The following is a 51,288-nucleotide window of genomic DNA, read 5'->3' as shown; positions in this document are numbered from 1 at the left end:
ACAACATTGTGTACAGATGCTGGCGCAAAAGCAATTTCTGTGGGCCGTTCTGATCGATTTTCCGGCGCTGATTGAACAGAAGGCATAAACAGCGGTTCTGCTGGCTCTTTTTTAACTAAATCTTCAACCGGTGAGAAGTTATTCAAAATCGATAAACTCTCCAGAGCAGAGAACTCTTTTTCTTCTTGGTGATTTTGGTCCTGATAACGTTTATGTTGCGGCTGCTCAACGGCCTGTTTAACAATCTCTGCTCCTGTTTGAGGCCGATTTTCCGTCTCAAATGGGTTTTGGTTTACATGAGGCTGGATTGAAGCCTGTTCTTCTGTATCCGCCGTAATACGATAACGCTCACGCTGTTGTGCAAGAAACTGTTGACGCAGCAACGCTTCTTGCTGCTTATCAGACTCAACATCATCACCCGATCCATCTACTTGCTGTTTAACTTCCTCTTCACGCTGTTGTTCTGCAAGACGTTGCGAGGGAACTTTGATGCCATACAGTTCACGGCGGGTTGGAATACGGACAGGATTAGGACGAGGTAGTTCTGGCCCGATTCCTTGTTTAACCTGTGAGTTGCCTGTTATAACCGTTGCAGAGGTTGTTGTTGCTACAACATTCTTTGGTTCTGTTTCAGGCATGAAAGTGAAGGTATCACTGCCATCCTGGCGATTTCCGACGGGTTCAAATGTTGGCGTCGCTTCACGATTAAATTCAGATATAGGCTCCAAATGGTACTCAGCAGGAGTTTCAAACACATAACGAATAGGTTCGTCGTTATTCTTTTCACTCTCTTCCATTAATGACTGAGGCCGAACTATATCATCAGATGTATTGAGCTGAATTTCCGGTTCAACAGCAATATCAGCCATATTAATGGTGGGAATATCCGTTGGCTGTTCTTGTTCGATTTCTGTTTTCACTGATTCTGGCTCATCCAGTTCAGTTTTTGCTAACTCTGCGGCTGAAGGTGCGGTAAATAACACATCATCATGATCAATATCGACCGCTGTGAATTCAGATTCTGTTTTATCATCGGCGAGATTTTCCCGCGCAATAGCCGTTTCTTCGTATGGCGTATATTCCTGTTCATGACGACTACGATTGGTAATAAATCCTATTGCTCCCAGAATCACGGCCCCTGTTTTTTCAGCAATCGTTAACCATGACCAGCCAGTAAATAACGTAAATCCAATTGCCCAAATACACAACAATACCAAAGTTGCGCCCAATTCATTAAACCAAGGCAACATCGCACTACTAAACAGACTGCCAATAATACCGCCGGAAGCAAAGTAATGGAGATCGTCAACATTCAGCGCCGCTAATCCACATGAAGTTAAGATGATTGCCAATGCGCCAATAACGCGCAAAGCCAGCGCAAAGAAATCGACATACTCTCGGTCATCATGTTGCCTAAAAGCACTCCAGCAACCCAACATCATCACGGGGGGAATAGCGTAAGCTAGAATACCAAATGCAGAAAATAGCGTATCGGCCAGCCATGCGCCAACACTCCCTCCCAAATTATGCACCGGCTCATGCCATGCAGTCTGAGACCAACTGGGATCAGAAGGGTTAAAACTGACAAGCGCGACCATTAGATAAGCCGCTAAGATAACAATGACAAGCAACACAGCTTCTAACAGCCTGCGCCCACTATTCAGTCTCTTTAACTGAATATTTTTATCTTCTGTATATTCCTGGCTCAAGAAAGGCTCTCCAGGTTTCCTGTTGATTTAACGGAACAACGCCGAGATAGCTCAGCGTTGAAACTGTATGCATAAACAGGAGTGTACCTAAGTTTTTCCAGTTTTGCACCTGTACATTTTTGGTAAGATTTTAGCGCGTCTTAATGACCAGACGGTTGCTCTGCTTAACTTCTTCCATTACAACATATGTGCGGGTGTCATTAACACCTGGCAAACGCAACAAAGTTTCGCCTAGCAACTTACGATAAGCTGACATGTCTGGTACGCGGGTTTTCAATAGATAGTCGAAATCACCGGAAACCAAGTGACATTCCTGAATCTCTTCCAATTTTTGTACAGCAGCATTGAATTGTTCAAAAACATCTGGAGCGCCACGGTTTAAAGTAATTTCAACAAATACCAGCAAAGATGCATCCAAATAGTGAGGATTCAGCAATGCCGTGTATCCAGTAATAAACCCTTGACGTTCCAGACGACGAACACGCTCCAGGCACGGGGTTGGAGACAAACCTACCCGTTTAGACAGTTCTACGTTAGAAATTCGCCCATCTTTTTGTAGCTCATTTAGGATATTACGATCTATGCGATCAAGATCTTTTCCCGGACGTTTTTTATTATCTATCATCTTGTTGATCTCTCTTTATTTTCCTACACCCATAACATTTTCCCCTATCTCTCTAAGTTTGAGTTGGAAAAGATGTCTTAAAGTTAAAGCCTCGCTCTATCAGCGTAAAGCAGCTCACAGGCCATTTTGTAATGCTACACAAAAGAGGATTATCCACATGTCGATTTTTATAGAAACGAATTTAGCGAGGTGGATAATTATCTCTTACAGTGATGTTTTCGCAAATGCACAGCCGATTGTCAAAGTAAATGAGCAAAAATCAGAACAACCTGTGGAACAAATTTTCAGTTAATCGTTTCGATAGTCTACCATTAATTGAAAACGAGCAAATGATATCCAAACAGCACTAAAAGAACACTTTTCTCAGGTTAAAGTCATTATTAGTTAATATCTATCGGTAAAATCGTTAGTAACATGAGTCTTTTAGCTTTTTTTACCCTCCTATTTCTCCTACAATCGCTCGATATTCGATTAGGTGATAAATGGAATGAGGTATTTATGAGCACCGCCAAACACCACAAACTCATTATTCTTGGCTCCGGTCCAGCAGGCTATACTGCCGCGGTTTACGCTGCCCGAGCAAATTTAAATCCGGTTCTTATTACCGGGGTTGAAAGAGGCGGTCAGTTGACTACAACCACCGAGGTCGAAAACTGGCCTGGCGATCCGGAAGGTCTGACCGGCCCTGGGTTAATGGAACGCATGCACCAACATGCTGAAAAATTCCAAACCGAAATCATTTCTGACCATATTCAAAAAGTCGATCTGCAAAGCCGGCCTTTGCGCCTTTATGGTGATGAACAAGAATATACCTGTGACGCACTGATTATCGCAACAGGCGCTTCTGCCCGTTATTTAGGTTTACCTTCTGAAGAGGCATTCAAAGGTCGTGGTATTTCAGCCTGTGCAACCTGTGATGGTTTCTTTTATCGTAACCAGAAAGTCGCCGTTGTCGGCGGCGGTAATACCGCCGTAGAAGAAGCCTTATATCTGGCAAATATTGCAGCGGAAGTCCACCTAATTCATCGCCGTGATACTTTCCGTTCAGAGAAGATCCTAATCGGTCGCCTGATGGATAAAGTCAAAAATGGCAATATCATCCTGCACACCGATCGTATTCTGGATGAAGTACTTGGTGATGATATGGGCGTTACTGGTGTTCGCCTACGCGATACCAAAAGTGGCTCTACAGAAGAATTGGCTGTTACCGGCACATTCATTGCTATCGGCCATACTCCCAATACTGCTATCTTTGCAGGCCAATTAGAACTGGATAATGGTTACATCAAAGTTCAATCCGGTTTGCAGGGTAACGCCACTCAGACTTCAATTCCCGGTGTATTCGCCGCCGGTGACGTCATGGACCATACCTACCGCCAGGCAATTACGTCCGCCGGTACAGGTTGTATGGCAGCCCTTGACGCAGAACGTTTTCTGGATGGGCTAGCCGATAAATAAATTCTTTTTCTTTCAAGGCGCTATTTCGGTAGCGCCTTTTAACATGTAACATATCAGCAGGATGCTGACACATAGGATATGTCCAGCCTTTTGGTACACCATACCCTCACCTGCTAGATTAGAATTTTTTTCTATGGACAAAATAAGACAGTATGAATTGGTTCGCTGGCTGAAACAGCAAAGTGCCCCAGCCCAACGCTGGCTCCGCCTGTCCATGTTACTCGGCTTAATCAGTGGATTGTTGATTATCATTCAAGCTTGGTTACTAGCCTCAATTCTGCAAGCTTTAATCATGGATAACCTTTCGCGTGAGCACATTTCGAACGAATTTTGGTTGCTAGCAGCCACCTTTGCGCTACGGGCAATCATCAGTGCTATTCGGGAACGGATCGGTTTCATCTGTGGTAAAGTCGTGCGTCAGAAAATCCGCGCTATGGTATTGGATAAGCTTGAGCAACTTGGCCCAGTGTGGGTTAAAGGTAAACCAGCCGGTAGCTGGGCAACCATTATTCTTGAGCAGATAGAAAATATGCAGGATTATTATTCCCGCTATCTGCCGCAGATGTCTCTTGCCGTCATGATCCCTATTCTTATCCTGATCACCCTATTCCCGGTTAACTGGGCTGCCGGGCTAATTTTATTCGCGACGGCTCCGCTGATTCCCTTGTTTATGGCACTGGTTGGTTTAGGCGCCGCAGACGCTAATCGGCGTAATTTTGTCGCGCTAAGCCGGTTAAGCGGTAATTTCCTGGATCGGCTACGTGGGCTGGAAACGTTGCGCCTGTTTTATCGCGGCAAGGCAGAAGCACAACAAATCAGCGAATCCACCGAAAATTTCCGTCTTAGGACGATGGAAGTGCTGAGGTTAGCATTCCTTTCTTCCGCGGTACTGGAATTCTTTGCTGCCATTTCTATTGCTATTGTCGCGGTCTATTTTGGTTTCTCCTATCTGGGGGAGCTTAATTTTGGCAGTTATGGGATGGGCGTTACCCTGTTTGCCGGTTTTCTGGTGTTAACCCTTGCCCCGGAATTTTTCCAGCCATTACGCGATCTGGGTACTTATTATCACGCTAAAGCACAGGCGGTTGGCGCCGCAGAAGCGTTAGTGACTTTATTGAGCAGCGATGGCGAACATGCGCCTGCCGGCGGTGATAAGACGCTAAATACCCAAGATTCATTGACCATCATTGCTAATGATCTGGAAATTTTGGCCCACGATGGCAACCGGCTTGCTGGCCCATTGAATTTTACTATAGAGAAAAATCAACGGGTGGCATTAGTTGGCCCAAGCGGAGCAGGTAAAAGTTCCCTCTTGAATTTACTGTTAAGGTTCCTGCCCTATCGTGGCTCAATACAAATTAATGGCGTTGAGTTGCGCGAGTTGGATCTACAGAGATGGCGTAATCAACTGAGTTGGGTTGGGCAAAATCCACATCTGCCTGAGCAGACTTTGCTTGATAATATTCGCCTGAACCAACCTAATGCCAATCAACAGCAAATCCATCAGGTTATGGAACAAGCATATGTCACCGAATTCATTCATGGTTTACCCGATGGGCTGAATACTATCATCGGTGATAATGCTGCACGATTATCCGTTGGTCAGGCCCAACGTATCGCTGTTGCCCGTGCCCTATTGAAACCCTGCCAGTTATTATTACTGGATGAGCCTGCCGCCAGTCTGGACGCACATAGCGAACAACGGGTTATGGAAACACTCAATCAGGCATCTCATCATCAGACAACCCTGTTAGTTACCCACCAATTGGAAGAAACGCTGGAATATGATCAGATTTTGGTCATGGAAAAGGGGTTAATTATCGAACAGGGAGATTACCAGACTTTAAGCCAATCTCAAGGGGTATTCACCCGTCTGTTATCCCATCGAAGTAAGGAGCTGTAATCATGCAGGTATTGCTTCCTTTTCTGGCGCTCTATCGCCGTCATTGGTTTCTTATCAGTTTAGGCATGGTTCTGGCTGTTGTTACACTACTCGCCAGTATAAGTTTATTGACCCTCTCTGGCTGGTTCCTTGCAGGCGCAGCACTAGCAGGTCTTGCCGGTTATACATTCAACTATATGCTACCGGCTGCGGGTGTCCGAGGCTCTGCCATTCTTCGAACTGCCGGGCGCTATGCTGAACGGTTGGTTAGCCATGACGCCACTTTCCGGGTACTGGCACATTTACGGATTTTTGCTTTTCAGAAAATTTTGCCGCTTTCACCGGGAGGAATAGCTCGTTTTCGTCAAGGCGAATTATTAAACCGGTTAGTCGCTGATGTTGAAACATTAGATCACCTCTATTTACGGGTGATTTCACCCATATTATCAGCTTTTATCGTTATTATAGTTCTCACTTTCGGCCTTGGTTTTCTGGATCTCACATTAGCCTATACTCTTGGCGGTATTATGCTAGCCCTGTTGATCCTGCTGCCATTGGTATTTTATAACGCCGGTAAATCCGTCGGCCGCGATCTGACTATTCTGCGAGGCCAATACCGCACTCAACTCACCGCAGCGTTGCAAGGGCAAGCCGAATTGATGGTGTTCGGTGCTGTCGGTCGTTTTCGCAAGTCAATGGCCGATATTGAGTCACGTTGGTTACAGCGCCAGCAGCAGCAAGCTAACCTGACTGGTTTGTCACAGGCAATCATGATTTTTGCCACCGGTATGACTGTCACATTGATCTTATGGCTGGCAGCTAACGACGTAGGGGGAAACAACCAACCGGGAGCATTAATCGCACTGTTTGTTTTCTGTTCTCTTGCAGCGTTTGAGAGTCTGGGCCCTGTCACGGTTGCATTCCAACATCTGGGGCAAGTCATTACCTCTGCAACCCGTGTTTCTCAATTGATGCAACAAAAACCGGAAGTAGCGTTTCCTACATCAGGGCCGGAAAGTTCAGCGCAAGCTAGTATTGATATTAAAAATATCAGTTTCACCTATCCTGATCAGCCAATGGCTGTTCTGAAAAATGTTTCTCTCTGCCTGAAAGCGGGAGAGCATATTGCGCTGTTAGGCAAAACCGGTTGTGGTAAATCTACCTTGTTACAATTACTGACCCGAGCTTGGGATGTTGATTCAGGCACAATCTGTCTGAATCAACATCCCATTAGCGCTTATGACGAATCAACTCTGCGCAGTATGATATCGGTTGTTTCACAACGTGTGCATGTGTTCAGTCATACTTTGCGCCAGAATTTATTACTAGCAAAACCCAATGCAGCCGATGATCAACTGGAAACTGTGCTGAAACAGGTAGGTTTAAGCAATCTACTAGAAACTGATGAGGGGCTAAATTGCTGGATGGGCGAAGGTGGTCGCCAGTTGTCAGGCGGTGAACAGCGCCGCTTGGGCATTGCCAGAGCGTTGCTGCACTCTGCGCCACTGATGTTGCTGGATGAACCTACTGAAGGGCTCGATGCGGACACTGAACAGCAAATTCTGTCTCTACTGCGTCAGCACTGTCAGCATAAGTCATTAATTATTGTCACCCACCGCCTGTACGGGCTTGATCATATGGATCGTATTTACGTCATGGATAGCGGCACCATTATTGAACAAGGTCAACATGATGAATTACTGACTCAGCAAGGTCGCTATTATCAGTTTCATCAACGGCAACATCAAATTCGCCTTGAACCGGAGCAGTAACACACGATGCCAATAACTCAACTGGATACTAATTCATATGATTTCCCTCACCCCAAAGAGGCATTAATCGAGCCTAATGGCCTACTAGCGGTAGGAGGGGATTTATCTGCTAAACGATTAAATGCGGCTTACCATCAAGGCATTTTCCCTTGGTTTTTACCCAGTGAAGTGCCACTTTGGTGGTCCCCCGACCCACGTGCGGTAATCATTCCGGGTGAATTGCATATCGGCCGAACATTACGTCGGTTTCTGCGCAATCACCCATACCGTATTACGGTGAATTATGCCTTTGAACAGGTGGTTTATTTCTGCGCTCAACGGCATGAAGGAACATGGATAGGCCGGGATATCCAACAAGGTTATCAGAAATTACATCAGGCAGGACAAGCGCATTCAATAGAAGTCTGGCACGATGAACGGATTGTTGGTGGTTTGTACGGTGTTAGCGTTGGTACACTATTCTGCGGTGAGTCTATGTTTAGCAGAATGGAAAATGCATCCAAATGCGCACTCATCGCCTTCTATCACCATTTTCTGCGACACGGTGGTAAACTATTGGACTGTCAAGTGCTTAACCATCACACAGCATCACTAGGCGCAAAAGAGATCCCCAGGGAGGAATTTATTCAATATCTTTATCAATTCAGAAATCGGTCATTAAGACTCGGTTGCTGGTCACAACAAGTACTGGAATTATAATCAACATTTGACCGATTCATGTTGATCATAACGTAAATATCACCATGCACCATTTGCAAAATAGCGGGTTAAAATACAACATTCCTTTACATAATGCGGGTTTTTCGGCATTATCTTGCCCGTTAAAAACGATGGTTATTAAACTTAGAGGATTAGATGGCCAAAGAAGACAATATTGAAATGCAAGGTACCGTGCTAGACACGCTACCAAACACTATGTTCCGCGTTGAGTTAGAAAACGGGCACGTAGTCACTGCTCACATCTCAGGTAAAATGCGTAAAAACTACATCCGCATCCTGACAGGCGACAAGGTTACAGTTGAGCTGACCCCATATGACCTGAGCAAAGGCCGTATCGTCTTCCGTAGCCGCTGATTCATTACCGTTTTCAGGTATTACACCACAGGTAGCAACTTTGTATTTAACAACGTTGTACTCACCTGTGGTGTCGCTCTTTATTAGTGCACTACATCTTCCGGCTTCTGCTTATAAGCACTGCTGAAATCATAAGTCAGTACGCGTTTTACCTTATCCAGGCCAATACTTACCGAGCCACCGTGAACTAATGAGCCGAACAGAAGTTCATTTGCCAACGGTTTTTTCAAGCTATCTTGAATAACCCGCGCCATTGGACGAGCACCCATTGCTCTATCATAGCCTTTATCACATAACCATTGACGAGCATCCACGCTGACCTCCAGCGAAACGCCTTTTTCATCCAATTGTGCCTGCAAGGCGACAATGAACTTATCAACTACCTGTTGAATAACCTCGATAGAAAGCGTATTAAACCAGATGATGCCATCAAGACGGTTACGGAATTCCGGTGTAAACACTTTCTTAATCTCTTCCATTGCATCAGAGCTGTTATCCTGCTGCTTAAATCCAATGGATTTGCGCTGCGTTTCACGTACCCCCGCATTCGTTGTCATGACTAAAATGACGTTACGAAAATCCGCTTTGCGACCGTTATTATCAGTCAGAGTACCGTTATCCATGACTTGCAATAACAGGTTAAATACATCTGGATGTGCTTTTTCAATCTCATCAAGCAGCAATACTGAATGAGGATGTTTAATCACAGCATCAGTAAGCAACCCTCCTTGATCAAAACCAACATATCCCGGCGGCGCGCCAATTAAACGACTTACTGTATGGCGCTCCATATATTCTGACATATCAAAACGCAATAATTTGATATTCAGCACCTTCGCAAGCTGTACGGTGACTTCCGTTTTCCCCACGCCTGTCGGACCTGCAAGCAGGAAAGAGCCCACCGGTTTATTATCCTGACCCAACCCTGCACGACTCATCTTAATGGCTTCGGTCAATGCCGCAATCGCAGTATCCTGACCAAATACCAACATTTTCAGTCGCTCATCCAGTGTTCTTAGAACATCTTTATCACTGGCAGAAACGGTTTTTTCAGGAATACGAGCAATCCGAGCAACGACGAATTCAATATCCGACACATTAATCGTTTTTTTACGGCGACTAATCGGCACCAGACGGGTACGCGCCCCGGCTTCATCAATCACGTCGAGCGCCTTATCCGGCAAGTGGCGATCAGTAATGTATTTCACTGATAAGTCAACCGCAGCACGGATAGCTTTCGTGGTATAACGTACATCATGGTGCGCTTCATATTTCGGCCGCAACCCTTTAATAATCTGTATCGTCTCTTCGGGTGAAGGCTCAACAATATCAATCTTCTGAAAACGACGCGCTAACGCCCGATCTTTTTCAAAAATATTACTGAATTCATGATAAGTCGTAGAACCAATCACTCTGATACGTCCACTAGATAACAATGGCTTAATCAGATTAGCTGCATCTACCTGCCCCCCTGACGCGGCGCCCGCGCCGATAATGGTATGAATTTCATCTATAAATAGAATACTTTTCTTATCCTGTTCAAGGGTTTTTAATAATGCTTTGAAGCGCTTCTCAAAATCACCACGATATTTAGTTCCCGCCAGCAATGAACCAATATCCAGCGAATAAATCGTACAATCAGCCATCACTTCCGGTACATCTTTTTGCACAATCCGCCATGCCAGTCCTTCTGCAATGGCTGTCTTACCGACCCCCGACTCTCCGACCAACAATGGGTTGTTTTTCCGACGACGACACAATACCTGGATTGTTCTTTCCAACTCATCCTGACGGCCAATCAATGGATCAATCTGCCCTCTTTGAGCAAGCTGATTCAGATTAGTTGTAAAATTTTCTAACCGATCCTCACCTGTAGAGTGCTCTTCCGCAGATTGCGCGCCTGTCTCCTGATGATCCGATTCAGTGTCCTCTTTTTGAGTTCCGTGAGAAATGAAATTAACCACATCCAGACGACTAACATCATGTTTACGCAACAAATAAGCAGCTTGAGACTCCTGTTCGCTAAAGATAGCCACCAGCACATTAGCACCAGAAACTTCTGAACGCCCAGAGGATTGAACATGAAATACCGCGCGCTGAAGAACACGTTGAAAACTCAACGTCGGCTGAGTCTCCCGTTCATCATTTTCAGGTAACAACGGTGTCGTTTGTGAAATAAAATTCTCCAGCTCCTTACGCAATTGAGCCAGATTGACCTTGCAGGCTTCCAATGCTTCACGCGCTGATGAATTACTTAACAACGCCAGCAATAGGTGCTCCACAGTCATAAACTCGTGTCTGTTATCCCGTGCTTTAGCAAAGGCAATATTAAGACTAAGTTCAAGCTCTTGGTTGAGCATAGGCACCTCCCCCTAAAATCAGTATACCTGGTCAGATTTTTTCCAGCGTACAAAGTAATGGATGCCCGTGCTCCCTGGCATACATATTTACCTGAGCCGCTTTAGTTTCTGCCACCTCAGCAGTATAAACCCCACAAACAGCCTTCCCTTGATAGTGGACATCCAACATTAACTGCGTTGCACGTTCAATATCATAAGAAAAGAACTTTCGTAATACGTCAACTACAAACTCCATCGGAGTGTAATCATCATTGTTAAGAATAACCCGATACATTGACGGCGGCTGCAATTTTTGCTGTCGTTCATTCTTAACGGATTCCTTAATTTTCAAACTGTTATGATACTCGCTCATTATTTTCCCAACAGGATTAATCTCTAACACCAGCCACTGCCAGCAAACAAATTATATTGCCATTTATCTTATCATTCTCTGAGCAACTCCTTTTACCACAGACTATTCCTCTATGAAAACTCGGCATAAAAGTGAATGAACGAAACTCATATCGTTATCTATATCAAACTTTAGTCATTCAAAACAACCAGACATTTGTTCTGTACTTGACGAGAATTTGATTTTTACTACAGTATGTTTTGTGAACAAACATAGATAATGTCACTGTTTACATGTGATTGTTTACGACTGTTATATTAATGGCTCATCTCAACCGAAATTATTAAACGAGGGATGTAGAAGTATGGAGACAGGTACTGTTAAGTGGTTCAATAATGCTAAGGGCTTTGGATTTATTTGCCCGGCAAGCGGCGGAGAAGATATATTCGCTCATTACTCAACTATTCAGATGGACGGTTACCGGACACTGAAAGCGGGTCAGAAAGTGAATTTCAGCGTTCACCAAGGCCCAAAGGGAAATCATGCCAGTATTATTGTTCCCCTTGAAAACGAACCCAAAGGCTAAATAGCCTGGCCTGTGGGTTATAACCAGGTATTATTCACACGCCGCTGGTCATTACCAGCGGCGTAACGTTATTTCATTGCCACTTATTCTCTTGCCAACGCTTCTATCGGATCAAGGCGAGCAGCATTACGGGCCGGTAGAAACCCAAATATCACGCCAATTGCGGTAGAACAGGCGAAAGCACTGAGTAAGGCTATGGGCTGGAAAACAAAATGCCAACCGGGCAGCGCCAGTTGAGCAATCAATGCAATCGTATAAGAGAGTACAATGCCCAAAACACCGCCAACCAGACAAACCAAAATAGCTTCTATCAGAAACTGCTGCATCACATCACTGGTTCTGGCGCCTACTGCCATACGGATACCGATCTCTCTTGTACGTTCAGTCACTGAAACTAACATAATGTTCATAACGCCAATACCGCCAACTATCAGTGAAATTACCGCCACCATCGTCAAAAACAGTTGTAAAGTATGGGCTGTTTTTTCCGCCGCTTTTACCATCAGGTCCACGTTATAGGTGAAAACATCCTTTTTCCCGTGGCGCAAAGTGAGCAACTGAACAATCTTCTTTTCTATATCCTTAGAGTTATAACCATCCTTTATTCTGACAGTAATTGAATCCAAATAATTTCGATTCATCAGACGGCTGGTCATTGTGCTATGAGGCAACCAGACATGTAATGATTTGCTACTGCCAAACGTCGCTCTCTTATCAGATACCACTCCCACAATTGTGGCCGGCATATTACCCACCAGGATCACCTCCCCAATCACATTTTTCTGGTGAGGAAACAGCTTACGCTGAGTATTGTCATCAATAACCACAACTTGCCCCTGACGGCGTATCATATCCAATGAGAATCCCATTCCTTGGGCAAAACGCAGAGCATAAACCTGAAAAAACTCATCGCCAACGCCAGTCACTCTCGAAGCAACATCAATGTTCCCTTTACGAAGGCGCATTTGTCCCTCAATTTCTGGCGAAACCGCCAGAATATAGGGCTGCGCTTTAATCGCGTCTGAATCCTCTATTTTCAGTGCTTGCATACTGACCGGATCATCAAGGCCAAAATCTTCTCCTGGATAAATATCAATAGTATTCGTCGCAATCTCTTTAATATCGGATAACACCGATGCCCTAGCCGCATCTCCGATAACCAAAATAGTCACGACAGAAGCAATACCAATGATAATCCCCAACATGGTCAGTAAAGTTCGCATCTTGTTGGCAATCATCGCCCGCCAAGCCATGAATAAAGCTTCATTAAACCGCCCAAAGGTCTGGCGTATCGACGATATTTTTGATGTTAACGATGGAGTCTGAGTGACTTTTCTACTTATTCGTGTGCCGGAGTCACTCATAATGTGACCATCTTTGATCTCAATAATCCTCTGTGCCTGCGCCGCAATTTTCGGATCATGAGTGACAATAATGACGGTATGCCCTTGTTCACACAGTTGTTTGAGGATTGCCATCACCTCTTCGCCAGAATGGCTATCCAACGCTCCGGTGGGTTCGTCAGCCAAAATGACCTGACCACCATTCATCAACGCCCTGGCGATACTGACCCTCTGCTGCTGTCCACCAGAGAGCTGCCCCGGCTGATAGTAGATTCGCTCTTCAAGCCCTAAACGACCAAGCAACTCTATGGCTCTCTGACGACGTGCTGCCTTAACGGCTCCCGCGTAAATAGCAGGAATTTCCACATTCTGTTCAGCAGTTAAATGAGTCAGTAAATGATAACGCTGAAAAATAAAGCCAAAATGTTCCCGTCTCAGTGCTGCTAGTTGATCATTATTCAGTTCAGCAACATTCTGTCCCGCGACCCGATATTCACCATTACTGGGTTGATCAAGACAACCAAGAATATTCATCAGTGTCGATTTACCCGAGCCTGACGCACCGATAATCGCAACCATCTCACCGGCATAAATAGACAAAGTGACATCATCCAATACTTTTACCTGTTGCTCACCTGCGGGATAACTGCGCTCTATACCTTTCAGCTCAAGTAACGCATTCATTACTCACCCTCTGCTTCATCACTGCGACTAGTAATCACCTGCTCATGTTCTTTCAGACCAGACAGAATTTGTACATTCACATCATTGCGCACGCCAATGGTCACTTCCCGTTTCTCTTCTTTATCGCCATTCAGGATATCCACCTCATAGCGGGTTGGCGTAATCTGTTTACCCAGAGCAGAGATAGGAACCATTAACACACCACGATGGGAATCAAGTTGAATTTTCACTTGGGCAGTCATTTGCAAACGCAAAAGTTGTTGAGGATTAGCCACCTCAAAGCGGGCATAGAAGAAAATGGCATCATTAATCTTTTCTGGCGTCGGCAAAATATCTTTCAGCACCCCTGGAAAATTTTTATCCGGTGCGCCTAATACGGTAAAAGAAGCTTTCTGCCCCGGTTTCAGGTAAATAATATCCGCCTCTGATACTTCCGCTTTTACCAACATCGTGCCAAGATCAGCCAATGTCAAAATGGTCGGGGCTTCCTGCGCCGCAATGACCGTTTGTCCCTGAAGGGTTTTGATATTGACAACAATGCCATCCATTGGCGCAGTAATCCGAGTGTATTGCAAATTAGTTTGAGCAGTATCAAGGCTGGCTTGATTTTTACTGATTTGCGCCAATAAATTTTCTATCTTCGCTCTTTTCACTTCAACGTCTGTTTTAGCCTGATCCAATTCCTGGAGTGAAACCGCCTGCACTTTTGCCAGATTGTTTTGACGCTGTGACGTAAGCCGCGCCAATTTCAATTGTGCCCTAGCCTCTATCAGATCAGCTTTCAATTCTTTGATCGTCGCTTCAACTTCTTTGACTTCGTTTTGCGCCGGTTTAGGATCAATTAATGCCAGTAACTGGCCTTTTGTCACCTTATCGCCCACTTCAACATACAAATTCTGCAACTGACCACTCACCTGCGCCCCAACATCTACTTTTCTGACCGCATCCAGTTTTCCCGTTGCCAGTACATTTTTTTCCAAATCGCCTTTAATAACAGAGACAGTCTGATATTTAATCGTTTCTGGTCCATGCAGAAAATACCCCAGAACCAATGTGATAACAGTCACAATAGCTAACAACACAACCCATCGACGCTTCGAGCGAATAAAATTCATTTAAATATCACCATATTAAGTATTGGATTTAGAGAAATAGTAAAAAACTTATTTCTTGCAATACCACGAAAACCAGGGATTTCCACTTATTCCAGATAGATACCGTTCTCTTTACATTTTACGCCCATTGAAAGTTATTAGTAACATACCCTCCCTAAGAATAAAAAATTCTTTGAGCAACAACAGACTTCACTCTATCCTGGCTATTCTCTTAATGTAAAAAAATTGTTATCTTTTATCTTTATAGTCTTTACAACCGATTTTTATACTAAATTTGGATAAAAAAACGTTAACCGTTTTAAAGGATGTTAATTATGTACTCTGGGATGCTGATCATTCTTTTGCCGTTAACGCTAGGCTATCTTATTCATTTGAATAATAAAGCACTGTTAAATGCAGTTCATCACCTTCTTAACGCGATGGTCTATATCATCCTGTTTTTAATGGGAATCAGCCTGGCTTTGTTAGACGATTTAGGCCGTAACCTCTTCTCTATCTTTCAATACGCGATAACATTTTTTTTATGTATTTTTACAGCTAATATGCTAGCACTATTCCTGCTTGAAAAACGCGATCCTTGGATTATTAGCCCGCATAAACAGGAAAAACCCCCTTCCCGTTTACATATGATTTTTGAATCACTGAAATTATGTGGCGTGCTGATTTTAGGTTTCCTATTTGGGCTTACTGGCTGGTCATGGCTGCACTTCTCCAATCATGCCAGTGAAATTGCCTTAATCGTTTTGTTGTTACTCGTCGGTATTCAATTACGTAACAGCAGTATGAGCCTGAAACAGATACTGCTAAACCGTCGTGGTACCATTATTGCGGTTGTCATTGCTATCAGCGCGCTTATCGGCGGTGCTATCGCAGCACTTATTCTCGGGCTGCCAATGAAAACAGGTTTAGCGTTAGCTTCTGGTTACGGCTGGTATTCCCTTTCTGGCATCTTACTTTCCGACGCTTACGGGCCGGTAATCGGCAGTGCCGCATTCTTTAATGATCTGGTGCGCGAACTGGTGGCAATTATGCTAATTCCAGTTCTAATCAATCGATATCGCTCAAGCGCTATAGGATTAAGCGGTGCGACATCGATGGATTTTACCTTGCCAGTATTACAACGGTGCGGAGGAGTCAGTATTGTTCCAGCAGCAATAGTTCACGGTTTTGTGCTGAGTTTGCTCGCCCCCTTACTGATGGCATTCTTTACTTAACCAAGATTTGAGCCACAATTAATACTTGATGCCATGAATAACGGTTCGAACGTTTCATGGTCATAAGTCGTCAGCAGCGGTTACTTATTCTCATGCTTACCTATATTGTGGCCTGTTCATCTTTCTTCAGTATGGCAACAGAATAAATAAGCTTTTGCTGACAAATTACACAAGGAAAGAATAGAACGCGTTAATCAGGTATGTAATTGAAATATCAATTAATAATATTCTATTCATAAGATGTTGCATAATTATGCTAACGGGTTTAGCATCGGACCAAATCATTGACTATTCAGAATTAAAGCATGAGTATTCAACTAAAAAGCATTGATTGCTATTACGGCGCCCATCAAGCGCTGTTTGATATTAATCTTGAGTGTTCTCCAGGGGAAACGATGGTTTTGCTAGGGCCAAGCGGTGCAGGTAAAAGTACGTTGTTGCGAGTATTAAACCTGCTGGAAATACCCCGCTCCGGCCAGTTGCATATTGCTAATCATCAATTCGATTTCGAACAAACGCCAGGAACAAAGGAGATTCGTTCTCTACGCCAAAATGTAGGTATGGTCTTTCAGCAATATCACTTATGGCCCCACCTTACCGTTATGGATAACCTGATCGAAGCGCCTTGTCGCGTATTGAGTTTATCCAAGCAACAGGCACAGGAAAAAGCGAATAAGCTCCTTTCTCGTTTACGCTTAGATAATTTTGCCGGCCGCTTCCCACAACATTTATCTGGAGGGCAACAGCAACGAGTCGCTATCGCACGCGCATTAATGATGGAACCCCAGGTTTTATTATTTGATGAACCAACGGCAGCGCTGGACCCAGAAATCACAGCACAGGTTGTCAATATCATCCATGAATTATCAGCAACGGGCATTACGCAGATTATCGTTACCCATGAAGTGGAAATCGCCCGTAAGGCCGCAAGCCGTGTCGTATATATGGAAAACGGCCGCATTATAGAACAAGGTGATATCAGCCATTTTACGCAACCACAAACCAAAGCCTTTGCTAATTATCTATCACACTAACTATTAATAGGATATAGCGATGAAAAAACTACTTTTTGCAGCCCTCTTAGGCACAGTAACTTTATCTGCAACCGCCACGGAAAAAGAGACCATTCGTTTTGCTACAGAAGCCACTTATCCTCCGTTTGAGTTCATCGATGCAAATAATAAAATTCAGGGTTTTGATGTCGATTTGGTCAATGCACTCTGTGAGAAAATTAATGCCACATGTACCTTCACTAACCAATCCTTTGACAGTTTGATCCCCAGTCTGAAATTCCGCCGCTTCGACGCTTTAGCCGCCGGTATTGATATCACCCCTGAGCGCCAAAAGCAGGTTGATTTTACTAACACTTATTACGACAACTCAGCGGTTTTTATCTCCGTTAAAGGTAAAATCTCCAGCGTTGCAGAGCTGAAAGGTAAACTTGTGGGTATCCAGAATGGGACAACTCATCAGAAGTATCTGATGGAGCAACGCAAAGAGATTAAAACCGTTCCTTATGACAGCTATCAAAATGCGATTCTGGATCTGAAAAATGGCCGTCTGGACGCCGTTTTCGGTGACACTGCCGTTGTTAACGAATGGCTGAAAAAGAATGAAAACTTAAATACCATCGGTAAAAAAGTTACTGACAAAAATTACTTTGGTATCGGTTTAGGTATTGCCGTTCGTAAAGGTAACAAAGATCTGCAAGATAAGCTGAATAAAGCACTCGCAGACATCAAACGAGATGGCACTTATGACATCATCTACAAAAAATGGTTTAAATAAGTCGTTGAATCTCCATGAATGAATTCCAATCTCTAACAAGCGCCGCCGGCATCACCGTCGGCCTTGCCGTGTCTGCATTAGTGCTTGGTCTGATTTTAGCCATGCTATTTGCTGCCTGGGAATCAGCCCGCTGGAAACCCTTCGCCATACTTGGCACCTGTTGGGTCACTCTGTTCAGAGGATTACCGGAAATTTTGGTCGTGCTGTTCGTCTACTTCGGCGCATCACAACTTCTCATAATACTGGCTGATGGCTTTGATATTTATCTTATCTTCTGGCATCCCAGGGTTCAGATAGATATTCAAGACTTTTATGTCAGCCCCTTTCTTTGTGGTGTCGTTGCACTTTCCCTGCTCTACTCAGCCTATGCATCCCAGACACTCCGTGGTGCGATAAAAGCCATTCCTGTCGGCCAATGGGAAGCCGGTCAGGCATTAGGTCTTGGTCGCGCTGAAATATTTTTCCGCCTGATTATGCCCCAAATGTGGCGACATGCTCTGCCCGGGCTCGGCAACCAATGGTTAGTTTTGCTGAAAGACACCGCGCTGGTATCGCTTATCAGTGTGAATGATCTGATGCAACAAACCAAAAGTATTGCCACACGGACTCAGGAACCCTTTACCTGGTATATGATTGTGGCGCTTATCTATCTAGCCATCACTTTACTCAGTCAATTTATTCTAAAGAAAATTGAGATGCATACCACCCGCTTTGATCGGAGTGTTTCCTAATGCTTGAGTATATCCAACAGATTTTGCCGGGGCTGACAACCAGTCTAAGCCTGACTATCACAGCGCTTTTTGTTGCTTTCATGATGTCCGTTCTGTTCACTATGGTTCTGACCCTGAAATTGCCGGTACTGACACAACTGGTAAAAACCTACATTACTCTGTTCACCGGTACCCCTTTGCTGGTGCAGTTCTTTCTGATTTATTACGGACCTGGACAATTTCCATCCATAAAAGCGTACCCGTGGCTTTGGCAATTACTGTCTGAACCCTGGCTGTGCGCAATGGTAACACTGGCGCTTAACAGCGCAGCATATTCTACGCTGCTATTCTATGGCGCGGTAAAGGCCATTCCTGCTGGTCAGTGGCAATCCTGTCAAGCATTGGGCATGTCTAAAGCACAATCTATGCGAATCTTACTGCCTTATGCATTTAAACGGGCGTTATCTTCCTATTCCAACGAAGTTGTATTGATTTTCAAGAGTACCTCTCTCGCAAGCACTATTACTTTGCTGGAAGTCATGGGATACAGTCAGCTTCTATTTGGCCGTAATTATGATGTGATGGTTTTTATAGCCGCAGGGGTGATTTATCTATGCATTAACGGCATCCTGACTTTGCTGATGCGGATGATTGAACGTCGTGCACTCGCTTTTGAGCGCCATGATTAAGCGGGATAGGGCGTTCTATGGAACCCCCATCCCCACATATTCTTTCGTTATTTAATCGTGACTTAACTTCAATAACGTTAAAACTTCGTAATGCTCGGTATGGGGAAACATATCAAACAACTGTGTCTTTTCTACACGATAGTTAGCGAGTGCAGCAATGTCTTTCGCCATTGTCTGAGCATTACAGCTTGAATAAAGAATATAATCCGGCGCCATTTTACTGAGATAATCGCACAACGCCTTACCAATTCCCCGCCGAGGCGGATTGACCAAAACCAACTGCGGAATTTGATCTTTTGCTACGGCGAAGTGTGTTGAGTCCAAAGCTTGAAACTCGATATTTTCCAACCCCAGTATTTTTGCCGAATCACGGGCACAATCAATGGCTTCAGGGCAAATTTCAATTCCGGTTAAACAGGTATTTTTATCTGCACAATGCAGACCAAACCCCCCAACACCACAGAATAGATCCCACATGCTACTGATTTTCAGTTCACGAACCCAACGCCCCGCTGTTGCATACAATTCAGCAGCCATTTTCGGATTAGTCTGGAAAAAGCTATGTGGACGAATGTAAAGAGGAATGCCATTGAACTGTTCTTTAAGCGCTTTTTGCTCAGTAAACAGGATCTCTTTTTCTCCCTCCAAGATCGCCATATGGATCGGCTGAATATTAGCAGAGATCACCGTAAGCTGTGGCAATTGCTCACGCAACCGGGGTAAGGCACGCTCCAATTGAGCAATCTTCGTTTCAGAACGCAGTACAAAACGCAACATCATTTCACCACTATGGCGACTTTCCGTCAGCAGCAAATATTTCAGTTCACCCCGCTTACGAGCAACGTTATATGGCGTCAACCCGGCGCAAGCAATGAACGATTTAACAACATCGAATACAGGCTGAAAATGCGCTGGATAGAGGGGACAATGGCACAGATCAACCGCCGTCCCATCACGATGCAACATGCCTAATAATGGGCGTTCTACACTGCCACTGACAACCATTTTGGCTTTATTACGAAAAGCGCCTGGTTGGCTGGCGATTGGAGGTAACCATTGATTCACAAGGGTTTGAGATAATAACTGTTTTAGATTCTGCTGCTTATCTTCTAACTGCTGAGAATAGGGTTTTTCAAGCCACTGACAAGAGTGACAATGCCCCGCAGAATAATGCGTACATTGCATTGTAGGATGACCGTGTTGGAAATATTAGTGCAAAGTAAAAGTCGGCGCCTTAGCAGAAGCTTGTGCTTCTTCTTCCTCTTCAATGTCACTCTCAATTTCAATATCGCGATTAATATACAACAAGTTATTACTGTGAATTTCAAAAATCACACCCGCAATCTGCTCTTCGCTCTGTTGCAAGAAATGAGAAAACTGGGAAAAAGTCAGCCCGGCTGAAATAAGGAAAGATTGACACACCACCAATTTCGGTAAATTTTCATCCTGAATATCAAGAAAAGCCTTGATTGTCAGGGAACTGGCATTAATCTGGCTTAGATTAGCCATTAGAGGAATAATCGCGGTTGGTTTAACTTCAGCCAATGCAGAAAACAAGATTACATTGTCCAACAGATCAATTTTGGCATCAAATAAGCCATCAATATTCTGCATATGAGGTAGATGCAGCGCTTGGCATGAATCGCACTCAAAGTAGGAAATTTTGAGCTGATCCAACCACTCACGCAATACTGATAAGTCAGGAATGACAAGTGAACTCATCTAACAACCCCATACAACGGAAAATGAAAAAGCGCTATAGCTTACGAAATAATTCTTTATCGCGCTATCACCAATAACTGATAAATTATTTTTATCTACCGTTATCACTATCTTCTGCCTTCTTCTGCCTTATTTTTACTCTCTTTTTTATGATCAATTCCCAGAAAAGAGAGGCCATACACTGCACGCCAAATGATATTAACCGCAGCAGGGACCAAACAACCCACGCCGGTGAAAATCATAACAACATGTGCTTCTGGCGTCATTAGTAAATCTGTTAAGACAAGAATATCATTAATAGTTAAATATGCCAGAAGCAAACAACTAATGCCGATAATTTCTAGCAGGATAACCTGTTTTGGCATATCTGCCAATGAACTCATGCTGCCATGATGACTTTTCATCACATCCTCTCTTAATAACCTGATGCCACATTATACTACCGGAAACGCTGTTGCCAAAATTGGTATGTCAAATTAAAACAAAAGGCAATTTCTGCTTTTTTTTACAAATCCATACAGGCATAGTAGCAATCAAATAAGCATGAACAACACATCAAACCGCATTATTTTAATATAACCAAGAGGAATTTATATGTTTACTGTGATTTTCGGTCGTCCTGGTTGCCCATACTGTGTTCGCGCGAAAGAGCTGGCGGAACGACTGAAAGAGCAACGTGATGATTTTGACTTCCGTTATGTTGATATTCACGCAGAAGGTATTACTAAAGCTGATTTGGAAAAAACAGTTGGTAAACCCGTAGAAACCGTTCCACAGATTTTCGTTGATGAGAAACATATCGGTGGTTGTACAGACTTCGAAGCATACGTAAAAGAACACCAATTGCTACAATAATCGAACCTCCCGTTCTACTTTGTTGTGGTAAAAACCGCCATTGATTATTAACCGCAGTGGACCCGGTTGGTTTGTGCAAAAAGTGTTATTTTCATCAAACTGAAAAAAATCTGATTTTTTTTCTTATCACGAAGAACTTTCTTGCCAAATCGTAGTCTGAATTAATGCCACTGCTTTTCTTTGATATCCCAATATTGAGGAACCCGATAGTCATCCATTTTGGTTTAAGGCTATCGGGTTTTTTTCTCGCCTGAAAAACATGCCGCTTATATACCCTATGGATTTCAAGATGCATCGCAACGGCAAGGGAGTGAATCCCTGGGAGCATAGATAACGATGTGATCGGGGTGAGTGAGTGCAGCTAACAAAGAAGCAACTTGAAAGATAACGGGTATAAACACATAACCAATTCTACAGATGATCAAACTATCAACTACTTGTACTATCACCACGGCAATCCAGATATTTTTATCATATATATCAATAAAATACTTATTTTTTTATCATGACGACCGCCAGATGTTTCCTTGACGTAAATATAAACCAAACATAAATAACACCAACAATTAAGACGATTAAGCTTTACTCACAAGTCGGCCAACTTTACTCTCTTGCGTCCGACTATCGTGATGTACATAAGTGACTATATGTGAGGCCCGATTTGTTAGAACAAATAAATCATGATCTGTTTACTTTTTTCAATGCTACACCTGAATCATCACCAGCCATGATTGCAATGGCGGTATTCATAGCAAAATATCTGGTTCTTATTTTCCCTCTAACATTGGTTAGTTTCTGGTTTTGGGGTTCAGAGCGTACTCTTCCTTATCATCGGGTTATCGTCAGTAAAACCACCATTGCCTTCGGCTTCGCCATGCTAACCTCATTCTGTATCGGTTTACTCTGCCCTCATGACCGCCCTTTTGCAGAAGGTTTTGGTTATAACTTTCTTCCTCACGCGCCAACAACTTCATTCCCAAGTCATCACGGAACAACTGTCTTCACTTTCGCTTTATCCTTTTTATTCTGGTATAGGATTTGGCCGGGCTTATGCATGATGGCAATTGCACTGGCTATCGCATGGGCCCGAGTTTATTTAGGCGTTCATTGGCCGATGGATATGGTAGGCGCATTTATCGTCAGCCTAATGGCATGTACTTTTGCGCAAATAATATGGAGCCTGTCTGGTGAAAGTTTACAAAAAAGATTGAATAGTCTGTACCAACGTTGCTGCGCTTTTCCTATCCGTAAAGGCTGGATAAAGAGCTAGTAACATAAATGCAACTTATACCTGTTATCTTTCAAGTTGCCTCTTTGTTGGCTGCACTCACTCACCCCGGTCACATAGTTCTCTATGCTCCCAAGGATTCGCTCCCTTGCCGCCGCGATGCATCTTGAAATCCATAGGGTATAGTGAATTGAGATACACAAACCCTATTTCAATCAAGGTCTTTTTATTAGAAATGATTAGCTAATTTTACATGCCAAAATGCACATGAGTTAACCAACAGAGTAATATTCTGTACCTCATTTAACATTTATTTGAGCTTAAATCCAGCTCAATGGTTTTCATATAAATCAATAAATCTGTATAAATCACTATGTAAATAGATATATAACGAAGAAGATTATTAAAACTTGATCAAAAGATAGCGAGTATATCTTTCATGCATATTATTGATGCCATTAATCTATTGTCCTGATCTTAATATATATCTTTCACAAAGATACAAACATTACATCAGAGATACCTATTTTTAAAATTCGATAACAAATTGATATTTATCAATTTATTAATCCTTTGCTCTATTTGCCATTTTCATTCATTAATATATAAACAAATAGACAGGAAATAACAAAAACATAAGAGAATAATGAGAGTTGAGTAATGGAAAAATTAAGGTTATAATTTGACCTCATTAAAATTCGCAATATTTAGGCAACAATTACACTAAATCTCGTAACATGATGACTTTTCGAGATATATTCTGCATTTGAGACTATGATCACGGTACTATTCACTAAAAATGGCTATCTTGCCGCTATCAAAAGTCTGGTTTTAAAATTTCCAGACTTTCTTTCAAAAAAGAAAGTAAAGCGAAAATTTTGGCTTATTAATTCAAAGTCTAATTTTCGACCAAAATATGGTAATAAAAACGTTCAAATAAACGCCAAAGATATTTAAAGAACTTATTTTTATAAAGAATTGTTTTTATAAAGAAAGAGTTAGGCCACATGTATTTGCATTTATTGCATACTTGCGGCATTGTAATTTCGTTTTTTAATTTACCGCGTTATTCTCGGAGATAACTATGGATATGACTCAAACAGGTACGATCGCATCGCAGGCGACCAGCCCAAGCGATTATAAAACCTGGCGTAAATCAGATACAGTATGGATGCTTGGCTTATACGGTACCGCGATTGGCGCTGGTGTATTATTTTTACCTATCAACGCTGGTATTGGCGGCCTGCTACCTCTTCTGGTGATGGCGCTACTGGCTTTCCCAATGACTTTCTTCGCCCATCGCGGGATGTGTCGTTTCGTTCTATCGGGTAAAAACCCAGGTGAAGATATTACCGAAGTCGTAGAAGAGCACTTTGGCAGCCTGGCAGGTAAACTTATCACCCTGCTCTACTTCTTCGCTATCTACCCGATTCTCTTGGTTTACAGTGTTGCTATTACCAACACCGTAGACAGCTTTATTGTTCACCAATTACATCTGCCATCACCTCCTCGTGCCCTGCTGGCTCTGATCCTAATTATTGGTGTAATGACCATCGTCCGTTTCGGCGAACAGGCTATTGTTAAGGCGATGAGTGTGCTGGTATTCCCATTTGTTGCCGTTCTGATGCTACTGGCGTTCTATCTGATCCCTAACTGGAACACCGCAATCTTTGAAAACATCACCATCTCTGCATCAGGTGCAAGTCATGGGCTGCTTATTACTCTATGGCTGGCGATCCCGGTAATGGTGTTCTCCTTCAATCACTCGCCAATTATCTCGGCGTTTGCCGTAGCAAAACGTGCAGAGTATGGCGAAAATGCTGAGAAAAAATGCTCCCGCATTCTGGCATACGCCCATATCATGATGGTTGTCACCGTGATGTTCTTCGTATTTAGCTGCGTATTGAGCCTGTCTCCAGAAAACCTGGCAGAAGCTAAAGCACAAAATATCTCTATTCTGTCTTATCTGGCTAACCACTTTAATACACCAGTGATTGCCTACATTGCTCCATTTATTGCATTTATCGCAATCACCAAATCTTTCCTTGGTCATTACCTGGGAGCGCGTGAAGGTTTTAATGGTATGGTCGTTAAGACATTGCGCGACCAAGGCAAAACTATTGAGCCTAAAAAGCTGAATCGTATCACGTCCATGTTCATGTTAGTCACAACTTGGATTGTCGCTACTCTAAACCCAAGTATTTTGGAAATGATCGAAAGATTAGGTGGTCCGATTATCGCAATGTTGCTGTTTATTATGCCAATGTATGCAATCCGCAAAGTTCCTGCAATGCGCAAATATGGCGGCAAACTAAGTAATGTATTTGTCGCCTTTATGGGATTAGTTGCTATCTCTGCTGTTCTCTACTCACTGTTTGCATAGATAAACACTTGGTTGCTGTTCTCTTCAAACGAGCAGCAACCGAATAATGATATGAACTAGCTAGCGGAAAAATTTAAGCTCCCCCCCACTTCACCCAATCCCCCTGCTGTTCATCATATTGCCACAAATCATCCTCGTTAAAATATCCACGTTCGTCTATTGGTACCCCTTGCTCCTCTTCTTCATCCCATTGTTGCCGCAACTTATCTGTCAGGATATAAGGCGTCTTGGTCGCAATCTCTCCAGCAAAAGGAAACCTATTGCCAGTCTCCTCAAGACGAATAAACCTGGCATCGGTAGGAATATTAGAGATAACTACAGCCTCAGTTGCCGAAGGAAAGAGAATATAACCGTTAATCAACGGGAAATATCGTGGCAAACCCGGTTTATACGGTGGTGGAATGATATCAACGGCGTTCCACATAAGAAGATAATCTAACCCCTCATCGTTATTAGGCCCCATTGGATAACCTTGGTAAAAATAACGATTATGAACGGAATAATTACCCGTCAATACATATGCAATATAAAAATAGTAACTAATCAGATCGACTTCTTCTGTTCTGAACGTACCGAATATTGAATGTAAAGGAAATGTTCCCATGCCGCCAAGAAGACCAAGAATCTCATACTGCTCATCATGACTATATTGATCAATATATTTCCCGGTCTTGATTTTCGACACCTGTATATCTGTCAAAATATTATCGCGTCCATTACTTGAGTTGAACCTATATCGACCATAAAGAAAGTGCAGACTATCCTCATAAATGTAAATAAATTGTTCCTGATTAAGCATATGGAGAGGATTAGGTTTATCCGTCCATCGTTTGTCAGCACTTAAATTATTGCGATTTCCGAAACGGATAGAAAGCGCTAACGGATCAAGATACGACATATAACCACCTTTTCATCATAGAACAGTGAGCCTATACGCCCATTAGAAAACAATAATTATTTTTCCAACAATGGCTTAACACTATATTTTCATGTTGCCATGCCAATTTATAACTGCCTCCCCAGTATTATCTTAAATGTATTACTGACAAAGCACTAAATACATGTATTAACGCCTACCAGAAATAAGCATCAATAGAATAATGAATTCTAACTATTTTATTTATAATAACATTCTTTTATTGATAAATATAAAATTACTATAATACAATTTAGCTTTAATATTTAAATAGTTATTTACATTGCTATTTTATTTACTATTGAGTTTTTTAAATAATAGACCAATACTTCATAAAGAAAAGTTTTTTTTATAAAAAACACACACAATATCTCATTTACATTAATATTTATATAAATTTCAAATAAATAAATTGACCATATTTACTTACAACAATCAAAAATATAATTTAAATTTTTAATTATCAAGCTAATCATTCAAAACAAATAAATTACCAATAATATTTTAATTTAATCTAACTATATGCAATATAAAAAATCCCGATTATTTTATATTTCTTACGTTGATGATTTATTTTCTATTTTTGGCAATATAACTCTACTTATCAATTAATTAAATTATTTTCTCAATTTTATTTGACAACCTATGAATGGCACCTATAGTTATATGTGTTAGAGAAAATGTTATATGCCAATTAAAAATGTTAACTGTCCTATACTTTTAGTGTAAAAAAATTTCTTATGTAGATTGCTTTTATAGTATAAGTACCAACCACCTTATATTTCTCAAACAAACGGTTCTCCGTTATTTATTCAGAGATAATATAAGTTTATTTATTAATTAAATTATATTTTGGAGTTTATATTATGATTAACGACATGCATCCTTCTTTGATCAAAGATAAAGATATGATGGACGACGTAATGTTACGTAGCTGTAAAATCATTGCAATGAAAATTATGCCAGACAAAGTTATGCAAGTCATGGTGACTGTATTAATGCTTGATGGCACATCTGAAGAAATGCTTTTAAAATGGAATCTGTTAGACAATAGAGGCATGGCGATTTATAAAGTCCTGATGGAAGCGCTTTGCGGTAAGAAAGATGTGAAAATAGGCACCGTAGGAAAAGTTGGTCCTCTCGGTTGCGATTATATTAATTGCGTAGAAATCTCTATGTAAAATAATCGCCTGTGAAATGCTTGAGCCAAATAATAGATTCCTAATAGAAACTCAACCTGATTGAAGCGATTTCATTAATCGCAAAATACAGTACGGCTATGATAGGAGTTTGGCACAACATTTCTCTGGTATAATGATGCTGATTTTTATGACAGCACATTCTACCCTATTTAAGGCAGAGCGTAATATTAACGCTCTGCCTGCCTATTTGTATTTATACCCGTTATCTTTCAAGCTGCCTCTTTGTTGGCTGCATTCGTTCACCCCAGTCACATAGTTATCTATGCTCCCGGGGATTCACTCCCTTGCCGTCGCGATGCATCTTGAAATCCATTGGGTATAATATAAAAATATAAATTCATAAAAATAACAGAAAACACACTTTCAATAAATTGAATTTAATTAACCGGTTATCTATTCCATATAGATAATATCAATATATTATTATCAAAATTTAATTTCATCCAAAAATATTCCCCCTGAAAATTAATCCCAGAATAGCACATAGCCCCCACTCAATTTTTTAAAATAAGGTATAACAACATCCCCTCATTGTACACTGTAAATAATTAACAATAGATATAATTACATCAATAACATTTCCAATTTAGAATTATTAATAAAATATCATACATGCAGGTATTATTAAAACATAAATATATTTAAATGAATTAATTTCAAATATTTCAGCTATATATATACATGCGAAATATTATAGTATAAGAATAATTTCATAATGTTTTATCTGAATATTAACTGGGAAATAAAAATTTAAATCATTCACTACATATCGCCCATACATTTCAATACCTAAGTCCCCTTTATTGCCCAAACTCTATTAATAAGAACATCCTGAATAAATAATGCCTATTGGAACATATCATTAATTTTTTCATTTCAACAACATGAAATAAATATCAATATTATTTTTTGATTAGAGTGATGCCATTGATTATTATAACCATTTAGAGGAAATATATTATTGGCAACATTTTAACAGCATCAATAATTATATAACACAGATAAACTTTTAATATAGATTACAATTACCAATTATCTTATATTTCTTCGGCGGACAAATTACTGCTCTGCACATTTTGGTAAAAAATTCTTTTTTTCAATTACATTAAATTAAAAGGTTAACACGATGAACTATGTAAATCCTTCTTCTAATGAAGCGGTAACAGAAAATAAACCAGAACAAACTACTCAAAACCCTCAAAATCCTCAAAACCCTAATTACTACTTCGCTGTTGGTACAGTAACTTCAGTTCAGGCAGCTCCTGATCAAAACCAATTGCAAGTAACTGTAACAATGCAATTCCCTAACGGCAAATTTAACTATCTGTTATGGTGGAATGCTCAGGACTATAGAGGCGCAGCACTATATCATCTGCTTCTGAGCGCTTGTAGTAATAACAAACGTGTAAATATAACTTCTTCATCAGCGGTTTCTCCTGGTGGTTACAATTATATCTACAACGCAACATTGTTGGCTTCCTAATATAAAGTCATAAATTGCTAAATAGCTGCACCTAATTCCTTATTGTTACAATAAAAATCGAGTGTAGTGTTTCTCTGGTAGAACAAAGCTGATATTGGGTAAAAACCAAAAATATTTTTCTACCAGAGACTCCCATATCCAGGCAGAACCTTGATCACAAGGTTCTGCCTGTTCTAGCAACACCACTTTAAGTTCACGATAATTAATAAATAATATCTTATTTCAATAATGCTATTTTAATGTCATTAATCTACATTCAATTAATTTAAAAATCATTTCAAATAGAAAATAAAAACCCACAAGAATAATAAAAAGACAATAACAGACCTAAAATTAATCCTAATGAATTTATTGATCATATACTTAATATACCCAATAACAACATATTAACACAATTGTATTAAATCTATTTATGAACATTGATATTTTGATTTTTTAAAAATTAATTTCCCACCTAATATTACCTATAAAATAATAAAAATCCAATTAAAACCCATTTTCTTGACAAATATCAATAACACTTACTACTATTTTTAATACTTGAATATCTATACCCTATGGATTTCAAGATGCATCGCAACGGCAAGGAAGCGAATCCCTGGGAGCATAGATAACTATGTGACCGGGGTGAGTGCAGCCAACAAAGAGGCAACTTGAAAGATAACGGGTATATTTTTCTCTCACTCATTTCTCTTCATAATAGGTGATCAAATGTCAGAAGAAAGCCAACGTATTAAAAAGCCATCCTCAGGTTATGCAACAGATCATTTCTACGATGGAGCATGGCATAGAGCCGTCAAATTTGTTGAAGGCAGTGTTGAATTTTTTGATGTTTACGATGTTATTTTTGAGGGGATTACTTACCAATCTCCACCAATCTTAGTTTCTGAGAACCTCATTATTGTTCCTATAGCAAAAGATGAAGTTGCCTGGAACAGTAAAATAGAAATATATGGTGCTATTGGCAGTGGAGAAAGTGAAAAGATTTTTTCTGACGGTGATGCTATCCGACCTTTTGCCGGTGAACTTGATGTTTCAAATCCTCAGGAACCTCTTGTTATTTTCGGCGGCGGCAACGTTAGTCGTTTTTCCAATTACACAGCCAATATCAATGGGGTTGAATATGGTGGTTTGATTATCGACCCAGAAAGGAATTCAATATCCTTATTACGCCCCATTGAAGATGGAAAGCTGATGGTATTTGGTAAAACTGAAACTGGCAAAAATGTCATTGTTTTTGAAATAGAAACTGAAGGTGAAAATAAACCACTTAATGGATGGGTAGAATTTCATGACGTAGCAACCTGTATCCTATTCAGAAGTGGCGATTTAACAGGATTCGCTAATAGCTATGAACTCCGATATGAAGGAACGTCAACCCGCAATTATCGAGGTTTATCACCTACACACATTCGTTACGAAAATATTGGGCATCATATTAGAACTGAGGTCGAATTATGGGCTTACTGGCAAGATAAACCTGATGGTGTCTTGTTATTCAAAGGCCGATATAACGGATCTGCGGTAAAAAACAGCAAACGTTGCTCTCTAGATGGAAAAAAATAAGTGTAAAACGTGCGCGGCAAAATGCCGCGCCCTAAAATGCCACCCAACCTGCCGCATAAATCCCATTTTGACGCCAAATCAACCAAAAATCGCCTTAAACCAACCACCTACTTTCATCACAATCAAATCCCATATGCGACTGAAAAAGCCACCTTCCTCCACCGCCTCCTTAACCACCAAAGGACGTTGTTCAACCACCTTATCCCCCAATTGGAAATTAATCACACCGACAACCTGATTTTTCACCAAAGGCGCTGTCAATGGCATCTGATTTAACGTGTAACTGGCTTTCAGATTTTTTAGCTGCCCACGAGGAATGGTAATTGCCGCATCTTTTTCCACGCCAAGAGCAACATCTGAACGATCGCCATACCAAACCTTTTCTGAAACAAACGGTTCGCTAGCTTTAATGGGCGTCACTGTTTCATAAAAACGGAGTCCCCATGCAAGTAATTTTTCACTTTCGGCGAAACGAACCCGATCACTTGGCGCGCCTAACACAACAGAAATCAGCCGCATAGGTCCCTCTGTCGCTGAAGCAACCAGGTTATAACCGGCACCGCCGGTATATCCTGTTTTCACACCATCAACATTCATATTCTTATTCCACAACAATCGATTACGGTTAGGCTGTTGGATTTTATTAAAGGTGAATGTTTTCTCTTTATGCAAGGCATACTCATCAGGAACATCACGGATCATGGCCTGACTCAATATCGCCATATCACGAGCAGTACTGAACTGTCCCTCAGCATCCAATCCATGAACTGTGCGAAAATGGGTGTTAGTCAACCCAAGCGCTTTTGCATAATTATTCATCAGACTAACAAATACATCCTGACTCCCCGCCACATAATCCGCTAAAGCAATGCTGGCATCATTGCCAGACTGAATAACAACGCCACGATTCAAATCGATCACTTTTACCCTGTCGCCGGGTTTAAGAAACATGAGCGAAGAGCCTTTCAATATAGGATTACCCGTCGCCCAAGCATCTTTTCCCACAGTAACCATATCTTCTGACGTGATTTTTCCCGCTTTTATCGCCTGACCAACAACATAACTGGTCATAATTTTTGTCAGACTGGCGGGATCAAGCCGCTCATCGGGATTACCCGCCGCCAGAATTTTACCGCTGTCATAATCCATTAATACATAAGCTCTAGCGTCCACGGGTGGAACGATAGGTTCATCCGATGCATAAACACGAGCACTTACCATTGATGCCACTGTCAGCACCGCAATAACACATTTCATCGTCATCGCCAGACTTTTCTTCATCATCGTTCCCCTTTATTTAATAAGAAAAAATGTCAAATTCTTATTAATATAAAATGTTGTACGACAAGAAACCAACGTAAACAGTGTAAAGATTGTGCTGATCATTGGTTTTCATTTAATCTGATATACCCTATGGATTTCAAGATGCATCGCGACGGCAAGGGAGTGAATCCCCGGGAGCATAGCAAACTATGTGACCGGGGTGAGCGAGTGCAGCCAACAAAGAGGCAACTTGAAAGATAACGGGTATAAAGCATTATTGGTAGCAAGTAAAAAACTTTCTTATTATCCCGATCCAAGGAGAAGCTCATGCTGACCATTTGGGGCCGTAAAAACTCTTCCAATGTAAAAAAAGTGCTCTGGTGTCTGAAAGAACTTAATGTACCGTATAATCAAGTAGATATTGGCGGTAAATTTGGCAAACTGGATGACCCGCAATATCTGAAAATGAATCCGAATGGAAAAATCCCTTGTTTACAGGAGGGCGATTTTATTTTGTGGGAATCTAACGCAATTGTTCGTTATCTTGCCGCAAAATTTGGTAAAGATGGGCTTTATCCACAAGATCTACAAGAAAGAGCAAACGCAGACAAATGGATGGATTGGGTTGGTTCACATCTGTTTCCTCACATCCGACAACTCATGATCGGTTTCATTCGCACACCGGAAGCAGAACGGGATCAAAAACAAATAGAGCAAACCCTGACTGAAATCGAAAAACTAATGAAAGTGCTCGATAACATTCTGGCAGAACAGAAATATCTTTCTGGCAATAAATTTGGCATGGCTGATATTGTCTTAGGACCAATGATTTATCCCTGGCTTAATATTCCAATCAAACGTCCATCTCTGCCAAATATTGAACGCTGGTACCAATTAATGGCAGAAAGACCAGCGTTCAAAGAAATTGTCATGATTGAATTAAGTTGAAAAAAATCAGCTCATTGGCATCCATCTAGGATCGGGATATTGATACTTAAATCCTAACTCCCGGCAAATACGGCTGCCATCAACAATCCGGCTTCCCACCTGAGTTTCTTCTCTGGAAAACTCAGGTGGAACTAAATCAAGCTGATTACTGGCCTTAGGATAAAATTCAGCTTTGGTTGGATGAACAGGTGCGCATAAATTATAAATATGCCCACCTTTAGTCCGCTGAATTAATAAGTTAATGGCTGAAATAACATCATCCTGATGAACTAAATTAACCGGCTGATTACCCCCTTTAACTTCCTTTTTTCCCGCCAGAAAACGCCCGGCATGACGACCACTGCCTACCAAACCAGCTAAACGTAAAATATCAACGGAAATATTGGGCAGTTTGTGCAACCAATTCTCTAATTCAACCAACGCCTGAGCGGAAGATGTTTCAGGGCAAAAAGGCGCATCTTCATTGAGATTGCCAGCAACAAAACCATAAACAGAAGTAGAACTGGTGAAAATAATCCTTGGCACAGAGTATGAAAGCGCAGTATCGACAATTAACTGAACTGCCCTAATATAGTTATAACCGCCACCCGCAGTGTGGCTTGCCGGTAAAGTGATGATCATCACATCGGCTACCATCAGTTGCTCTAAATCATCAAGCGCACAATTGATTTGAGGTTCCAGTTGTAACAAATAACATTCGATACCAGACATACGTGCTGCCTCTACACCATCCGGCGTCGTTTTACTGCCAACAACCTGTATACCACTACGACTCAACGCCTTGGCTAATGGCATCCCCAACCAACCCAGACCGATAATGGAAACTTTTTTCATCACCACTCCTTCTATGCCTGATATTATTTTGATTATGCAAACAATTTGAACATTAAGCCACTGTTATTATTGGTACTGTATTTCTCCCATAAAAAAATTTTTCAAGTAAAAACAAAATATTATTGCAATATAAATTTATTGTTAAAAAAATAGATTGCTTTTAGAGCATCAAATCGTATAGGTTGAATAGCGAGCAAAAAATTCAACCTCTGCTGGTTAGTGAGTAAAATCAACCGGCAGCAAACAGTCACTAATAGCAAGAATAAATTAAAGAGAAACCATTATGATCCGCATTCAATTTAGCCATTACCACCATCATCATCCTGATTAGTCTTTCAGGCGGTTGTGTGCTGGAAGACGTTTAGCGGGTCTTCCGGTGGCATGAATGCGATAAAAACCCTCGGAAGAATCCTTCCGGGGTTTTTTTTATGTTTCCGATTTTAAGTGGGGATAAAAATGTTAGATAAATCACGTTTACGTATCGCAATGCAGAAGTCAGGCCGACTAAGCGAAGATTCACGAGAATTACTGGCTCGTTGTGGTATCAAAATCAATCTGCAACAACAGCGCCTAATTGCATTCGCGGAAAATATGCCAATTGATATCTTGCGGGTACGTGATGACGATATTCCAGGGCTGGTTATGGATGGCGTCGTCGATCTGGGTATTATCGGTGAAAATGTGCTGGAAGAAGAGCTATTAAGCCGTCGCGCTCAAGGAGAAGATCCACGTTATTTCACCTTACGCCGTCTTGATTTCGGCACCTGTCACCTTTCACTGGCTGCCCCCCTAGACTACAACTATACCGGCGTCGAATGTTTACAAAATGCCCGTATCGCAACCTCTTACCCTCACCTGTTAAAACGTTATCTCGATCAGAAAAAAATCCACTTTAAATCCTGTCTGCTAAATGGCTCGGTTGAAGTTGCCCCCCGCGCCGGGTTGGCCGATGCCATCTGCGATCTGGTTTCAACTGGTGCAACACTGGAAGCGAATGGTCTGCGGGAAGTCGAAATTATCTATCGTTCCAAAGCCTGTCTTATTCAACGTGATGGTGAAATGCCCGCCGATAAACAGCAACTGATTGAAAAACTGTTGACCCGCATTCAAGGGGTGATTCAGGCCCGTGAATCCAAATACATCATGTTGCACGCACCCAGTGCAAAACTCGAAGAAGTGATTGCTCTGCTGCCCGGGGCAGAACGTCCAACAATTCTACCGCTGGCGGGGGATCAAAACCGCGTTGCCATGCACATGGTAAGCAGTGAAACACTGTTTTGGGAAACGATGGAGAAACTTAAATCCCTTGGCGCCAGCTCCATTTTAGTGTTGCCAATTGAAAAGATGATGGAGTAAACGAAAATGACTCACCATTTCGATACCTTGATCCATTGGCAGGAATGTCATGACGAACAACAAAGCGCTTTATTAACACGCCCTGCTATTTCGGCTTCCGAAGAAATCTCCCGTACCGTGGAGCAAATTCTGCATGCGGTAAAAGAGTATGGCGATCACACTCTGCGTGAATTCAGCCGCCGTTTCGACAAAACGGTTATTGAAAATATCCGTATTTCACCGGAAAAGGTAGCCGCTGCGGAAAACAGCCTGAATGACGACATTAAACAGGCAATGCAACAAGCCATGAATAATATCCGCGTTTTCCACGAAGCGCAGAAGCCTATAAAGATCGAAGTAGAAACCCAACCGGGGGTCTATTGCCAACAAGTAACACGGCCTATTGATTCTGTCGGGCTCTATATCCCCGGAGGTTCCGCACCATTACTTTCTACCGTTTTGATGCTCGGAACACCTGCTCAAATAGCGGGTTGTCATAAAGTTATACTTTGCTCCCCACCACCGATTGCCAATGAAATTCTCTATGCAGCCACCCTGTGTGGAATTACGGAAATATTCCAGATTGGCGGCGCTCAAGCCATTGCCGCTATGGCATTCGGAACAGAATCCGTGCCCAAAGTAGATAAGATTTTTGGCCCAGGCAACGCTTATGTTACCGAAGCCAAAAGACAAGTTAGTCAGCGCGTAGAGGGTGCCGCCATTGATATGCCTGCCGGCCCATCGGAACTGCTTATTATTGCCGACGAGGAGGCAAACCCCATCTTTGCGGCTGCCGATTTACTTTCACAAGCAGAACATGGCCCTGACTCACAAGTAATATTGGTTACGCCTGATGAAGCATTAGCCAGAAAAGTGATAGCAGAAGTCGAAAAACAGCTTACCCTGCTTCCCCGCAATCAGATTGCCGCCAAGGCCTTAGCGCACAGCCGGATTATTGTGACAACAAGCCTGCAACAGTGTGTAGAAATCAGCAACCGCTATGGCCCAGAACACCTTATTATCCAAACCCGTCAGCCAGAACAATTAGTTGAAAAAATCACTAGCGCCGGTTCGGTTTTCCTCGGTGACTGGTCGCCGGAATCTGCGGGAGATTACGCATCAGGAACCAATCACGTATTACCCACTTATGGCTACACCTCAACCTATTCCAGCCTTGGTCTGGCAGATTTCCTAAAACGTATGACGATTCAGCAATTGACGCCTCAAGGGTTACTGAACCTATCTCAGACCATTGAAACACTAGCGCAAGCGGAACAACTGACCGCTCATAAAAACGCTGTCACTTTGCGTGTGGCTGCATTGAACACTGTAGGTAAGGAGTCAATTATGAATAACATTTTCGACGCCAATCTGTTGGCACGAGAAAATATCCGCAAATTAACCCCTTATATGTCTGCTCGTCGCCTTGGCGGCAATGGCGATGTTTGGTTGAATGCCAATGAGTACCCCCTAGCGCCGGATTTCCAATGCGCTAAGCAAACATTGAACCGTTATCCTGACTGCCAGCCAGCCTCGGTTATCCGCCGTTATGCGGCCTATGCCGGTTTACAACCTGAGCAAGTGCTAGCCTGTCGTGGCGCTGATGAAGCTATTGAACTTCTAATCCGCGTATTTTGTGAGCCTGGACAAGATGTGGTTCTGTTCTGCCCTCCAACTTATGGTATGTACAGTGTCAGCGCTGAAGCTTTTGGTGTCGAACAAAAGAAAATTGCTGCACTGGAAAATTGGCAACTGGATATCGAAGCGATCGAAAACAACCTCGATCGGGTAAAATTGATCTATATCTGTAGCCCTAATAACCCAACAGGAAACACAATTAATCCAGATTCACTACGTAAAATCTTGGAACTGACCGCCAACCGCGCCATTGTCACCATTGATGAAGCCTATATCGAATTCTGCCCGGAAAATAGTATCGCAAGTTGGCTAAAAAACTATCCAAATTTAGTCATTTTGCGAACCCTCTCGAAAGCTTTTGCTTTAGCCGGTCTGCGCTGTGGATTTACGCTAGCTTCTGTGGATATCATCACTCTGTTGTTAAAAGTGATCGCGCCTTACCCGCTTTCTACTCCTGTTGCGGATATTGCAGCACAGGCACTGACAACAGAAGGCATCGCCGTTATGCAAAAACGGGTTATTGAGACCAGGAAGAACCGCGATTATTTGCAACAAGCCCTGAATAAATTGGCTATCGTTGAAAAGGTATTCCCCAGTGAAACCAACTATATATTGGTGAAATTCTATGACGCAGAAACTGTTTTCAAAACATTATGGCATCAAGGCATCATCCTGCGCGATCAGCGTAAACAGCCCAGTTTAGAGGGTTGCCTGCGGATCACCATCGGTAGCCGTAAAGAATGCGAGCAGGTGGTTGAAGCCATCAGCACCCTTTCCACTATAAATGAACAACCAAAGGAGATCGCAAGCTGATGAACCAGAAACTCCTTTTTATTGATCGGGATGGTACGCTGATCACTGAACCGCCAACAGATTTTCAGGTTGATCGTCTGGATAAACTGGCTCTGGAAACCGAGGTTATTCCTGCTCTGCTCGCCCTGCAAAAATCGGGATTCAAGCTGATTATGATCACCAATCAGGATGGCCTTGGCACAAATAGTTTTCCATTAGAACAGTTTGAACCGCCACATAACCTGATGATGCAGATTTTCAATTCTCAAGGGATCTATTTTGATGAAGTTTTAATCTGCCCTCACAAGCCAGAAGAGAACTGCCATTGCCGTAAGCCAAAAATAAAGCTGGTGGAAAAATATCTGGCAGAAGGATTAATGGATACCGCTAACAGCTATGTGATTGGCGACCGTGAAACCGACCTGCAACTGGCAAAAAATATGGGCATTCAGGGGTTACGTTATCATCCGAAAAACCTTGGCTGGTCTGCTATCAGTGAACAACTGACCCGTAAAGATCGCCACGCTCACATTCAACGTGTCACTAAAGAGACATCCATCAATATTGACGTTTGGCTCGATCATGAAGGTGGCAGCGATATCAATACCGGTGTCGGGTTCTTTGACCATATGTTGGATCAAATTGCTACTCACGGCGGCTTCCGCATGAATGTTCAGGTTAAAGGCGATCTCTTTATTGACGATCACCACACCGTTGAAGACACCGGTCTGGCATTGGGTGAAGCATTGAAGCTAGCTCTGGGAGATAAACGGGGAATCTGTCGCTTTGGTTTTGTGTTGCCAATGGATGAATGCCTTGCCCGCTGTGCTCTCGATATCTCCGGTCGCCCTTATCTGGAATATAAAGCTGAATTCAAACACCAGCGGGTGGGTGATTTAAGTACTGAAATGATTGAGCACTTCTTTCGATCGCTCTCTTATGCAATGGCCTGTACACTGCATCTGAAAACGAAAGGCAGCAACGATCATCACAGAGCGGAGAGCCTGTTTAAAGCCTTTGGCCGAACACTGCGTCAGGCGATTCGCATAGAAGGCGATACATTGCCTAGTTCCAAAGGGGTTCTGTGATGAAAGTCGTCATTCTTGATACTGGCTGCGCCAATTTGGCATCGATAGCTTATGCCATCCAAAAATTAGGCTATCAACCTGAAATCAGCCAAGAAGCAACAACGATTCTGGCAGCAGATAAATTACTTTTGCCTGGCGTCGGCACTGCTAGTGCCGCAATGGATCAATTGCAACAACGGGAACTGATACCGTTAATTAAAGTACTTAGCCAACCTGTGTTAGGTATTTGTCTTGGCATGCAGTTATTCGCTGCCACCAGCGAAGAAAGCGATAATGTTACCGGTGATAATGTCACCTTACTTGAAATTATTGCTTCCCCCGTGCAAAAAATGGCTACTCATGGACTTCCATTGCCACATATGGGCTGGAATCAAGTTCAGCCAAAAGCCGAACACCCGCTATTCCGTGGTATTAAAGACAATACCTATTTTTATTTTGTCCATAGCTACGCGATCCCGCTGAATACCTACACCATTGCACAAACTGAATATGGCAATACTTTCAGCAGTGCAATCGCTAAAGACAACTTCTTTGGCGTGCAGTTTCACCCTGAACGTTCCGGTGCTGCCGGAGCCAGACTATTAAAGAATTTTCTGGAGATGTAAGCACAATGATTATACCCGCATTAGATTTGATTGATGGCAAAGTAGTACGGTTACATCAGGGGGATTATGCTCAACAACGGGATTATCAGCACGATCCTCTGTCCCACTTTCAACAATATGAACAACAGGGAGCAAAACGACTTCATTTGGTCGATCTGACCGGCGCTAAAGATCCCTCCGCTCGCCAATTCCCTTTACTACGCAAATTACTTGCAGCGGTTTCTATACCTGTTCAAGTTGGCGGCGGCATCCGCACAGAAGAAGATGTGAAAACATTGTTTGATGCGGGTGCCGACCGGATCGTGATTGGCTCCATCGCTATAAAACAACCAGCACTAGTTACCCAATGGTTTAAACGTTATGGTGCGGAAAATATTGTGCTGGCGCTGGATGTCCGTATCAACGATACAGGCACGAAACAGATTGCCATTAATGGTTGGCAGGAGAATTCCACTGTCACTCTGGAACAAGTTATTGAGCAATATCTGCCCTGCGGATTGAGACATGTCCTGTGTACAGATATCTCCCGCGATGGCACGCTAACTGGCTCAAACGTCGAATTATATCGGGCAATTTGCCAATGTTATCCCCAAATCGCGTTTCAGGCGTCGGGGGGCATCGGCAGGTTAAATGATATCTCTTCTCTACCTGCCAGTGGTGTAGCCGGGATTATTATTGGTCGTGCATTACTTGATGGAAAATTTACCCTGACGGAGGCAATTCAATGCTGGCAAAACGCATAATTCCTTGCCTTGACGTTCGTGACGGGCAAGTGGTTAAAGGCATTCAATTTCGTCATCACGAAATTATCGGCGATATTGTGCCGCTCGCTCAACGTTACGCGAAGGAAGGCGCAGATGAACTGGTTTTCTACGACATCACAGCCTCATCGGATGGACGGGTCGTCGATAAAAGTTGGGTCGCCAAAGTTGCGGAAGTGATCGATATTCCTTTTTGCGTTGCCGGTGGGATTAAAACCGTCGAAGATGCAGGGCAAATCCTCTCATTTGGGGCAGATAAAATCTCTATCAACTCCCCTGCTTTAGCCGATCCAACCTTAATTACCCGTTTAGCCGATCGTTACGGCGTTCAATGTATCGTCGTAGGGATTGATACTTGGTTTGATGAAAGTACTGGCCGCTATCAGGTTTATCAGTTTACCGGTGATGAAAAACGCACAAAGGCCACTCAATGGCAAACCCTCGATTGGGTAAAAGAAGTACAACGCCGCGGCGCAGGTGAAATCGTGCTCAATATGATGAATCAGGATGGGGTCCGTAATGGCTATGATCTGGCTCAACTAAAACAGGTACGAGACGTTTGTCATGTTCCTCTCATTGCCTCCGGCGGCGCAGGCGCACCAGAACACTTTCTTGATGCCTTTAAACAGGCAAATGTCGATGGCGCACTCGCAGCATCTGTATTCCATAAACACATTATTAATATTGGCGAATTAAAACAGTACCTTTCACAACACGGCGTGGAGATAAGAACTTGCTAACCGCACAACAAATCGAAAAACTGGATTGGGAAAAAGTCGCTTATATGATGCCGGTTATTGTGCAACATGCGATATCCGGCGATGTCCTAATGATGGGCTATATGAATAAAGAAGCACTGGACGTCACTATCAGTTCAGGCAAAATTACTTTCTTTTCCCGCAGCAAACAACGTCTGTGGACCAAAGGTGAAAGCTCCGGCCATTTTCTTAATTTAGTCAATATCTATCCTGATTGTGACAATGATGCCCTGTTGGCACTCGCAAATCCAATCGGCCCTACCTGCCATTTTGGTACATACAGTTGCTTTGCTCCGGCGCAAACTGAATGGGGATTTCTCTATCAGCTTGAAAAATTGCTGGCAAGTCGCAAAACAGCCGACCCCAACCACTCATACACCGCGAAGTTATATGCCAGCGGTACTAAACGAATCGCTCAGAAAGTGGGTGAAGAAGGAGTAGAAACTGCTTTAGCAGCGGTAGTGAATAATAGAGAAGAGCTAACGAATGAAGCAGCAGACCTGATGTATCACCTGATGGTTTTACTACAGGATCAAAATTTAGATCTTAGCTGTGTCATTCGTCGATTACGGGAAAGATGATTCAGAAGTCTGGTTGATTTCAGATCTTTATCCCGTCAACACAGTTGATTTTCCATTTACACCAGCATCACCATTGAAAAACAACTTCATCTGAAAATAGCCGATTTGAGGTCGGCTGTTATTTTCAGACGCAGCCCATCATAGATTTATGGAGTGGTGATCAATTCTGCATTAAATAAAAAGTATAGGTATTTGTTCGAACAGCCTTAATTATGAATAACGTGTTTTTTTCGTGCTATATTCAATTACCATTTTTAACCAATTGAGAAAGAAGTATTGCTAATATAAACTCTAGCATTCTGATTAGAGGGTATAGTTATATTGAATACAAAGATTAAATATTTTATTTTGGTATTTAAAAAGGAGCATTATTCTACTTTATTTGTTGATTTTTTCTCACGTCAAGGTTTTTCCATCGGTGAAAAATTATAATAACATAGAATATATTTTTTAAATTAAATTTTAGTTACTTAATTTTAGCTCTGAATAAAAAATTGAACTAAATTCTTGCTCCAATATCAAAACTCCCCTCCAAGAAAAACTAATCTTATTTGGAAAACATATTTATACGATATTAGTATAAAATGGCACTGGGATAGCATCAAAAGTGGTATATATACAAATTACTACCTGCATGATGAAAATACAAATACCTTTAATTATAAAAAATAAACTCACACTGTTGGTTTAGATAAACGTTTTGCCATTTCCAAGTACAATAATCTGCGTCTGTTCAAATCAGATTAATCATGATGAACATTACATTTGTTACAGCAAATAATTAGATGTGATTGACTGTCTAAAACGTGAACTCAATACCAAGAGATAATAAGATGAATAATAAATACAAATTAATTTTTTTTGCGATTAGTAGTGCCCTGTTGGCCGGATGTATCGTTAAACCCGGCCATGATAAAGCAGATACTATTGATATTCGTGTCTTGGCTATGAATGATTTTCATGGTGCGCTGAAAGCACCAGACCCCAACAAACCCGGCGGCATTGAACATATGTCCACGCTAATCAAAGAATTAAAGAAAGAGAAGCCTAACAATATTGTCGTTGGCGCTGGCGATATGATCGGTGCAAGTCCATTACTCTCTTCAATGTTCCATGATGAACCAACAATTGAAACGCTATCCAAAGTAGGTTTGGAAGCAACTGCTGTTGGCAATCATGAGTTTGATAAAGGTAAGGATGAACTGCTGCGTAAACAGAATGGCGGCTGTCATTCTGTGACTGGCTGTCAAGGACCAAAACCATTTACAGGGGCGAAATTTCAGTATCTGGCAGCAAATGTCACCATCAATCAAACGGGTAAGACACTATTTCCTGCATATATCATTAAAAAATTTGACGGTATTCCAATGGCTTTCATTGGTCTGACTCTGGAAAGTACTCCAGAGATAGTGACACCAAGCGGAGCCAAAGGTTTGAGCTTCGCTAACGAAGTTAAAACCATTAACGCTTTAGTGCCGGAGCTACAGAAACAAGGTGTTAAAGCAATAGGAGTTCTGATTCATGAAGGTGCTGAACAAAAAAGTGATGGCAAGCCGATTGATGTAAATGCCTGCAATGCTTTAACCGGTGAAGTGTTGGATATTGTTAATCAACTGGATAAGGAGATTGATTTCGTTATTACTGGTCACACGCATCAGGCATATAACTGCGTGATTAATGGTAAACCAGTCACCTCTGCACAGGCTAATGGCGCGTTAATAACTAACCTGGATCTAAAACTGGACAAATTCACTAAGGATATTGTGGACTTTAAAGCAGAAAATATTTGGGTTGATAACCGTAAATATGAAAAAGATCCAGAAGTGACTAATATGCTGGATATATATGAAAAAATAGCCGCTCCATTAGCAAACCGTGTCATTGGTAAGTTAGATAGCAATCTGAATAGGCAAACTAATCGTGCTGGTGAATCTTCACTGGGTAAAGTGATTGCAGATGCACATTTGTATACTACTGCACCTAAAGAGAATGGCGGCGCCCAAATTGCATTTATGAACAGCGGCGGTATTCGTGCTGACATGACTGGTGGTGAGGTAACTTACAATGCTATCTACGCTGTTCAGCCATTTTCCAATATATTATTAACCAAGACACTAACCGGTGAACAAATTAAACGTCTGCTGGAACAACAATGGGATCGTTCACGTCCGCAAATTTTGGCAGTTTCTAATGGTTTTGAATATCAGTGGAATAGCGCCAAACCTGTAGGTAATCGTGTGATTACCCGCTCAATGAAAATCAACGGTGAACCTATTGAATTAAATAGAAAATACCGTGTGGTTGCTAATGAATTTCTGGCAACAGGGGGAAATAACTTCTCGGTATTTAACGAGGGTATTGATCCTGTATATAGCGTACCTGATGTTGATGCTGTAATGAAATATTTCGCTGAAAAATCTCCCATTACTTATCCTAAACAAGATCGCATCATTAATGTGAACGAAGAATAATTGACAACCTATTTCGTTGGGTTATTTTATTAATAACGCCCGACGGAATAGGTACAAATACCTACGGTTTTGTATATTTTGTCTCTCCTGCAATCACGATCCACAGCCCTTTTCGAGCAAATGACAGTCAAGATAATAATCAGGTTGTATCTACGGTAATGTTTTATAAGTAAATAATGATGTAGCAAGCAATAACATGTGCTCTATTTCACAGTGCTTAAATCTAATGCCTTTACAAATTTAAATGTCTATATATTATTATTATTGTAGGCAGGTAAATTTATAGAGTTAGTTTAGGTTTATAAAAGCACAGTGTAATTATAATATTATTACAGTAATTTCATAATGAAAAAATAAAACTTTTAACTGTATTTAGGTGATGATTATCGTATTCACGTTTTTGAATTTAATGATGATAATCCTATGCACATTGATGCCACATTTGTCCCTATGGCGCCTGGGAAACTATTAATTAATCAGAAAAAGGTGTTAAAAGTTCCTGAGCTGTTTAAAGGATGGGATGTGCTGCATGCGCCTGAACCGGTTATTCCTGACAACCATCCTCGGTATATGACCAGTAAATGGATCAACATGAATATTCTAATGCTGGATGAGAAGCGGGTGATTGTTGAAAAGCAGGATGAACCTATGATCGCTGTAATGAAACGTTGGGGCTTTACTCCGATCCCATGTAATTTCAGGAACTTTAACTCTTTCGGCGGCTCCTTCCATTGTGCAACAGTGGATGTAAGGCGGCGCGGAAGTTTACAATCTTATCTTGACCAGGAGAGTAATGATGGCTATCTGGAAATATTCCGCTTGGGATGCAGTCATGTTTATATTAAGTATTTCGCATACGGTAGCCACGGTTACACTGGTCATGTATTGGGATCATTTCACTATTATGGGGTGGTTAGTTAACATTGTGCTTCTTACACTGATGACAACTTACAATATAATAGTGATATCGCATTTTTTCACCCATACTCCCTGGTTCGTTTCTCGTGTAATGAATATGTTTGTGTCGATATTAAATTCAATGAATATTGGGCAGTCTGTACAGTCTTATCACCTGTCCCATGTTCGTAATCACCACAAATATAATAATGATCGGGGAGTAGGTGAAAGCGGACCTTTGGATACCTCTTCTACCTTTATAAATGGCGAGCATAGTACTCTTTGGTACTATTCTGTCCTTGGCGCAGCATCTACCTTTTATAATAGTTTTGTGCGTATGTGCTGGTCTCTATTTATCTGGCATAAACCACTCAGTAAAGCTGATAAAGGGTATGAAAAACTTCTTTCTAATGCCAGAACCAATAAAATTAAAGAATTATGGCAATTGAGGTTAGATAGATTGTTCCAGGTAGGGTGGATTATTATCTTATTCACTCTGTCTTGGGAATGGGCTTTATTTTGTTATTTACCCTCTCTCTATTTTTCCTTTGTCCTGGTTAATATTCAAAACTACTACGAACATTATGGCGCACAGCCGGAGAATAGATTTGCAAACTCAGTGAGCTATTATGGACGTATCTATAATTTATTCATGTTTAATGATGGTTATCATCAAGAGCATCATATTTCAGGCGGCATCCACTGGAAGCAGTTACCTGATTTACACAGGAAATATTCAACCCAACTCGCTGCGCAGAAGAGGATTATTAGCCCGGTACCTGCGATATTAGGTTTTTTACATAAGCGCAGACCTCTGTTACACAGATCTATAAGGCAAAAATAATCCAGTTAATCACTACAGGTTTGATAGATAGACCGATCAATTTACTATTGGGGAATCTGTTATGATACAAGAAGAATCCAGTATTAAAGGAACAAAACTGGCAGAATCAGAATTTATTGTATACGAAACGTCGAACGATATATCAATGGATGCGGTTTATGACCTTTTGGATGGTCACCTTGCGGCTTGTCAGGTTCGTGATTTTCTTCCACCAGAACAAAGAAAGAGAATAATTGAGAATTTTTGGCGTTCTCCTGCTCGCATTCCCCGTTATGGTGGAGGTATTAATGGTGTTGAAGGGTATTTTATTGGGGCATCTCATATTGAAAAAGATACCCGTCAATATATAGAAGAAGCAGAAAATTTTCGTTCGGCAATTGATGAGATGTTTCAGGATACAATCAATCCAATGGATCATTTCATTAAACAAATAACTCATTTTAGTGGTAATAACTCACAGGTAATTCGTCCTGCCATGTATCATGGTGTTGCTGCGGGAAATGTAAAAATTTTGTATTGGAATAACTTCGGTGAATTTCTTTTATTACCTCATGATGATCTTGCACAGCTGAGTGATCCACGCCAGAGTGATTTTGAGATCCAACAAATTAATCGTGTCATGGCGGTAAATTTTTACGCCGACGTTCCCCAAAATGGAGGGCAGTTAAAAGTATGGAATATTCAGCCTGATGATCAATCACGTAGTGCTCTTGGTTTAGCTTACAGCGGTTTTCCATATCAATCTGAATTATTGGAAGATCATACAAGTATGGTGATTAATATTGATGCGGGGGATTTGGTATTGCTGAATGGGAATTTAATCCATGCGGTACTGAATGGTAATACTATCTTTTCACCGGAACGGCGTTTACTCGTGAGCTGTTTTATAGGATTACAGCAAAATGGTGATCTTATTTGGTGGACATAGACGTGTGCATGATGTTGGAAATTGCTTACAAATATTTGACCATAGCGGAATATGCATTTATATTTAAAAATGATTAATGTAAATGTTAAAGATACAGATTATGCCATTACTTGCATGCACACTGATTACGCTTACCTGGCTGGTATTAGCCAAAGTAAATGTGTGCATGCGTTTTACTTTCGTTTCTCCTGTTGCTGCTCCACCTCCTTTATTATCCATAACTGTGTAATATGTCGTCTATGAGGGATGGTTAACATTCAACGTGTTGCCAGATTTAGCTGGCTGCGTTGGCTTGGGTACGTTAAATGTAAAACAGGTATGAATTCCTATGATTTCTAAAACTCAATGGATCTCTTATAGCTCGACCTTGCTTTTTGTCTTATTGTGGAGCAGTGGTGCGATTTTTTCTCGATGGGGACTTGATCACAGTACCGCATTTGCCATTCTCACGATGCGTTTTGCTATTGCGCTTATTTTTTTGATATTTCTGGGATTATTATTCAGGCGTAATGCTCATTGTCTGCCTGTACATGGGACACGCAAACAGGTAGCTGGTACCGGTGTTTTATTAATTGGCGGCTATTCTATCTGTTATTTTTTTGCTTTGGATAACGGGATCACGCCTGGCGTTCTGGCTACCGTGATGGGAATTCAGCCGATTATCACACTGCTAGTGATTGAACGCCGTTTTTCGATTGTACGTTTATCGGGTTTATTATTAGCGTTATTGGGCTTGATATTAGTAGTGTATCAAAGCCTGGTGTTGTCCCGGTTTTCCTTTGCGGGTATTACTTTTGCCTTAGCAGCATTGGCTTGTATGAGTTCTGGCGCAATTTTACAGAAACGAATTCATCAAGCTCCTTCTACAGTTTTACCTCTGCAATATAGTGTCAGTTTACTGCTTTGCTTGCTGTTTGTTCCTTTCCAGCCTTTTGAATTTCAACTGGTGCCTGGCTTTATTATTTCATTATTATGGCTTGGGTTAGTGATTTCAGTTGTCGCTCAACTATTACTTTACCGGCTTATTCAAAGTGGTAATTTAGTGAATGTAACGAGTCTATTTTATCTCGTTCCTGGTGTTACCGCCGTAATGGATTATTTATTTTTGGGAAATGCATTACCGGCTCTCAGTCTGCTGGGTATGGTAGCTATCTTGTCAGGACTTGTATTAGTCTTTCGTACAAAGAAAATAGTTCTTTTCACTAAATAAAGTTGTGTTGCCGGGTATAAATTATCCCGGTAACAGCCATATCCTTTATTCCGTTATCAGTTATAAAATAATTTTCAGCATGAATTTATTAATCTGGAATTTCGCTGAAAAATCTCCCATTACTTATCCTAAACAAGATCGCATCATTAATGTGAATGAAGAATAATTAATAGCTTATTCAAATCGATCTGGTAACCGGATGGTACTTTTTAAGTGCAGTTCACGTGCTACGAGGTCGTCTGACAATATAAACATTCTGCGCGAAAAATGACTATCAGGCGACGTATACATCTACGTCGCCTTTTGGTAACTGCTCCTTGCCCAATTAGGCATAGGTATTTACATGAATAAAATGAGAGCTAACAAATCACATGGCCGCTTTAAAGATCGAAACAATTTCTTCATGGGTAGCTTGAGTGGGATTAGTCAAACAACATATATCTTTCAAGGCATTAGTCGCCAACATGGATAAATCTTCTAGTTTGACATTCAATTCCGCTAAACCCGACGGAATACCAATATCTTTTAACAACTTACGAATTTCAACAATGCATGCCGCAGCCCCTTGCTGATCATTCATAGCGCTGACATCTATCCCCATCGCCGCGGCAATATCTTTCAAACGACCCGCAACCGCTTTGGCATTGAACTCTTGAACGTGCGGCAACAAAATGGCATTACATACCCCATGCGGCAAATCATAAGTACCACCCAATTGGTGAGACATGGCGTGAACATATCCCAGTAATGCACTATTAAACGCCATACCTGCCAAAAATTGCGCATAGGCCATGTTTTCACGTGCTTCTATATTGCTCCCATCTGCGACTGCCTGGCGTAAAGAGTGACTAATCATCGTGATCGCTTTCAGTGCGCAAGCATCGGTTATTGGATTGGACATTTTAGAGAGGTAAGCTTCAATCGCATGCGTCATTGCATCCATTCCGGTCGCGGCGGTTAAACCTTTCGGCATTCCAACCATCAATTCTGGATCGTTCACAGATAAAACAGGTGTTATTTTCTTATCCGCAATGGCCATTTTAATGTGGCACTCAGTATCGGTAATGACGCAGAAACGTGACATTTCTGATGCGGTACCCGCAGTCGTATTGATAGAGATTAATGGCAAATGCGGTTTAGAGGAACAACCAATACCTACATAATCCCGGATATCTCCCCCATTAGCCGCGACCAATACGATGGCTTTTGCACAATCATGTGGCGAACCACCACCTAAGGAAATAACGCAATCGCTATTATGCTGACGCAGCATATCCAAACCTTCTTCAACATTAACTGTCGTCGGATTCGGATTGGTACCGTCATAAACCACACTCTCAATATCAACATCAGATAATAAAGACTGAACTTTCGCTACGGTTCCAATTTCATTTAAAACACGATCAGTCACAATCAGCGCTCGCTTGTAACCATCACTTTTCATCGCATTTACCGCTTCAACCAGACAGCCCACACCAAGCATATTTACTAACGGCATAAAAAAATTTGTAGTCATCATTGACAATTCCTTAATATTAAAATAGTTTTAGAATGAAAATATATAAAAATTAAAATTTAAAAATCACCTAATGGAACTACAGATCACTCTCTTGCAATAAACATAAATAATAGTTCTATTTAAACCACATAATTCAAAAAATATAAACATATACATCGGTAGAGTTATATGATGATTATTAAAATAGATATTTGATAATTTCCTTATTGGTAATATATGCAATTGGCAATATAATAAATACAATAATCGAGAAGATTTATATATCAATTCAGAAGATTTTTACTTAGGAGTTTATTTTGTCCTCTAACGAAATATTTAGCCGCCTGACCGCATTACTGGATAATCATCATGCCAACTATCGGGTAATGGAACATCCAACCGCCGGACGTTCTGAAGAGGTTGCAAAAATTCGAGGTACACAACTTGGACAAGGAGCAAAAGGATTAGTTTGCCATGTTAAGGGAGAAGGATTTCGTCAATATGTACTCGCTGTACTACCTGCGGATCAACAAGCAGACCTCTCTTTACTGGCAAAACAGATCGGTGGCAGCCGTGCCTCACTAGCAAGCCCTAAAGAAGTTTTTGAACTGACTCAATGTGTATTTGGCGCTATTCCGCCTTTCAGTTTCCATCCAGCCCTGAAACTGGTTGCAGATCCTTTATTATTTGAACGATTTAATGAATTGGCGTTCAATGCCGGCAGCCTTGAACGCTCAGTGATTCTTAACACCCAAGATTATCACCGAATTGCACAACCTGAATTGGTGATTTTTCGCCGGGTAGCATAAATATCACTGCAAAAAATGATATTTATCAAAGTAGCCTATAAAAATAGGCTATTTCAGACTACTGGACTGTTTTCTTCCTATTTCCTTCCTAATCCTAAGAGTTAGTTTCACTCTCAATAAGAATTTAGGGAGATAATTCTGCATTCTTGCTAAACATATTCATTTAAAATGGTAACTATCCCTCCACCATAAATTTATATCACTAGATAAAGTTATTATTGCCACATCATATAAACATTAAATAGAGAGGTATAATTATCAAATACCATGAATATCTAATTATTCACTATTGAGTCATATACAAGAAATTATCAATTACATTAGGGGATAATTCCCTACCCCAATAAAGGTGTTTGTTGATAGGAATTTTCAATTATTTTTAATTTCAGAATCTTTATTTCAAATATCAGCACAAAATGACATGTCAATTATATTAATGTTATATTCGCAACAATTTAATATGCCTATTCATTATATTTTATTAAATACAAGACCCCACACTCACTGTATTCTCATCTCGCTTTCAGAAAGAAATATGACGTTTTTTTAAAATAAAGTTTAAGGAATAGAGAAATATGACTGATAAGTTAATTACAGGTGCAACTTTTTTCGATAGAAAATACTTCCTGGGTGAAGCGCACCATTATCCAGAAAACGATAGCATTATTCCATTGCCTTATGATCTTAACGATAGATTCCGCTCAGTAAGAATTGGAACACTATCAAAAGTTTATGCATGGCGTCATCAGACCGATTGTGAACCAGGTCAACGCTATCGTGAATGGGAATACGATCATCCAGATATTGATAGAGAAATTAGAGGATTATCTAAGTTCAAAGTGGCGCCAAAAAATACCTGTCTGGTTGCATTAAGACTTATTGATGATACTTATTCAGGTATTAAATTCTCAATGTTCACGAATACACATTGCGTGGGCCCAGTTGAAACAACAACTGATGATGATTATGCACTGGTTGGTATACTGCCATTTGAAACCGAGTTAGTCACTGCCATTGCAATAAGAAATACCAGTACTGGAGTATATATTAATAACGGATCATTCTATTTCTATCGTGATGCAAATGGTGTTGTTACTATTGATGAGAAAGCTAATTTCCCTAAAAATCTCAGAATAGTTAACGTAGGTGGTAATCGTTTTGATATTCATATTATCAGTACCGAGTTTTCTAACTAATCCGGTCATAATGTAACAATAGTTAACTGTCATTTTCAGACAGGCTACGTTCTGAAAATTTAAGCAACACCGTTGCGGAACATCATTAAAAACCGCAACGGTGTATTCATTTCTACCAAGACAATAAATTTTTAACA

General features: G+C 41.4%; 46 protein-coding genes, 1 pseudogene and 1 other annotated feature. Of the genes and pseudogenes, 34 read left to right on the top strand and 13 right to left on the bottom strand.

Features of this window, described 5'->3' with window-relative positions:
• Together OO184_RS16880 and lrp are read right to left on the bottom strand one after the other, a co-directional pair.
• The coding region (locus tag OO184_RS16880) for a DNA translocase FtsK 4TM domain-containing protein (RefSeq protein ID WP_265380168.1) at nucleotides 1-1,709 on the bottom strand (1,709 nt) is incomplete at its 3' end.
• A gap of 130 nt (nucleotides 1,710-1,839) precedes the next feature.
• Nucleotides 1,840-2,334, bottom strand: a complete 495-nt coding sequence (lrp, locus tag OO184_RS16875; protein ID WP_011145896.1) for a leucine-responsive transcriptional regulator Lrp — start codon at nucleotides 2,332-2,334, stop codon at nucleotides 1,840-1,842.
• A gap of 498 nt (nucleotides 2,335-2,832) precedes the next feature.
• Here lrp and trxB point away from each other — a divergent pair, with 498 nt between their 5' ends.
• The 5 genes from trxB (at nucleotide 2,833) to infA (ending at nucleotide 8,520) form a co-directional block, all read left to right on the top strand.
• Nucleotides 2,833-3,792: a thioredoxin-disulfide reductase gene (gene trxB / locus OO184_RS16870; protein ID WP_265380167.1), complete on the top strand. Its 960-nt coding sequence runs from the start codon at nucleotides 2,833-2,835 to the stop codon at nucleotides 3,790-3,792.
• A gap of 133 nt (nucleotides 3,793-3,925) precedes the next feature.
• Nucleotides 3,926-5,695: a heme ABC transporter permease/ATP-binding protein CydD gene (cydD, locus tag OO184_RS16865; RefSeq protein ID WP_265380166.1), complete on the top strand. Its 1,770-nt coding sequence runs from the start codon at nucleotides 3,926-3,928 to the stop codon at nucleotides 5,693-5,695.
• 2 nt (nucleotides 5,696-5,697) lie between these two features.
• Complete coding sequence (gene cydC, locus OO184_RS16860; protein ID WP_265380165.1) at nucleotides 5,698-7,446, top strand: heme ABC transporter ATP-binding protein/permease CydC; 1,749 nt, start codon at nucleotides 5,698-5,700, stop codon at nucleotides 7,444-7,446.
• Between the two features lie 6 nt (nucleotides 7,447-7,452).
• Nucleotides 7,453-8,145 carry a leucyl/phenylalanyl-tRNA--protein transferase gene (gene aat, locus OO184_RS16855; RefSeq protein ID WP_265380164.1) on the top strand — a complete coding sequence of 231 codons (693 nt, stop codon included), beginning with the start codon at nucleotides 7,453-7,455 and terminating at the stop codon, nucleotides 8,143-8,145.
• 156 nt (nucleotides 8,146-8,301) lie between these two features.
• Nucleotides 8,302-8,520 (top strand): translation initiation factor IF-1, encoded by a 219-nt coding sequence (infA, locus tag OO184_RS16850; RefSeq protein ID WP_002211347.1) that lies wholly within the window; start codon nucleotides 8,302-8,304, stop codon nucleotides 8,518-8,520.
• Between the two features lie 83 nt (nucleotides 8,521-8,603).
• Here infA and clpA read toward each other — a convergent pair whose 3' ends face one another.
• Both clpA and clpS read right to left on the bottom strand, forming a co-directional pair.
• Entirely contained in the window at nucleotides 8,604-10,880 is a 2,277-nt protein-coding gene (clpA, locus tag OO184_RS16845) for an ATP-dependent Clp protease ATP-binding subunit ClpA (RefSeq protein ID WP_265380163.1), read from the bottom strand.
• Between the two features lie 31 nt (nucleotides 10,881-10,911).
• Nucleotides 10,912-11,232 (bottom strand): ATP-dependent Clp protease adapter ClpS, encoded by a 321-nt coding sequence (gene clpS, locus OO184_RS16840; protein ID WP_265380162.1) that lies wholly within the window; start codon nucleotides 11,230-11,232, stop codon nucleotides 10,912-10,914.
• A 343-nt stretch (nucleotides 11,233-11,575) separates the two neighbouring features.
• Here clpS and cspD point away from each other — a divergent pair, with 343 nt between their 5' ends.
• Nucleotides 11,576-11,797 carry a cold shock-like protein CspD gene (gene cspD, locus OO184_RS16835; protein WP_036814644.1) on the top strand — a complete coding sequence of 74 codons (222 nt, stop codon included), beginning with the start codon at nucleotides 11,576-11,578 and terminating at the stop codon, nucleotides 11,795-11,797.
• Between the two features lie 83 nt (nucleotides 11,798-11,880).
• Here cspD and macB read toward each other — a convergent pair whose 3' ends face one another.
• Nucleotides 11,881-13,824 (bottom strand): macrolide ABC transporter ATP-binding protein/permease MacB, encoded by a 1,944-nt coding sequence (macB, locus tag OO184_RS16830; RefSeq protein ID WP_265380161.1) that lies wholly within the window; start codon nucleotides 13,822-13,824, stop codon nucleotides 11,881-11,883.
• On the bottom strand, nucleotides 13,824-14,939 hold the full coding sequence (macA, locus tag OO184_RS16825) for a macrolide transporter subunit MacA (protein ID WP_265380160.1): 1,116 nt from the start codon (nucleotides 14,937-14,939) through the stop codon (nucleotides 13,824-13,826). Before macA ends, macB begins: the two co-directional genes overlap by 1 nt.
• Before the next feature lie 314 nt (nucleotides 14,940-15,253).
• Between macA and OO184_RS16820 the strand changes: the two genes are divergently transcribed.
• The 5 genes from OO184_RS16820 to artM all read left to right on the top strand — a co-directional run bounded on the left by OO184_RS16820 (nucleotide 15,254) and on the right by artM (nucleotide 19,340).
• The gene (locus tag OO184_RS16820) at nucleotides 15,254-16,153 is read left to right on the top strand and encodes a LysO family transporter (RefSeq protein WP_265380159.1); all 900 of its coding nucleotides are present in this window, start codon (nucleotides 15,254-15,256) and stop codon (nucleotides 16,151-16,153) included.
• Between the two features lie 305 nt (nucleotides 16,154-16,458).
• On the top strand, nucleotides 16,459-17,187 hold the full coding sequence (artP, locus tag OO184_RS16815; protein ID WP_265380158.1) for an arginine ABC transporter ATP-binding protein ArtP: 729 nt from the start codon (nucleotides 16,459-16,461) through the stop codon (nucleotides 17,185-17,187).
• 19 nt (nucleotides 17,188-17,206) lie between these two features.
• Nucleotides 17,207-17,941, top strand: a complete 735-nt coding sequence (gene artJ / locus OO184_RS16810; protein WP_265380157.1) for an arginine ABC transporter substrate-binding protein — start codon at nucleotides 17,207-17,209, stop codon at nucleotides 17,939-17,941.
• A 14-nt stretch (nucleotides 17,942-17,955) separates the two neighbouring features.
• Nucleotides 17,956-18,672, top strand: coding sequence for an arginine ABC transporter permease ArtQ (gene artQ, locus OO184_RS16805; RefSeq protein ID WP_265380156.1), 717 nt, complete (start codon nucleotides 17,956-17,958; stop codon nucleotides 18,670-18,672).
• Nucleotides 18,672-19,340, top strand: a complete 669-nt coding sequence (artM, locus tag OO184_RS16800; protein WP_265380155.1) for an arginine ABC transporter permease ArtM — start codon at nucleotides 18,672-18,674, stop codon at nucleotides 19,338-19,340. Before artQ ends, artM begins: the two co-directional genes overlap by 1 nt.
• 51 nt (nucleotides 19,341-19,391) lie before the next feature.
• Here artM and rlmC read toward each other — a convergent pair whose 3' ends face one another.
• The 3 genes from rlmC to OO184_RS16785 form a co-directional block, all read right to left on the bottom strand.
• On the bottom strand, nucleotides 19,392-20,525 hold the full coding sequence (gene rlmC, locus OO184_RS16795; protein WP_265380154.1) for a 23S rRNA (uracil(747)-C(5))-methyltransferase RlmC: 1,134 nt from the start codon (nucleotides 20,523-20,525) through the stop codon (nucleotides 19,392-19,394).
• A gap of 24 nt (nucleotides 20,526-20,549) precedes the next feature.
• Nucleotides 20,550-21,062, bottom strand: coding sequence for a type III secretion system chaperone family protein (locus OO184_RS16790; protein ID WP_139655022.1), 513 nt, complete (start codon nucleotides 21,060-21,062; stop codon nucleotides 20,550-20,552).
• Between the two features lie 107 nt (nucleotides 21,063-21,169).
• The gene (locus OO184_RS16785; RefSeq protein WP_265380153.1) at nucleotides 21,170-21,466 is read right to left on the bottom strand and encodes a YbjC family protein; all 297 of its coding nucleotides are present in this window, start codon (nucleotides 21,464-21,466) and stop codon (nucleotides 21,170-21,172) included.
• Nucleotides 21,467-21,656: 190 nt separating this feature from the next.
• Between OO184_RS16785 and OO184_RS16780 the strand changes: the two genes are divergently transcribed.
• From OO184_RS16780 to OO184_RS16770, 3 genes are all read left to right on the top strand, one after another.
• Nucleotides 21,657-21,917, top strand: coding sequence for a GrxA family glutaredoxin (locus tag OO184_RS16780; RefSeq protein WP_011145878.1), 261 nt, complete (start codon nucleotides 21,657-21,659; stop codon nucleotides 21,915-21,917).
• 661 nt (nucleotides 21,918-22,578) lie between these two features.
• The gene (ybjG, locus tag OO184_RS16775) at nucleotides 22,579-23,187 is read left to right on the top strand and encodes an undecaprenyl-diphosphate phosphatase (protein WP_265380152.1); all 609 of its coding nucleotides are present in this window, start codon (nucleotides 22,579-22,581) and stop codon (nucleotides 23,185-23,187) included.
• Nucleotides 23,188-24,229: 1,042 nt separating this feature from the next.
• Nucleotides 24,230-25,528: an HAAAP family serine/threonine permease gene (locus OO184_RS16770; RefSeq protein ID WP_049585196.1), complete on the top strand. Its 1,299-nt coding sequence runs from the start codon at nucleotides 24,230-24,232 to the stop codon at nucleotides 25,526-25,528.
• Nucleotides 25,529-25,601: 73 nt separating this feature from the next.
• Here the strand turns inward: OO184_RS16770 and OO184_RS16765 are convergent, their stop codons facing one another.
• Entirely contained in the window at nucleotides 25,602-26,426 is an 825-nt protein-coding gene (locus OO184_RS16765; RefSeq protein WP_265380151.1) for a hypothetical protein, read from the bottom strand.
• A gap of 884 nt (nucleotides 26,427-27,310) precedes the next feature.
• Here OO184_RS16765 and OO184_RS16760 point away from each other — a divergent pair.
• From OO184_RS16760 to OO184_RS16750, 3 genes are all read left to right on the top strand, one after another.
• The gene (locus OO184_RS16760; RefSeq protein WP_074524987.1) at nucleotides 27,311-27,625 is read left to right on the top strand and encodes a Cro/Cl family transcriptional regulator; all 315 of its coding nucleotides are present in this window, start codon (nucleotides 27,311-27,313) and stop codon (nucleotides 27,623-27,625) included.
• A gap of 1,147 nt (nucleotides 27,626-28,772) precedes the next feature.
• Nucleotides 28,773-29,129, top strand: coding sequence for a hypothetical protein (locus OO184_RS16755; protein ID WP_139655028.1), 357 nt, complete (start codon nucleotides 28,773-28,775; stop codon nucleotides 29,127-29,129).
• Between the two features lie 711 nt (nucleotides 29,130-29,840).
• Nucleotides 29,841-30,695 carry a hypothetical protein gene (locus tag OO184_RS16750; RefSeq protein WP_265380150.1) on the top strand — a complete coding sequence of 285 codons (855 nt, stop codon included), beginning with the start codon at nucleotides 29,841-29,843 and terminating at the stop codon, nucleotides 30,693-30,695.
• Nucleotides 30,696-30,773: 78 nt separating this feature from the next.
• On the opposite strand, the gene OO184_RS16745 is transcribed toward OO184_RS16750, so the two are convergent.
• Entirely contained in the window at nucleotides 30,774-31,979 is a 1,206-nt protein-coding gene (locus OO184_RS16745) for a serine hydrolase (RefSeq protein ID WP_376712569.1), read from the bottom strand.
• Nucleotides 31,980-32,285: 306 nt separating this feature from the next.
• Between OO184_RS16745 and OO184_RS16740 the strand changes: the two genes are divergently transcribed.
• Nucleotides 32,286-32,906: a glutathione S-transferase family protein gene (locus OO184_RS16740; protein WP_265380149.1), complete on the top strand. Its 621-nt coding sequence runs from the start codon at nucleotides 32,286-32,288 to the stop codon at nucleotides 32,904-32,906.
• A gap of 6 nt (nucleotides 32,907-32,912) precedes the next feature.
• Here the strand turns inward: OO184_RS16740 and OO184_RS16735 are convergent, their stop codons facing one another.
• On the bottom strand, nucleotides 32,913-33,740 hold the full coding sequence (locus OO184_RS16735; protein WP_265380148.1) for an SDR family oxidoreductase: 828 nt from the start codon (nucleotides 33,738-33,740) through the stop codon (nucleotides 32,913-32,915).
• Between the two features lie 283 nt (nucleotides 33,741-34,023).
• Here OO184_RS16735 and hisL point away from each other — a divergent pair, with 283 nt between their 5' ends.
• The 14 genes and pseudogenes from hisL (at nucleotide 34,024) to OO184_RS16670 (ending at nucleotide 47,648) form a co-directional block, all read left to right on the top strand.
• Nucleotides 34,024-34,071 carry a his operon leader peptide gene (gene hisL, locus OO184_RS25250; RefSeq protein ID WP_109791964.1) on the top strand — a complete coding sequence of 16 codons (48 nt, stop codon included), beginning with the start codon at nucleotides 34,024-34,026 and terminating at the stop codon, nucleotides 34,069-34,071.
• Nucleotides 34,047-34,170, top strand: a sequence feature (His leader region). It overlaps the preceding gene by 25 nt.
• A 26-nt stretch (nucleotides 34,171-34,196) precedes the next feature.
• Nucleotides 34,197-35,096 (top strand): ATP phosphoribosyltransferase, encoded by a 900-nt coding sequence (gene hisG / locus OO184_RS16730; protein WP_265380147.1) that lies wholly within the window; start codon nucleotides 34,197-34,199, stop codon nucleotides 35,094-35,096.
• Nucleotides 35,097-35,102: 6 nt separating this feature from the next.
• Nucleotides 35,103-36,401: pseudogene (gene hisD / locus OO184_RS16725) on the top strand (histidinol dehydrogenase); the annotation flags it as partial.
• 21 nt (nucleotides 36,402-36,422) lie between these two features.
• Nucleotides 36,423-37,526, top strand: a complete 1,104-nt coding sequence (gene hisC / locus OO184_RS16720; protein ID WP_265380170.1) for a histidinol-phosphate transaminase — start codon at nucleotides 36,423-36,425, stop codon at nucleotides 37,524-37,526.
• Nucleotides 37,526-38,593 (top strand): bifunctional histidinol-phosphatase/imidazoleglycerol-phosphate dehydratase HisB, encoded by a 1,068-nt coding sequence (hisB, locus tag OO184_RS16715; RefSeq protein WP_265380146.1) that lies wholly within the window; start codon nucleotides 37,526-37,528, stop codon nucleotides 38,591-38,593. Before hisC ends, hisB begins: the two co-directional genes overlap by 1 nt.
• The gene (gene hisH / locus OO184_RS16710) at nucleotides 38,593-39,198 is read left to right on the top strand and encodes an imidazole glycerol phosphate synthase subunit HisH (RefSeq protein ID WP_265380145.1); all 606 of its coding nucleotides are present in this window, start codon (nucleotides 38,593-38,595) and stop codon (nucleotides 39,196-39,198) included. Before hisB ends, hisH begins: the two co-directional genes overlap by 1 nt.
• Before the next feature lie 5 nt (nucleotides 39,199-39,203).
• Nucleotides 39,204-39,941: a 1-(5-phosphoribosyl)-5-[(5-phosphoribosylamino)methylideneamino]imidazole-4-carboxamide isomerase gene (gene hisA, locus OO184_RS16705; protein WP_265380144.1), complete on the top strand. Its 738-nt coding sequence runs from the start codon at nucleotides 39,204-39,206 to the stop codon at nucleotides 39,939-39,941.
• On the top strand, nucleotides 39,923-40,699 hold the full coding sequence (hisF, locus tag OO184_RS16700) for an imidazole glycerol phosphate synthase subunit HisF (RefSeq protein WP_265380143.1): 777 nt from the start codon (nucleotides 39,923-39,925) through the stop codon (nucleotides 40,697-40,699). The genes hisA and hisF overlap by 19 nt, the downstream gene beginning before the upstream one ends.
• Entirely contained in the window at nucleotides 40,693-41,298 is a 606-nt protein-coding gene (gene hisIE / locus OO184_RS16695; protein ID WP_265380142.1) for a bifunctional phosphoribosyl-AMP cyclohydrolase/phosphoribosyl-ATP diphosphatase HisIE, read from the top strand. The genes hisF and hisIE overlap by 7 nt, the downstream gene beginning before the upstream one ends.
• Before the next feature lie 833 nt (nucleotides 41,299-42,131).
• Entirely contained in the window at nucleotides 42,132-43,769 is a 1,638-nt protein-coding gene (locus OO184_RS16690) for a bifunctional metallophosphatase/5'-nucleotidase (RefSeq protein ID WP_265380141.1), read from the top strand.
• Between the two features lie 423 nt (nucleotides 43,770-44,192).
• Complete coding sequence (locus OO184_RS16685; RefSeq protein ID WP_265380140.1) at nucleotides 44,193-44,690, top strand: hypothetical protein; 498 nt, start codon at nucleotides 44,193-44,195, stop codon at nucleotides 44,688-44,690.
• Nucleotides 44,602-45,510, top strand: a complete 909-nt coding sequence (locus OO184_RS16680) for a fatty acid desaturase family protein (protein ID WP_312023707.1) — start codon at nucleotides 44,602-44,604, stop codon at nucleotides 45,508-45,510. Before OO184_RS16685 ends, OO184_RS16680 begins: the two co-directional genes overlap by 89 nt.
• Nucleotides 45,511-45,571: 61 nt before the next feature.
• Nucleotides 45,572-46,438: a 2OG-Fe(II)-dependent halogenase WelO5 family protein gene (locus OO184_RS16675; RefSeq protein ID WP_265380139.1), complete on the top strand. Its 867-nt coding sequence runs from the start codon at nucleotides 45,572-45,574 to the stop codon at nucleotides 46,436-46,438.
• Nucleotides 46,439-46,766: 328 nt separating this feature from the next.
• Entirely contained in the window at nucleotides 46,767-47,648 is an 882-nt protein-coding gene (locus OO184_RS16670) for a DMT family transporter (RefSeq protein ID WP_265380138.1), read from the top strand.
• A gap of 367 nt (nucleotides 47,649-48,015) precedes the next feature.
• Here OO184_RS16670 and yiaY read toward each other — a convergent pair whose 3' ends face one another.
• Complete coding sequence (yiaY, locus tag OO184_RS16665) at nucleotides 48,016-49,167, bottom strand: L-threonine dehydrogenase (protein ID WP_265380137.1); 1,152 nt, start codon at nucleotides 49,165-49,167, stop codon at nucleotides 48,016-48,018.
• A 296-nt stretch (nucleotides 49,168-49,463) separates the two neighbouring features.
• Between yiaY and OO184_RS16660 the strand changes: the two genes are divergently transcribed.
• A complete protein-coding gene (locus tag OO184_RS16660; protein WP_265380136.1) occupies nucleotides 49,464-49,955 on the top strand; it encodes a YbaK/prolyl-tRNA synthetase associated domain-containing protein in 492 nt (163 codons plus the stop codon).
• Between the two features lie 575 nt (nucleotides 49,956-50,530).
• Nucleotides 50,531-51,151, top strand: a complete 621-nt coding sequence (locus OO184_RS16655; protein ID WP_265380135.1) for a beta/gamma crystallin domain-containing protein — start codon at nucleotides 50,531-50,533, stop codon at nucleotides 51,149-51,151.
• The last annotated feature ends 137 nt before the right edge of the window (nucleotides 51,152-51,288 follow it).

The organism is Photorhabdus aballayi, from assembly GCF_026153155.1.
GTDB lineage: Bacteria > Pseudomonadota > Gammaproteobacteria > Enterobacterales > Enterobacteriaceae > Photorhabdus > Photorhabdus luminescens.
The sequence above is the reverse complement of the archived record's forward strand: the minus strand, read 5'-3'. Positions and strand labels throughout refer to the sequence as shown.

Coding starts and splice junctions, on each gene's coding strand:
- OO184_RS16670 (WP_265380138.1), top strand. CDS start 46,767: ATGATTTCTAAAACTCAATGGATCTCTTATAGCTCGACCTTGCTTTTT.
- macB (WP_265380161.1), bottom strand. CDS start 13,824: ATGAATGCGTTACTTGAGCTGAAAGGTATAGAGCGCAGTTATCCCGCA.
- artM (WP_265380155.1), top strand. CDS start 18,672: ATGCTTGAGTATATCCAACAGATTTTGCCGGGGCTGACAACCAGTCTA.
- OO184_RS16755 (WP_139655028.1), top strand. CDS start 28,773: ATGAACTATGTAAATCCTTCTTCTAATGAAGCGGTAACAGAAAATAAA.
- yiaY (WP_265380137.1), bottom strand. CDS start 49,167: ATGATGACTACAAATTTTTTTATGCCGTTAGTAAATATGCTTGGTGTG.
- OO184_RS16735 (WP_265380148.1), bottom strand. CDS start 33,740: ATGAAAAAAGTTTCCATTATCGGTCTGGGTTGGTTGGGGATGCCATTA.
- clpS (WP_265380162.1), bottom strand. CDS start 11,232: ATGAGCGAGTATCATAACAGTTTGAAAATTAAGGAATCCGTTAAGAAT.
- lrp (WP_011145896.1), bottom strand. CDS start 2,334: ATGATAGATAATAAAAAACGTCCGGGAAAAGATCTTGATCGCATAGAT.
- clpA (WP_265380163.1), bottom strand. CDS start 10,880: ATGCTCAACCAAGAGCTTGAACTTAGTCTTAATATTGCCTTTGCTAAA.
- OO184_RS16680 (WP_312023707.1), top strand. CDS start 44,602: ATGTTTATATTAAGTATTTCGCATACGGTAGCCACGGTTACACTGGTC.
- OO184_RS16685 (WP_265380140.1), top strand. CDS start 44,193: ATGCACATTGATGCCACATTTGTCCCTATGGCGCCTGGGAAACTATTA.
- OO184_RS16820 (WP_265380159.1), top strand. CDS start 15,254: ATGTACTCTGGGATGCTGATCATTCTTTTGCCGTTAACGCTAGGCTAT.
- artP (WP_265380158.1), top strand. CDS start 16,459: ATGAGTATTCAACTAAAAAGCATTGATTGCTATTACGGCGCCCATCAA.
- OO184_RS16690 (WP_265380141.1), top strand. CDS start 42,132: ATGAATAATAAATACAAATTAATTTTTTTTGCGATTAGTAGTGCCCTG.
- OO184_RS16765 (WP_265380151.1), bottom strand. CDS start 26,426: ATGTCGTATCTTGATCCGTTAGCGCTTTCTATCCGTTTCGGAAATCGC.
- hisH (WP_265380145.1), top strand. CDS start 38,593: ATGAAAGTCGTCATTCTTGATACTGGCTGCGCCAATTTGGCATCGATA.
- OO184_RS16675 (WP_265380139.1), top strand. CDS start 45,572: ATGATACAAGAAGAATCCAGTATTAAAGGAACAAAACTGGCAGAATCA.
- hisA (WP_265380144.1), top strand. CDS start 39,204: ATGATTATACCCGCATTAGATTTGATTGATGGCAAAGTAGTACGGTTA.
- cydC (WP_265380165.1), top strand. CDS start 5,698: ATGCAGGTATTGCTTCCTTTTCTGGCGCTCTATCGCCGTCATTGGTTT.
- hisF (WP_265380143.1), top strand. CDS start 39,923: ATGCTGGCAAAACGCATAATTCCTTGCCTTGACGTTCGTGACGGGCAA.
- hisB (WP_265380146.1), top strand. CDS start 37,526: ATGAACCAGAAACTCCTTTTTATTGATCGGGATGGTACGCTGATCACT.
- infA (WP_002211347.1), top strand. CDS start 8,302: ATGGCCAAAGAAGACAATATTGAAATGCAAGGTACCGTGCTAGACACG.
- OO184_RS16780 (WP_011145878.1), top strand. CDS start 21,657: ATGTTTACTGTGATTTTCGGTCGTCCTGGTTGCCCATACTGTGTTCGC.
- trxB (WP_265380167.1), top strand. CDS start 2,833: ATGAGCACCGCCAAACACCACAAACTCATTATTCTTGGCTCCGGTCCA.
- cspD (WP_036814644.1), top strand. CDS start 11,576: ATGGAGACAGGTACTGTTAAGTGGTTCAATAATGCTAAGGGCTTTGGA.
- hisG (WP_265380147.1), top strand. CDS start 34,197: ATGTTAGATAAATCACGTTTACGTATCGCAATGCAGAAGTCAGGCCGA.
- OO184_RS16760 (WP_074524987.1), top strand. CDS start 27,311: ATGATTAACGACATGCATCCTTCTTTGATCAAAGATAAAGATATGATG.
- OO184_RS16785 (WP_265380153.1), bottom strand. CDS start 21,466: ATGAAAAGTCATCATGGCAGCATGAGTTCATTGGCAGATATGCCAAAA.
- macA (WP_265380160.1), bottom strand. CDS start 14,939: ATGAATTTTATTCGCTCGAAGCGTCGATGGGTTGTGTTGTTAGCTATT.
- OO184_RS16770 (WP_049585196.1), top strand. CDS start 24,230: ATGGATATGACTCAAACAGGTACGATCGCATCGCAGGCGACCAGCCCA.
- OO184_RS16745 (WP_376712569.1), bottom strand. CDS start 31,979: ATGATGAAGAAAAGTCTGGCGATGACGATGAAATGTGTTATTGCGGTG.
- artQ (WP_265380156.1), top strand. CDS start 17,956: ATGAATGAATTCCAATCTCTAACAAGCGCCGCCGGCATCACCGTCGGC.
- rlmC (WP_265380154.1), bottom strand. CDS start 20,525: ATGCAATGTACGCATTATTCTGCGGGGCATTGTCACTCTTGTCAGTGG.
- OO184_RS16750 (WP_265380150.1), top strand. CDS start 29,841: ATGTCAGAAGAAAGCCAACGTATTAAAAAGCCATCCTCAGGTTATGCA.
- aat (WP_265380164.1), top strand. CDS start 7,453: ATGCCAATAACTCAACTGGATACTAATTCATATGATTTCCCTCACCCC.
- artJ (WP_265380157.1), top strand. CDS start 17,207: ATGAAAAAACTACTTTTTGCAGCCCTCTTAGGCACAGTAACTTTATCT.
- OO184_RS16740 (WP_265380149.1), top strand. CDS start 32,286: ATGCTGACCATTTGGGGCCGTAAAAACTCTTCCAATGTAAAAAAAGTG.
- OO184_RS16655 (WP_265380135.1), top strand. CDS start 50,531: ATGACTGATAAGTTAATTACAGGTGCAACTTTTTTCGATAGAAAATAC.
- hisC (WP_265380170.1), top strand. CDS start 36,423: ATGAATAACATTTTCGACGCCAATCTGTTGGCACGAGAAAATATCCGC.
- cydD (WP_265380166.1), top strand. CDS start 3,926: ATGGACAAAATAAGACAGTATGAATTGGTTCGCTGGCTGAAACAGCAA.
- OO184_RS16790 (WP_139655022.1), bottom strand. CDS start 21,062: ATGAGTTCACTTGTCATTCCTGACTTATCAGTATTGCGTGAGTGGTTG.